The sequence below is a fragment of the Bhargavaea sp. CC-171006 genome (assembly GCF_009761675.1).
GTDB lineage: Bacteria > Bacillota > Bacilli > Bacillales_A > Planococcaceae > Bhargavaea > Bhargavaea changchunensis.
On record NZ_QUZH01000004.1, the window covers coordinates 115,344 to 173,014 of the forward strand.

General features: G+C 53.8%; 53 protein-coding genes (1 of these 53 only partly in view). 13 read left to right on the top strand and 40 right to left on the bottom strand.

Features of this window, described 5'->3' with window-relative positions; translation table 11 throughout:
* Positions 1–3: 3 nt before the first annotated feature.
* Positions 4–2,682 (top strand): CDP-glycerol glycerophosphotransferase family protein, encoded by a 2,679-nt coding sequence (locus tag DZC51_RS02015; RefSeq protein WP_157293701.1) that lies wholly within the window; start codon positions 4–6, stop codon positions 2,680–2,682.
* Between the two features lie 85 nt (positions 2,683–2,767).
* Here DZC51_RS02015 and DZC51_RS02020 read toward each other — a convergent pair whose 3' ends face one another.
* The 6 genes from DZC51_RS02020 to DZC51_RS02045 all read right to left on the bottom strand — a co-directional run bounded on the left by DZC51_RS02020 (position 2,768) and on the right by DZC51_RS02045 (position 8,701).
* Positions 2,768–4,102: an Ig-like domain-containing protein gene (locus tag DZC51_RS02020; protein ID WP_157293702.1), complete on the bottom strand. Its 1,335-nt coding sequence runs from the start codon at positions 4,100–4,102 to the stop codon at positions 2,768–2,770.
* A gap of 342 nt (positions 4,103–4,444) precedes the next feature.
* Positions 4,445–5,323, bottom strand: a complete 879-nt coding sequence (gene rbsK / locus DZC51_RS02025; protein WP_157293703.1) for a ribokinase — start codon at positions 5,321–5,323, stop codon at positions 4,445–4,447.
* A 143-nt stretch (positions 5,324–5,466) separates the two neighbouring features.
* The gene (locus DZC51_RS02030; protein ID WP_157293704.1) at positions 5,467–5,829 is read right to left on the bottom strand and encodes a SpoIIAA family protein; all 363 of its coding nucleotides are present in this window, start codon (positions 5,827–5,829) and stop codon (positions 5,467–5,469) included.
* Between the two features lie 125 nt (positions 5,830–5,954).
* Positions 5,955–7,577: a gamma-glutamyltransferase family protein gene (locus tag DZC51_RS02035; protein WP_157293705.1), complete on the bottom strand. Its 1,623-nt coding sequence runs from the start codon at positions 7,575–7,577 to the stop codon at positions 5,955–5,957.
* Positions 7,578–7,613: 36 nt separating this feature from the next.
* On the bottom strand, positions 7,614–8,150 hold the full coding sequence (locus tag DZC51_RS02040) for a chromate transporter (RefSeq protein ID WP_157293706.1): 537 nt from the start codon (positions 8,148–8,150) through the stop codon (positions 7,614–7,616).
* Positions 8,147–8,701: a chromate transporter gene (locus DZC51_RS02045; protein ID WP_157293707.1), complete on the bottom strand. Its 555-nt coding sequence runs from the start codon at positions 8,699–8,701 to the stop codon at positions 8,147–8,149. Before DZC51_RS02045 ends, DZC51_RS02040 begins: the two co-directional genes overlap by 4 nt.
* Positions 8,702–8,840: 139 nt before the next feature.
* On the opposite strand from DZC51_RS02045, the gene DZC51_RS02050 reads away from it, so the two are divergent.
* Positions 8,841–9,848 carry a DUF1646 family protein gene (locus tag DZC51_RS02050; protein ID WP_157293708.1) on the top strand — a complete coding sequence of 336 codons (1,008 nt, stop codon included), beginning with the start codon at positions 8,841–8,843 and terminating at the stop codon, positions 9,846–9,848.
* A gap of 38 nt (positions 9,849–9,886) precedes the next feature.
* Here DZC51_RS02050 and rsgA read toward each other — a convergent pair whose 3' ends face one another.
* The 12 genes from rsgA to DZC51_RS02110 all read right to left on the bottom strand — a co-directional run bounded on the left by rsgA (position 9,887) and on the right by DZC51_RS02110 (position 20,334).
* Entirely contained in the window at positions 9,887–10,972 is a 1,086-nt protein-coding gene (gene rsgA / locus DZC51_RS02055; protein ID WP_157293709.1) for a ribosome small subunit-dependent GTPase A, read from the bottom strand.
* 260 nt (positions 10,973–11,232) lie between these two features.
* Positions 11,233–11,967, bottom strand: a complete 735-nt coding sequence (locus DZC51_RS02060) for a prolipoprotein diacylglyceryl transferase (protein ID WP_157293710.1) — start codon at positions 11,965–11,967, stop codon at positions 11,233–11,235.
* Positions 11,968–12,032: 65 nt separating this feature from the next.
* Positions 12,033–12,800 (bottom strand): hypothetical protein, encoded by a 768-nt coding sequence (locus DZC51_RS02065; RefSeq protein WP_157293711.1) that lies wholly within the window; start codon positions 12,798–12,800, stop codon positions 12,033–12,035.
* 44 nt (positions 12,801–12,844) lie between these two features.
* Positions 12,845–13,258, bottom strand: a complete 414-nt coding sequence (locus DZC51_RS02070) for a hypothetical protein (protein ID WP_157293712.1) — start codon at positions 13,256–13,258, stop codon at positions 12,845–12,847.
* Positions 13,259–13,553: 295 nt separating this feature from the next.
* Positions 13,554–14,756 carry an NRAMP family divalent metal transporter gene (locus DZC51_RS02075; RefSeq protein WP_157293713.1) on the bottom strand — a complete coding sequence of 401 codons (1,203 nt, stop codon included), beginning with the start codon at positions 14,754–14,756 and terminating at the stop codon, positions 13,554–13,556.
* Positions 14,757–14,814: 58 nt separating this feature from the next.
* Positions 14,815–15,588, bottom strand: coding sequence for a LamB/YcsF family protein (locus DZC51_RS02080; RefSeq protein ID WP_157293714.1), 774 nt, complete (start codon positions 15,586–15,588; stop codon positions 14,815–14,817).
* A gap of 2 nt (positions 15,589–15,590) precedes the next feature.
* Complete coding sequence (locus tag DZC51_RS02085; RefSeq protein ID WP_157293715.1) at positions 15,591–16,598, bottom strand: 5-oxoprolinase subunit C family protein; 1,008 nt, start codon at positions 16,596–16,598, stop codon at positions 15,591–15,593.
* Positions 16,585–17,283, bottom strand: coding sequence for a 5-oxoprolinase subunit PxpB (gene pxpB, locus DZC51_RS02090; RefSeq protein WP_157293716.1), 699 nt, complete (start codon positions 17,281–17,283; stop codon positions 16,585–16,587). The genes DZC51_RS02085 and pxpB overlap by 14 nt, the downstream gene beginning before the upstream one ends.
* 150 nt (positions 17,284–17,433) lie before the next feature.
* Positions 17,434–17,940 carry a DUF3231 family protein gene (locus DZC51_RS02095; protein ID WP_157293717.1) on the bottom strand — a complete coding sequence of 169 codons (507 nt, stop codon included), beginning with the start codon at positions 17,938–17,940 and terminating at the stop codon, positions 17,434–17,436.
* A 69-nt stretch (positions 17,941–18,009) separates the two neighbouring features.
* Positions 18,010–18,456: a DUF4385 domain-containing protein gene (locus DZC51_RS02100; protein ID WP_157293770.1), complete on the bottom strand. Its 447-nt coding sequence runs from the start codon at positions 18,454–18,456 to the stop codon at positions 18,010–18,012.
* A complete protein-coding gene (locus tag DZC51_RS02105; protein ID WP_157293718.1) occupies positions 18,446–19,198 on the bottom strand; it encodes an ABC transporter ATP-binding protein in 753 nt (250 codons plus the stop codon). The genes DZC51_RS02100 and DZC51_RS02105 overlap by 11 nt, the downstream gene beginning before the upstream one ends.
* Positions 19,195–20,334 carry an ABC transporter permease gene (locus DZC51_RS02110; protein ID WP_157293719.1) on the bottom strand — a complete coding sequence of 380 codons (1,140 nt, stop codon included), beginning with the start codon at positions 20,332–20,334 and terminating at the stop codon, positions 19,195–19,197. The genes DZC51_RS02105 and DZC51_RS02110 overlap by 4 nt, the downstream gene beginning before the upstream one ends.
* A gap of 199 nt (positions 20,335–20,533) precedes the next feature.
* On the opposite strand from DZC51_RS02110, the gene DZC51_RS02115 reads away from it, so the two are divergent.
* The 9 genes from DZC51_RS02115 to DZC51_RS02155 all read left to right on the top strand — a co-directional run bounded on the left by DZC51_RS02115 (position 20,534) and on the right by DZC51_RS02155 (position 29,155).
* On the top strand, positions 20,534–20,899 hold the full coding sequence (locus DZC51_RS02115) for a PH domain-containing protein (RefSeq protein WP_157293720.1): 366 nt from the start codon (positions 20,534–20,536) through the stop codon (positions 20,897–20,899).
* 18 nt (positions 20,900–20,917) lie between these two features.
* On the top strand, positions 20,918–21,790 hold the full coding sequence (locus tag DZC51_RS02120) for a putative RNA methyltransferase (protein ID WP_157293721.1): 873 nt from the start codon (positions 20,918–20,920) through the stop codon (positions 21,788–21,790).
* Between the two features lie 220 nt (positions 21,791–22,010).
* The gene (locus tag DZC51_RS02125; protein ID WP_157293722.1) at positions 22,011–22,808 is read left to right on the top strand and encodes an ABC transporter substrate-binding protein; all 798 of its coding nucleotides are present in this window, start codon (positions 22,011–22,013) and stop codon (positions 22,806–22,808) included.
* Positions 22,809–22,902: 94 nt separating this feature from the next.
* Positions 22,903–23,568, top strand: coding sequence for an amino acid ABC transporter permease (locus tag DZC51_RS02130; protein WP_157293723.1), 666 nt, complete (start codon positions 22,903–22,905; stop codon positions 23,566–23,568).
* The gene (locus tag DZC51_RS02135) at positions 23,555–24,277 is read left to right on the top strand and encodes an amino acid ABC transporter ATP-binding protein (protein WP_157293724.1); all 723 of its coding nucleotides are present in this window, start codon (positions 23,555–23,557) and stop codon (positions 24,275–24,277) included. The genes DZC51_RS02130 and DZC51_RS02135 overlap by 14 nt, the downstream gene beginning before the upstream one ends.
* A 259-nt stretch (positions 24,278–24,536) precedes the next feature.
* Positions 24,537–25,130 carry a TetR/AcrR family transcriptional regulator gene (locus DZC51_RS02140; RefSeq protein ID WP_157293725.1) on the top strand — a complete coding sequence of 198 codons (594 nt, stop codon included), beginning with the start codon at positions 24,537–24,539 and terminating at the stop codon, positions 25,128–25,130.
* A 16-nt stretch (positions 25,131–25,146) separates the two neighbouring features.
* The gene (locus DZC51_RS02145) at positions 25,147–26,484 is read left to right on the top strand and encodes a cytosine permease (RefSeq protein ID WP_157293726.1); all 1,338 of its coding nucleotides are present in this window, start codon (positions 25,147–25,149) and stop codon (positions 26,482–26,484) included.
* Positions 26,481–27,578, top strand: coding sequence for an S-methyl thiohydantoin desulfurase family protein (locus DZC51_RS02150; RefSeq protein WP_157293727.1), 1,098 nt, complete (start codon positions 26,481–26,483; stop codon positions 27,576–27,578). The genes DZC51_RS02145 and DZC51_RS02150 overlap by 4 nt, the downstream gene beginning before the upstream one ends.
* Positions 27,575–29,155: a hydantoinase/oxoprolinase N-terminal domain-containing protein gene (locus tag DZC51_RS02155; RefSeq protein ID WP_157293728.1), complete on the top strand. Its 1,581-nt coding sequence runs from the start codon at positions 27,575–27,577 to the stop codon at positions 29,153–29,155. The genes DZC51_RS02150 and DZC51_RS02155 overlap by 4 nt, the downstream gene beginning before the upstream one ends.
* Before the next feature lie 452 nt (positions 29,156–29,607).
* On the opposite strand, the gene DZC51_RS02160 is transcribed toward DZC51_RS02155, so the two are convergent.
* Both DZC51_RS02160 and DZC51_RS02165 read right to left on the bottom strand, forming a co-directional pair.
* Positions 29,608–30,603, bottom strand: a complete 996-nt coding sequence (locus DZC51_RS02160) for an ornithine cyclodeaminase family protein (RefSeq protein ID WP_157293729.1) — start codon at positions 30,601–30,603, stop codon at positions 29,608–29,610.
* A gap of 47 nt (positions 30,604–30,650) precedes the next feature.
* Positions 30,651–31,979, bottom strand: a complete 1,329-nt coding sequence (locus DZC51_RS02165; protein WP_157293730.1) for an MFS transporter — start codon at positions 31,977–31,979, stop codon at positions 30,651–30,653.
* 134 nt (positions 31,980–32,113) lie between these two features.
* Here DZC51_RS02165 and DZC51_RS02170 point away from each other — a divergent pair, with 134 nt between their 5' ends.
* Positions 32,114–32,653, top strand: coding sequence for a helix-turn-helix domain-containing protein (locus DZC51_RS02170; protein WP_157293731.1), 540 nt, complete (start codon positions 32,114–32,116; stop codon positions 32,651–32,653).
* 67 nt (positions 32,654–32,720) lie between these two features.
* Here DZC51_RS02170 and DZC51_RS02175 read toward each other — a convergent pair whose 3' ends face one another.
* From DZC51_RS02175 to hemG, 9 genes are all read right to left on the bottom strand, one after another.
* On the bottom strand, positions 32,721–34,037 hold the full coding sequence (locus tag DZC51_RS02175) for an acetamidase/formamidase family protein (protein WP_157293771.1): 1,317 nt from the start codon (positions 34,035–34,037) through the stop codon (positions 32,721–32,723).
* A gap of 104 nt (positions 34,038–34,141) precedes the next feature.
* A complete protein-coding gene (locus tag DZC51_RS02180) occupies positions 34,142–35,719 on the bottom strand; it encodes a DUF7309 domain-containing protein (RefSeq protein WP_157293732.1) in 1,578 nt (525 codons plus the stop codon).
* A gap of 222 nt (positions 35,720–35,941) precedes the next feature.
* Positions 35,942–37,570, bottom strand: a complete 1,629-nt coding sequence (locus DZC51_RS02185; protein WP_157293733.1) for a glycerol-3-phosphate dehydrogenase/oxidase — start codon at positions 37,568–37,570, stop codon at positions 35,942–35,944.
* A 166-nt stretch (positions 37,571–37,736) separates the two neighbouring features.
* Positions 37,737–39,227, bottom strand: coding sequence for a glycerol kinase GlpK (glpK, locus tag DZC51_RS02190; RefSeq protein WP_157293734.1), 1,491 nt, complete (start codon positions 39,225–39,227; stop codon positions 37,737–37,739).
* A gap of 35 nt (positions 39,228–39,262) precedes the next feature.
* On the bottom strand, positions 39,263–40,075 hold the full coding sequence (locus tag DZC51_RS02195) for an MIP/aquaporin family protein (protein WP_157293735.1): 813 nt from the start codon (positions 40,073–40,075) through the stop codon (positions 39,263–39,265).
* Positions 40,076–40,259: 184 nt separating this feature from the next.
* Positions 40,260–40,814 (bottom strand): glycerol-3-phosphate responsive antiterminator, encoded by a 555-nt coding sequence (locus DZC51_RS02200; protein ID WP_157293736.1) that lies wholly within the window; start codon positions 40,812–40,814, stop codon positions 40,260–40,262.
* 113 nt (positions 40,815–40,927) lie between these two features.
* Positions 40,928–42,238 (bottom strand): MFS transporter, encoded by a 1,311-nt coding sequence (locus tag DZC51_RS02205; protein WP_157293737.1) that lies wholly within the window; start codon positions 42,236–42,238, stop codon positions 40,928–40,930.
* Positions 42,239–42,340: 102 nt separating this feature from the next.
* Entirely contained in the window at positions 42,341–43,531 is a 1,191-nt protein-coding gene (locus tag DZC51_RS02210) for a MalY/PatB family protein (protein ID WP_157293738.1), read from the bottom strand.
* A gap of 191 nt (positions 43,532–43,722) precedes the next feature.
* Positions 43,723–45,105 carry a protoporphyrinogen oxidase gene (hemG, locus tag DZC51_RS02215; protein WP_157293739.1) on the bottom strand — a complete coding sequence of 461 codons (1,383 nt, stop codon included), beginning with the start codon at positions 45,103–45,105 and terminating at the stop codon, positions 43,723–43,725.
* 162 nt (positions 45,106–45,267) lie between these two features.
* Here hemG and DZC51_RS02220 point away from each other — a divergent pair, with 162 nt between their 5' ends.
* Positions 45,268–45,813 (top strand): phosphoribosyltransferase family protein, encoded by a 546-nt coding sequence (locus DZC51_RS02220; RefSeq protein ID WP_157293740.1) that lies wholly within the window; start codon positions 45,268–45,270, stop codon positions 45,811–45,813.
* 89 nt (positions 45,814–45,902) lie between these two features.
* On the opposite strand, the gene DZC51_RS02225 is transcribed toward DZC51_RS02220, so the two are convergent.
* The 11 genes from DZC51_RS02225 to DZC51_RS02275 all read right to left on the bottom strand — a co-directional run.
* On the bottom strand, positions 45,903–46,811 hold the full coding sequence (locus tag DZC51_RS02225; protein WP_157293741.1) for a DNA-3-methyladenine glycosylase family protein: 909 nt from the start codon (positions 46,809–46,811) through the stop codon (positions 45,903–45,905).
* A gap of 173 nt (positions 46,812–46,984) precedes the next feature.
* Positions 46,985–48,331 carry a purine-cytosine permease family protein gene (locus tag DZC51_RS02230; protein ID WP_157293742.1) on the bottom strand — a complete coding sequence of 449 codons (1,347 nt, stop codon included), beginning with the start codon at positions 48,329–48,331 and terminating at the stop codon, positions 46,985–46,987.
* Between the two features lie 22 nt (positions 48,332–48,353).
* Positions 48,354–48,683, bottom strand: a complete 330-nt coding sequence (locus DZC51_RS02235; protein ID WP_157293743.1) for a cupin domain-containing protein — start codon at positions 48,681–48,683, stop codon at positions 48,354–48,356.
* On the bottom strand, positions 48,683–50,428 hold the full coding sequence (locus DZC51_RS02240) for a hydantoinase B/oxoprolinase family protein (protein WP_157293744.1): 1,746 nt from the start codon (positions 50,426–50,428) through the stop codon (positions 48,683–48,685). The genes DZC51_RS02235 and DZC51_RS02240 overlap by 1 nt, the downstream gene beginning before the upstream one ends.
* A 1-nt stretch (position 50,429) precedes the next feature.
* Entirely contained in the window at positions 50,430–52,475 is a 2,046-nt protein-coding gene (locus DZC51_RS02245; protein WP_157293745.1) for a hydantoinase/oxoprolinase family protein, read from the bottom strand.
* A gap of 27 nt (positions 52,476–52,502) precedes the next feature.
* The gene (locus DZC51_RS02250) at positions 52,503–53,042 is read right to left on the bottom strand and encodes a helix-turn-helix domain-containing protein (protein WP_157293746.1); all 540 of its coding nucleotides are present in this window, start codon (positions 53,040–53,042) and stop codon (positions 52,503–52,505) included.
* A 188-nt stretch (positions 53,043–53,230) separates the two neighbouring features.
* Positions 53,231–53,770, bottom strand: a complete 540-nt coding sequence (locus tag DZC51_RS02255; protein WP_198304037.1) for a helix-turn-helix domain-containing protein — start codon at positions 53,768–53,770, stop codon at positions 53,231–53,233.
* Between the two features lie 160 nt (positions 53,771–53,930).
* Positions 53,931–55,106 carry an N-acetylglucosamine-6-phosphate deacetylase gene (gene nagA / locus DZC51_RS02260; protein WP_157293747.1) on the bottom strand — a complete coding sequence of 392 codons (1,176 nt, stop codon included), beginning with the start codon at positions 55,104–55,106 and terminating at the stop codon, positions 53,931–53,933.
* Between the two features lie 19 nt (positions 55,107–55,125).
* Positions 55,126–55,959 (bottom strand): MurR/RpiR family transcriptional regulator, encoded by an 834-nt coding sequence (locus DZC51_RS02265; protein WP_157293748.1) that lies wholly within the window; start codon positions 55,957–55,959, stop codon positions 55,126–55,128.
* An 11-nt stretch (positions 55,960–55,970) separates the two neighbouring features.
* Positions 55,971–56,879 (bottom strand): ROK family protein, encoded by a 909-nt coding sequence (locus DZC51_RS02270; protein WP_157293749.1) that lies wholly within the window; start codon positions 56,877–56,879, stop codon positions 55,971–55,973.
* A 106-nt stretch (positions 56,880–56,985) separates the two neighbouring features.
* Positions 56,986–57,671: the 3' portion of an FAD-binding protein gene (locus tag DZC51_RS02275; protein ID WP_157293750.1), read on the bottom strand. Its footprint extends 1,006 nt past the window's final position; 686 of the gene's 1,692 nt are visible here — the last part of the coding sequence; its start codon lies beyond the right edge, outside the window; it ends in the stop codon at positions 56,986–56,988.

Here is a 57,671-nt window from a genome sequence, read left to right on the forward strand (position 1 = left end):
ATCATGCCATCCACCCAAGTACAAATTTGGAAGCAGCTAAAAAATATCAGAAAAAAACTCGTTAAGAAAGTTACTGTGTCACATGTTAACCAACAAGGAAATGGGCTTGTCTTTCATCTTACTCTGAAAAACTTTTGGACACCGCTAAAAAAAATCTCCGTAACCGTCTCAGATGGCGTAACGGAAAAGCCGATTCCGTATAAACGAATCAACAACCACCGCCTCACTATTCACGTTCCGGAAGCTTCCCTCAAAGACCTTGAAAACAGGTTGAAGGTTCAGTTATTCATTAATGGACACCGGATGTGGATCACCGCCTCAAATGATTTTCCAAAAAGCGGAACCTCCGGTATTTTGTTGGACGGGAAATACATCGTTACTCGTGTCGATCGTTTCATCCTGCTTTACCGGAAATTTGCGGAACTCAAATTCCATCCCGATCCTTTTCCCATCACCGGATACGCTTCCGGTTACAGCAGACTTGTCTTGAAAACCGGCAAGCCCCTTTACTCGGACTTACCGGATACGTCCATTCAATTGTACGCATTTCAGAATCACAAGCTCAGAATTCTTGACTGTCACCAAACCAGTGACGATTGTATTGAGATCACTGACTTTACAGCCCTGTCTCTAGGAACGTGGAGACTGTTCCTCCAAAGGCAGGGGCAGCTCTTTCCGCTCGTAACAGATGGGAGCTGGCAGGCTGAGCTTGAATCGTTTAACCATGTGATCACCCTTATGAACCAGAACGGCTATGCCTGTTTATCCGCGTCCGCCCAAACGTTCAAACCGGATTCCATTTCATTTAAGATGAACAAAGATTCGATTCAACTTACTTTCTCCTCCGGTCCAGCAATGGATCATCGATTATTGCAAGTAGAAGATACAAGGACACATGAAGTTTCAGACTATCCCATCAATCAAACGACTGCTGGAAGTTTTGCAACGCTTCCAATCAAGGAGCTTACCGGCAACTTCTCCATCAAGCGCTTTTTCATTGTCTCTGGTGGAGAGGCGCCAATTAAACGGCAGTTCAGTTTGGAACGCAATTCACTTTCGGGAGATTTTGCATTTAATGATGTGATTGACTGCCAACTGACCCGCTTTAATTTTTATGTCCATGATGACGGATCCTTAGCCCTGAAAGCCGAGCGACCTGTCATTCGCAAACGGATTACGGAAATTTCTGAGTTCAAGTTATCCGGATATGCCGGCAAGTTTTTAAAATTCACTGACTGCAAGGCCTATCTTTTATTCGAAGAACGCGAGTCGCTTCGGTCCATCCGAGTCCCGGTTGACGGAAATTTCGAAGTCGACCTGAAGCAATTGGACCTCCCCTCCCTAAAAAGCAAAAATAAAACCATCATTGACCTGTACATCGAAATCATTAACAGTGATGGGCAAACGGTCAGAAAAGAAAAAATCAGATACAGCGAATCTGACTACCGCAAAGATCATTACTACGACTCGCACTTCCTCCATGATGCGGAAGGAAACATTCACTACTACTTGGTTACGACGACACCCTTTCACAACACTAAAATTGAGACATTCGCCGTCCCAGCCACCATTGAGTTGAACGATGAAGGCGCATTAAAGGACCGGAACGTCTGGCTGGTCGGTGAACGTACCGACACGGCACAGGACAACGGTCTGGTCCTGTATCAGTGGTTGCGGGAACATACAGACGTCGAGGCGTATTATGTCCTTGAAAAGGATTCGAAGGATTATAAGAACATCTGTGAGGATCCGAATGTGCTCGAATTCGGTTCCCAAAAACATTACGATCTATCGTTAAAGGCGGGTGTTCTCCTCGGAACACATGATCTTGAGAATCTTCTTCCATTTAAAACAGCAAGGGGATTCTTCCACTATGAAGATACGTACAAGGTCTTTCTGCAGCACGGTGTACTGGGCCGTAAGAACGTCGAGTATCATAAGAAGTTTTATGATGTTCCATTTGATTTGTTTATTGTGAGCAGTGACGAGGAGAAAGAAGAGATTGTCATGGAGGAAATGGGATATGAATATGATGAGGTAGCCGTCACCGGCCTAGCCCGGTTTGATCGCCTCGTACAGAACGAGCCGCCAAAGGATATTCTTCTCATGCCGACATGGCGCGACTGGATCAACACCGACCAGCAATTCCTCGAAAGCGAATACTTCAGTACGTATGTCAATCTCATCAATAATCCGGAATTGAACAATCTCCTCCGAGAACATAACGTCCGGCTCAACTTCTACCCTCACTACCGGGCTCAGGATTTCTTCGAGAGGAATATTGATATTGAAGACAGCCGGGTGAACTTTATCACCTTCGGATCCCGCAAGGTGCAGGACCTGCTTATCGAACATGCTCTGCTCATCACGGACTACAGTACTGTCAGCTTTGACTTTATCAAGATGAAAAAACCGGTGATCCACTATCACTTCGACGTCGAACGTTTTTTCCGGAAAGGGATTCTTCGCCCAATTGAAGATACATTCATTGGCCGGATAGCCCAATCAGAACAGGAGATCGTCGACCTGATCAAGGATCGGCTCCTCCACGATTTTGATAACTATGAGGTGGATATCACGGGTGTGATTAAATATCCCGATCACCGGAACTGTGAGCGGATCTACCATTCCGTGCTAAAGGGACTGGAACAAAGACCAGCAGCAACTATTCAACGATACTAAAACTGAAACCCGAACCTCGGACTCTGAAAAAGTCCCGGTTCGGGTTCTTTGTGCTTATGAACGGTGGAAACGGAGGAGAATTAAATCATTTCACCTTTTTGGAAACAGTCTTTGTGTTTTTCGCTTTATCCGAAGCGGAAATTGTTACGGTTGTATTTTTCTTTTGAGCCTTGATAGTAATCTTAAATTCACCCTTGGTATTTGCGGTGCCGGAGCCCAATGTGGTCTTGCCGACCTTTACCGTTACCTTCGCCCCTGCTTCCGTTTTTCCGGCAACTGATTTGTTGCCGGAATAGATGTCTTTGACCGTCAAGGATGGAGCGGTTTTATCCACTACTGTCTTCGTACTCGCTTTGCTGACATTGCCGGCAGAGTCCTTTGCAGTAAAGGTTAACTTCGTGCCTGCTTTGACGGGTTTGATGCTGAGCTTGAAATTTCCTGACTTGTCGGCCTTCGGCGTGCCTAAGGTCGTTTTGCCGTTTTTGACAGTGACCGTGGCATTGGCTTCCGTCTTGCCCGATACGGTTTTGTCATTGTCATCGACAGCATTGACCTTTGGAGATGCAGGGGCCGTTTTATCTGCTACTGTGATGGTCGTCGGTTTGCTTTCATAGCCATCCTGATCTGTCGCCGTTGCCTTTATTTTTGTTCCGGCTTTTATTGGCTTGATGTTGATCTTGAAGTTACCCTTACTATCCACTTTTTGAGACCCCAGCATTGTTTTTCCGTTATAAATTTTGACGGTGGAGCCTTTTTCCGATTTACCCGTGATCACTTTATCATTGTCATCAATGGCATTTACCTTAGGGGCATCAATAACATCCAACATCCCTGCCATCATAAAGTAGTACTCTCCCCATCGCTCCCCGTAATAGTCGAAAGCTAGGATATAATAATCACCCTTCTTTACGGGGACAACCTGATAGGAGAGACCATCCTCATATTCATAAAGTTCCGGTTCAATAAAATTATAGTTACTGTCCACAACCCCATAAATCAACTCATTGACGGGAAACTCAAACTCATCTGTTAACCCCATGACGATCAGGTACTCCTCAGCAGTGGTCACCTTTACCTTGAAAATATCAAGATCACCGTAGTCCATATTCGCTACCATTAATGATAATAGCGGGAGATTATCTGCCAGGTAAAAATCGTCATTGGGTTCGACTTCATAAAAAACATCATCTTCAGCAGCCTTTTCGATCACGGAGCGGCCAGATTCCTGATTGAATCGATTCTTGGTGTTGAATTGGTTTAGGTTGAAAGGCTTTAAATTAATCTTATCCAGCAACTCCTGGTTCGGTTTCACCTCTCCAGGCAACTGGATCTTTTCTTTTAACTCTTCTGGCGACTCCGCGTAAGCACTCGCCCCAAACATACTCGTCATCAATAACGCGGTTGCCATGACACTGGCCATCTTCTTCCCCACCATTTTCAACACCCTCTCCGATTTGCATATGATATTTTCCCCAGAGTATAAATATATTTTTGGCAGCCCGCTATTATACCTACACTAATGATGAATCATAAAAAACCTTTCAAAGAAACAGAGACTCTGATGGGAGCAAATCATCAGCAACTTACCCCGGACCGCAGACCCATAACTGGAAGCACGCTGCACTGGCAGCACTTTGAAGAATACAAAAACATCCTAAAGAGCGTTGAGTATACACAAAGAGTGCACATATCTTTCCAACGCCTTATTAGGATGTTAAAAGATGATTTTTCCGGGTGAGGGATCAGGCCCACCCAGATTCTTTTACTCAGTCAGTTGTAATCTCCTCATCGTTTCTTCGCGTCCGGGCATTCCGCCTTGGGCGCCAAACTTTTCGACAGACAGTGACGCCGCCGCATTCGCGAAGCGGATGGCGTCTGCCATCGGCATCTTTTCCGCCATAGCAACTGCGAGCGCACCGTTGAACGTGTCACCGGCACCGGTCGTGTCGACCGCATTTACCCGGATGCCGGGCACTCTGACATGCCGTTCACCGTCATAATACCGGGCACCGTCCCGGCCAAGTGTGACGATGAGCCGGTTCGGATGTGCTTCCAACGCTTGTTCCCACTTGTCGCCAAACATCATGGCCGCTTCGCTCTCATTCGGCGTGAGAATGGGCTCGTATTTGAGGAATTCCTCGCTGAAGCCGTCTGACGGCGCGGGATTCAGGATAACGGGAACGTGGTTCTTGTGAGCGATTTCGATTGTACGGAGTACGGATGGAATCGGAATCTCCAATTGCATCACGATAAGATCGCTGGAAGCAATGGCCTGTTCGCAGTTATCGATGTCCTCATGCGTCAGTTCATGATTGGCGCCCGGGACCACAATGATCCGGTTATCCCCTTCAGAGAGGAGAATATTTGCTATGCCGCTTGGGCCTTCCACACGTTTTACACCGCTGACATCAACGCCCTTGTTTTTCAGATTTGCAGTGAGTTCATCCCCGAACGGATCGGTGCCGACCGCGCCAATCATCCCGACTTGTCCTCCAAGGCGCGCGGCCGCCACCGCCTGATTGGCCCCCTTGCCGCCTGGAACCGTCGCATGCAGATTGCCGAGGACGGTCTCTCCCTGTTTAGGAAATCGCTCCGTCCCCACTACAAGATCCATATTGATGCTGCCGACTACTGTAATCATGATGACACCTTCTCATATCTACTTTTTCTTAGCGTACCAGAGCGGAAGCCCGGTTGAAATAGCTGTGCGGGGCGAAAAATACAAGCGCGAACCGCACGAAACAGCGAAGCGGCTGCAAATGATCTGCAGCCGCTCCATCACTCCTATTCCTCTCCCAGCCACTCCCACGCCGCTTCGTATTCACCCGGGCTGAAATGCCTCGTCTTCAGCCTGGCGATTTCGCCCATTCCGAGTCCCTGGGCAAACTGCAGCCAGTTCTGCTCGCTCATGAGGGCAACCTTAGTGAAGGCCTTCAGGCGTTTCATATCGAATTGGACGCCTCTGAGCGCATCGGGGATGGAAGCGAGGTCGACCGTACCGACTTCCGCAAAGATTTTAAACTTGCCTTCTTCTTCGTATTTCCTTGAAATTACTTCGTTCAGCTTTAATGCATCTTCCTTGGTAAGAGTTCCGTCGAACTTCAGCGAGATGGTCCGCTCGTCCTGGCTTGGTGTGAACGTCAGCACTTGATCTCCTCCAGATTTGTCCGTTTTCCCTTTTCTTCCCTTCCTTCCTTTCCGCTAACCCGTTCCAGAAAAACGAGGCAAAAGAAAAACGCCGGCGGGATGCCGGCGTTTACTCATTCATTCAATTACCAGACCGCAATGGAGCCGTCCGTCCGGGATTCCGTGCCGGCTTCGAGCACGCCGGTTTCCGGATTGCGCCAGATGATCTGGCCGCGGCCAAAGCCGCCGGAGTCTGTCGCGATCTGGATATCGTGGCCTTTCCGCTGGAGGGCCTGTGCCAGGTGGAGCGGGAAGTCCGGTTCCACCTGGACGGTCTTGCCGCCGACCCATTGCCAGCGCGGCTGATCAAGCGCGGCTTGCGGGTTCAGCCCGAAGTCGACCGTATTGGAGACAACCTGGAAGTGGCCCTGTGGCTGCATATAGCCTCCCATGACGCCGAACGGCCCGACCGCTTCTCCGTCCTTCGTGAGGAAGCCGGGAATGATCGTGTGATATGTCTTCTTGCCCGGTTTCAGATAGTTCGGGTGTTCCGGCTCAAGCGAGAAATCCGCGCCGCGGTTCTGGAGCGCGATGCCGGTGCCTGGCACGACGATCCCGGATCCGAAGCCCATATAGTTGGATTGGATAAAGGACACCATGTTGCCTTCCTCGTCTGCCACTGCAAGATAGACCGTGCCACCCTTCGGCAGCTCGTATGGCTCAGGATCGATCGCCCGTTCTCCAATGACGGCAGCCCGCTTTTCCGCATATTCGGGCGACAGCAGATGCGCCGCTTCGACCGGCATATCGTCAGGCTGGGTGATGAATGTCTTGCCGTCGGTGAATGCCAGCTTCATCGCCTCGATCTGGTGGTGGAGCGTCTCCGCGTCCCCGTAAACCGGCAGATGGCCGCCTGCCGAGTGGATGTTCATCGCCATGAGAGCGACCATTCCTTGGCCGTTCGGCGGAATCTCCCAGACGTCGTAGCCGCGATAGTCGGCAGATACCGGTTCGACCCATTCAGGCTGATAGGCCGCGAGATCTTCCTTGCTCAGGAAACCGCCGTGGGCCTGCACCGCATCGGCAATCTGTTTCGCGAGCGGGCCTTCGTAGAACGCCCGTCCTTCTGTTTCCCCGATCTGGCGGAGTGTGTCGGCATGCCCGGGGGAACGCCACATCTCGCCGGTCTTTGGCGGCCGGCCGTCAGGGGCAAATGTGTCAAACCATGCCTCGAAGGCTTTCCGCTCTTCTTCACTGCCTTCCGAAAGGTTCTTGAACTTGTTGTAGGCCACTTCCCAATACTTGCCGAGGATCGGCGTGAGCGGATAGCCTTCCTCCGCCAGCCGCACAGCGGGCTCGAGCGTCTCCGAAAGGCTCAGCTTTCCGAACTTGCGGGACACTTCCGCCCATGCGGAAGGCGCGCCGGGAACGGTCACCGGGACGGCGCCGAACACCGGCATCTTTTCGTGCCCGAGCGCCTTCACTTTTTCCGCGGTTGCTGCCAGTGCCGACGGGCCGGAGGCGTTGAGCCCGTGGAGCTTGCCTTCCGTCCAGATCAGTGCGAACGCATCTCCGCCGATGCCATTGCTCGTCGGCTCGACGACGGTCAGTGCCGCTGCCGTGGCGATAGCGGCGTCGATGGCATTGCCTCCACGACGCATGATTTCAATACCGGCCTGTGCCGCAAGCGGCTGGCTTGTCGCCACCACACCGTTTTTCGCGAATACCGTATGCCTTTGTGAACTGAACGGATGATACAAGTAATCCATGATGAATCATTTCCCCCTTCTTAGTATGTAGTTGGATCAGCCACCGAGGAAGATGGAGCCATAGATGAGCGCTCCGAGGACGACCCATGTCGGGCTGACTTTGCGGACCTCGAGCAGGATGTAACCTGCCACGATCAGGACGAGTGTGTGGATCCAGCCCGACCCGGTGAACGAATCGAAGAAGAAATCATAGGTCATCACGCCGAGGAGCACGGCAATCGTCGGCCGGACCACTTTTGTCAGCCTTTTGACCTGCGGCGCGTCCTTGTGCCGCATTAGGATTCCGAGAAGCACGACCATGAGAATCAGTGACGGTGCCACCGTCGCGAACAGTGCGATGAAAGCTCCCGGGATTCCGGCGACGTCATAGCCGATGTACGCGGCCATCTTCGTCGCAATCGGACCGGGCAGCCCGTTGCCGAGCGCTACGATCTCACTGAATTCCCCGTTCGACATCCAGCCATACCGGTCAACCACCTCGTGCTGGAGAAGCGGAATCGTCGCAGGACCGCCCCCGTAACCCAGAAGATTGGACGTAAAGTGCGCCCAGAACACTTGCCAGTAAAGAATCATGACGCACCTCCCTTCTTCCGCCACGGGATGAAGGCGGACAGGATCAGGACGGCGATGATGATCGCCGGATGGACACCCGCGAATTCAGTGAGTGCAAGGCTTGCCACAACTAGAACGGCTGTCAGCGGCCAGCCTAGGCCCACTCCGGCTTTTTTCAGGAAGTCGATCGCAAGGACACCGATCATGACGCCGGCGATCGGAATGACCCCTCTTGCCATTCCCTGCACCCACGGCTTGTCTTTGAACGCATTAAGCAGTGTCAGCAGGATCACCATCAAGAAAGCGGTCGGCAGGACTGTGGCGGCCAGGCTCGACAGCATTCCAGGCCATCGGTTGAGCCGCCAGCCGATGTATCCCGACAGTTTTGTGTTGACCGGACCCGGCAACGTGTTCGCCAAGGCAAGGATGTCCGAGAATTCATCATCGTCCATCCACTTATATCGGTCGACAATTTCCCGTTTCATAAGCGGGATGGCGGAAAGTCCGCCACCGTAACCGAGCATCCCGGCCCGGAAAAATGCGATGAACAGATCTTTATTCATATGCAGCATCAACTCATTTCTCAAAACTAGTATTTAGTATAACGAAAAATCAGAGCAATCGGAACATGATCGTGTCGAATTATGCGGACATGTCCTCCTGCTCACCTTCATAAGATGGCAAATAGCCTGAAGCAAAGGAGCAATCGAAGTGACAACCGGACTCCTCATCATTCTTCTCCTTGTTCTCGTCCTGCCGTTTGCCGTGAAGCCCATCGAACGGCAACTGGAACTGTTTCTTCTCGTCATGGGGATCGCTGCGGCCATCACTGGTGGGATGATGAACCGCGAACTGCTCGGACAGGCCTTTTCCGACCCTCTTCCGATCACGCTGACCGTGCTCGGCGCCGGCATCGTCTTCCGCCTGTTTTACCGGCAACTTACGGGGGGCATCCGTTGGCTCCGGAAAGTCGTGCCCGACAGACTTCTTTACGCGTTACTTGTCATCCTGCTCGGACTGGTATCGAGCGTCATTACCGCCATCATCGCAGCGCTTGTGCTCGTCACGGTGACCGGCACATTGGGACTTGCCCGGCGCTCCGAGATCCGGCTCGTCATCCTCGCCTGCTACTCGATTGGTCTTGGTGCCGCACTCACTCCGATCGGTGAACCCCTCTCCACCATCACGGTACAGAAACTGAATGCAGAGTTTTCGTTTCTCTTTAACCTGATCGGCCTGGACGTCCTCACGGCCATCCTGATGTTCGGAATCCTTGCGGCTGTGTGGGTCGACCCGCCGGAAAAAGAGGCCGGCGGCACACCTCCGCCTCCCGAGCCGGTTACCTCGATCTTCACGCGTTCGTTCAAAGTATACCTCTTCATCATGGCACTCACGATGCTCGGCGCCGGATTTGAACCGCTGATCCGCGAGCACCTCACCGATGTCGCACCGGGCACGCTTTACTGGATGAACATGCTGTCCGCCGTCCTTGACAATGCCACGCTGGCTGCTGCCGAAATCAGTCCGCTCATGCAATTTGACGCCATCCGAGCGATCCTTCTCGGTCTTCTCATCAGCGGCGGGATGCTGATCCCCGGGAATATCCCGAACATCATCTCCGCAGGCAAACTCAGGATCAGCAGCGGTGAATGGGCGGCATTCGGCGTTCCGGTCGGACTGGTCGCGTTAGTCGTCTATTACATCATAGGAATTTGGTAATAAAAAAACGGATGCCCCGAGCAAAGGGGGCATCCGTTTTATCGTTTCTGCTTCTGTTTTTGTGCGCGGCGCACGGCCTTGGTCAGGTCCTTGCGCTGCTTTGCGCTTGCCATTCTGGCACGGGCATCGGATTTCTGTTCGATATAGGCGATTTCCCGCTGAAGCTTAAAATAGCTCGTGAGTCTTTCTTCCGGCAGCCGGCCGTCTTCAACTGCTTCGCGGACAGCGCAGCCCGGTTCTTTTCCATGTCCACAGTCGCGGTATCGGCAAGAATCTGCCAGTTCGTCAATATCACTGAAACCGGATTCCAGCCCCTCGCTTTGATCCATCAGCTGGAGTTCGCGCATTCCCGGTGTGTCAATCAGGCAGGCGCCTCCGGGAAGCGGAATCAGTTCACGATGTGTCGTCGTATGGCGCCCTTTTGCGTCATCTTCGCGAATATCTTGCACGGCCATCATTTCCTTGCCCGACAATGCATTCGTCAGGGTCGACTTGCCAGCGCCCGATGAACCGAGAAGTGCGGCCGTCACCCCTTCGCCCAGAAAGCTGCGGACTTCGTCCAGCCCTTCGCCGGTTACCGCACTTACGAGCACCGTATCAACCCCAAACGCAATGCCTCCGAGCTCATCAAGATAATCGGATGGATTTTCGCACAAATCCTTTTTCGTCAGCACGATCACCGGCCTTGCTCCGGAATCCCAGGCCGCTACCAAGTAACGCTCGAGCCTCCGGGCATTAAAGTCAGCATTTAGACTCATGACGAGAAAAACGATATCCACATTCGCCGCAACAATCTGTTCCTCGGCACGCTGCCCCGCTTCCTTTCGCGTGAAGACCGAAGTCCGGTCGAGCAGCGCATGAATGATGCCTTTTTCCTCGCCGGGCATTTGCTCCACGAGCACCCAGTCCCCGACCGATGGGAAATCCATCCGTCCGGACGAACGGAACGCATAGCTGCCCGAAACTGTAGAAAGCCACTCCCCATGCTCCGTCACCACGCGGTACATCCGCTTATGTTCAAGAACCACCCGGCCAGGAATGCACCGGGAAAATTCGGGTGTCGCCATCAGGCTTTCCGCCTGCGCCTTGAACGGATCTTTAAAACCATATTGGGTCATATTCAAATTTATTTCCTCCTGTTATGTCCGTGTCCATAAGAAAAACCTCCGACAGCATACCGGCAATCCGGCGGCTGTGGAGGTTCTCAGGCACGCGAAACAGGAGAACGCGTCAAAACGCGCCCCGCAGGCGTGTGAGTCCAGGCCGACCGGATTGTTTTATTGCAATCTGTACGTTTGCCATCTCACATCACCTGCTTTCCGTTGTTTGGTAAAAACAGAATACCAAGACGGGGCCTGTCCCGTCAATCGGTTTCTGAAAATTATTATTCTGCGCCAGATTCATCGGCTGGAGATGCATCTTGAGCGGAAGAGTCTGCAGATGGTGCTTCTGGCGCCGGAGTAGTTGGCTGGCTGGTTTCCGTCGGCTGAGTGTTTTCAGCCGGTTCGGTTGTTGCAGGTGGTGCCGGCTGTTCCGGAGCTTTCTCGGTTTTCTTGGCAGGCGCCCCTGTTTCTGGTTGTGCTGATTCAGCCGGGTTCTCAGGTACTGTCTGCTGATCCGGTTGATTAGCTGGTGCCGGCTGCGGTGCCGAGTCTATTTTCTTCGGCTGGTTCTTCTCCGCCATTTTCTTCGCCTTATCAGCGGCCTTGTCGATCTCCTTAATGGCCTTTTGCACTTCTTTCTCTACCTCGTCAAGATATTCCTGCTTGTCCCAGTCCGCACTACCTTGTCCGATCCCTGCCATCAGACTGGCTGCATAATCACGGAGCGCCTGGACACGTCGGGCTTTCTCGGCATTTGTAAAATCCTCAATCTCCTTTGCCGCTCCGCCGATTGATTGGTTCAGTTCTGCCTGAAGTTCACCCATCAGTCTGTTTTTCTCCGTCTTGATGGCCGCATCAATTTCATTCACTGACTGCGATCGCTTGCCGTTAAACCAGTTTTCCAGCATCGCCCCCGCGTCTTGCCCTGCATTCGCCCTCATCAGACCGCTTCCTGCAATTACTAACAGACAGACTGCAATGACCAAAAGCAGGCGCTTATAAAACTTGTCGGACACACTTCCACCCCCTTATAGAAGAATAGGACCTCGGAAGTCGAGGTCCTGTTTTAACTCTTTTAAAATCAGATACCGTTGACGAGATTTTGCATCTGCTGTTTCGCATCCCCTTCAAGTAGGTCTGCTTGGGCTTGAATTGCATCTTTCTGTGCAGTTACAAGTTGATCTTTCCTAGTGTTAACGACGCCGCGAAGACGCTCAATTTCAGCATCGATCATGCCTTTGATTTCTTCAACAGAAGCATCTTTGTTTTCTTGGAGCTTCGCAGCCAGATCACCTTTTACGTATTTAATAGTTTCATCTACTTCACCGACTGCAGTAGTTGTAGTTTGCTCAAGGTGGGCATTCAGAGCATCAAGGGCTTCCTGGCCTTTTGCATCTGAATGTTTTTTCAAATCGGCAAGTGCTTGGTTCTGGGCAGCCTTACCCGCATTCTGTATTAAGAATTTTGATGCATTTTCTAATGCCAAGAATTGACTATCCATATATCCTGCAATCCTTGAATATTCCGTTTTCAAAGCATCTACGTGCTCATCGGCAGCTGTTTCAATCTTAGCAGAAGCCGCATCACTACTAGCTGTCCCGGCATTCAAAATGTCCTGCCCAGCTCCACTTTTAATAGTATTGTATTCTGCCCATGCGTCTTCAGCTGCTCCTTTACCGTAAGCACCTGTTTCATTCGCAATCTCAACAGAGGTGTTTGTGAATTGTCCCTTATACCAATTTGATAGTTTCGCCCCCGCATCCGATGCCCCAAATGCAACACCGCCGCCACCTACGAGTAGTACTGCTGCTGTCCCTGCTGCTACCTTGCTTTTCATCGTCTTCAACATTTGTCATTTCCCCATTTCTTCGTGTATTGGTATGGTTGGATGTCTCAGTGCTCGCTGAGCACGTCTTCCAAGATGCGGTTGACATCCGATTCAATCTCCGCTTCCAGTTGTTTGCCGGCGGTGCCATCCTTCAGGTCTTCCTTGATGGCCGCCGCGGACTGTTTCAGCTCGGCTTCCAATTTCAGCCGGTGGGCTTCCAACTCTCTTGCAACACGCTCTTCCTCGGCCTCCCCCAAATCGAGGATGTCAGCTCCAAGTCTATTTTTTGCTGACATGACGTAAGTCCCGAAGTCTGCAAGAAGTTCGGCGGTGTGTTGTTCCGCCTCGGCGGCAATCCCCTCACTCTCCTTCCGGAAGGCATCTTCATACCAGCCGGATAGGGAGCCCGATGCGTATGCATGCATAGTGCCCGCAACGGCGATCAGGGTAAACGCCGTTACGGTCAACCTATTTTTCATCTCATCTCCCCCCTCCGGCTGCGGTCTCTGCCCTGCCTTATATATATATGCCGTTTCTATCACCACTTATGACTAAATTCTTATAAAAATTTTAAAAACATATAAACCAGTACATTCTCTACCTATGTAAATAGTCTCGTGAAATAAAATACGGACTTCAAATGGAAGTCCGTTTAGCTCCTACTATTCACTTGATCCGGTATGGCGGACTGAACCTAACTAGTAGTAATGCTATCTCGAAAAGACAGCAAGAATATAAAACCGGACTCTCATTCGAGTCCGGTTTTAATATAAATCACTTAAACAATTGCGGAATCCCATTGATCAGGGAATACCCACCCATCAGGGCCATTGCGATGACCGTGATCACGCCGACAACAGTCAGCCACATCGGGTGTTTGTAATCCCCGACGATGCGTGCTTTGTAAGCGGCAATCAGCATGACGCCAAGTGCGAGCGGCAGGATGAGGCCATTCAGCGAGCCGACGAGGACCAGTATTTTGACCGGTTGTCCGACAATGACAAAGACGAGAGTCGAAATCAGAATGAATCCGATGATGAATTTCTTGGCATGCCGGTCGATCCACGGGCTGAACGACCGGATAAAGGAAACGGACGTGTATGCAGCCCCGACGACGGATGTCACTGCTGCGGACCACATGACGACACCGAAAATCTTATACCCGATGTTTCCAGCCGCATGCTGGAAGACGGATGCCGGCGGATTGCCCGGATCCAGTTTCAGCCCTTGCGAGACGACACCCAGGACGGCAAGAAACAGAAGGATTCGCATAAGCGAGGCGACCCCGATGGCAGTGACCGCGCTTTTGGTGACAACAGGAAGGTATTCTTTCCCCTTGATGCCGGCATCAATCAGCCGGTGGCCGCCCGCGAATGTAATGTAACCGCCGACTGTTCCTCCGACAAGCGTGACGATCGCCAGAATATCCAGCTCGAGTGGTGCAACGGTCCGCAGCGCCGCTTCCCCGTATGGGGGTTGCGCGGTGAACATCACATAAAGCGTGAGGGCGATCATGACAAAGCCCAGAATTTGCGTAAACCGGTCCATGGCGCGGCCCGCTTCCTTGACGACAAAGATGCCGACAGCGAGAACGCAGCTGATGATGGCACCTGTTTTCGGATCGATGCCAAACAGCACATTCGCACCCAGTCCCGCACCGCCGATGTTGCCGATGTTAAAGGCGAGACCGCCCATCACGACAAGCAATGCCAGCACATAGCCGAGGCCGGGCAGTACATCGTTTGCAATGTCCTGCGCCCGCTTGCCGGAGACGGCGATGATCCGCCAGATGTTCAGCTGCGCTGCAATGTCGATCAGAACGGAAATGAGGATGACGAATGCGAAACTCGCCAAGAGCTGTTCCGTGAATACGGTTGTCTGCGTCAGAAAGCCCGGTCCGATGGCCGAGGTGGCCATCAGGAACGCGGCACCGAGCATGACACTCCGCAATTGTTTTTTCTCTAATGTCTGATTCATTTGTTTCCCCCTGAATGAAGCATGATTCGCTCTTTCTCTTGGATCTGCCTGTTCCTAATCATGAAAATCGGCTGCCGATTTTCTCCACCCGGACCCCTTCATCGGGCAGCAGGCCTTTGAGCCGCCGGGCGAACTCGAGTGCGGTTACGCCGTCGCCATGGATGCAGACAGTATCTGCCCTCAAGGCAAAGTCCGTCTCATCGACTGTCCGCACCTTACCCTCTTTTACCATCCGGACCACCTGGGCACCTGCAATTTCCGGATCGGTGATCAGGGCGTTAGGTTCACGTCGGTTTGTGAGTGATCCGTCCGGCTGATAAGTGCGATCCGAGAAGACTTCGCTGGCGGTCCGGAGGCCAATTTTCTCTCCGGCCCTGACCAGTTCGCTGCCCGACAGGCCGAACAGAATCAGTTCAGGATTGACCGCGTACACCGCCTCCGCAATCGCCTCCGCCAGTGAAGAGTCTTTCGCTGCCATGTTATAGAGCGCGCCGTGCGGCTTGACGTGCTGCATCACGCCTCCCTCTGCCCGGACGAACGCATCGAGCGCGCCGATCTGGTACATCGTGAGGTCATACGCCTCTTCCGCTGAAATCGCCATGGCTCGCCTGCCAAAACCGGACAGGTCCGGTGTTCCGGGGTGGGCTCCGATGCCGACGCCTTTTTCCAGTGCCATCCTAACCGTTTTCTTCATGACCGACGGATCGCCCGCGTGGAAACCGCAGGCAACGTTGGCACTTGTGATGAGATCGAGGATGTCCTCATCATTCCCCATCGTGTAGGCACCGAACGATTCTCCCAAATCGCAGTTCAGGTCTACTTGATAATCCATGTTTATACCCCTTTCATTTTCAGCTCAATGGCCAATTTTAGTTCCGCGAGTTCTTTCTTTTGCTGCATCAGCAGCTGCTGGGCCTCTTCGACGGACACTTCCCTGAATCGCAGCTTTGCCCCCGGCTTCATCTGGGCGACAAGCGGAAGGTCGACCGTTGCCGCCTGGCCGATCTTCGGGTAGCCCCCGGTTGTCTGCCGGTCGGCCATAAGCAGGATCGGGTTTCCGCCAGACGGCACCTGGACCGCTCCTGCCACGACCCCTTCCGAAAGAAGCTCACGCGGCTCGGACAGACGGAGCGTCTCGCCTTTCAGCCTGTAGCCCATCCGGTCCGATTCGGAAGAGACGGTGAACGTTCCGTTAAAGAACAGTGACCTGCTTTCTCCATCAAACCAGTGATGCTGCGGCCCTTTCATCATCCGGATTTCCGCTTCGCTTCCGTAACGTGGCATCAGATCATCCGAAACGGACCAGTCCGCTGCGCAAAATTTCTTGCCGGTTGCACCGGACAGTGCTTTTTCTGACCACTGCTTTGCGGGAGCGGATGGATTTCCGACCGGCAGCCGGTCCCCCTTCTCCAGGCAGCGGCCTTCGAAACCGCCGATTCGGGCCTTGGCATATGTCGACCTGCTGCCCATCACTTCCGGCACGTCGATCCCGCCTGCAACGGCCACATAGACCCTGCAGCCCGAGACAGGCTTGCCGAATGTGAGGGCAGCACCTGCCTTTACTGCGACCGGCCTCCACATCGGGACTGGTTCGCCATCAATGCTTGGCGACAGGTCCCCTCCTGCCAATGCAATCAGATTGTCCGCCTCAAAGCGGATTGTTGGCCCGGCAAGTGCCGCTTCGATCGTGGCACATGTTTCACTGTTTCCGACCAGCAGATTCGCTACCCGGTGTGCATATGTATCCATCGCGCCGCCCGCGACCACCCCGTACTGCTGGAAGCCCGGGCGACCCAAATCCTGGACGGACGTCTGGAGGCCCGGCTTTTCAATCATGAGCATGACGGTCAGCCTCCATCTGTAAGTATTCATCGGTTGAGATCGGCCTGAACCTGACTTGATCCCCTGGCCGGAGGAGGCTCGGAATCTCTTCGTCAGGCAGGAACAGTTCGATCGGCGTCCTGCCGATGAGCTGCCATCCACCCGGCGTTCCGATCGGATAAACACCGGTCTGTGCACCGGCGATCCCTACTGTCCTGGCCGGTATCTCCAGCCTTGGTGACGGCCGCCTCGGGGCTGCGATCCGTTCATCCATTCCGCCCAGGAAAGGGAACCCGGGGGCGAAACCGATCATCTTCACGTCATATGTAGTGCCGGAGTGGATCCGGATGACTTCTTCCTCGGTCAGTCCGTTGTGTTCCGCGACAAATGCAAGGTCAGGCCCGAACTCGCCACCGTAACAAACGGGGATTTCGACGGTACGGCCATCTCCTTTTCCGGCCGGCCTGATATCCGACAATAGTTCACGCAACTTCCTCTCCATTGCGCTGTAAGTCATTCCTCCATCAGCCTCATAGCAGACCGTGACCGTAATGTAAGCCTGGATCACGTCGGACACGCCGGGAATCTCTGCCCGGGTGATGGTTTCGGCAATCGCCCGCACCATTGCTGTGGATTCTTCACTGATCGACTCACCGGCCGTTACAACGATTGCCCCGTCCCCAAGCGGGTGGTAGTTCAACTCCATAGACATCCCTTCTTTCTATCCAGACTCTTTTGACAGATTCCGTCGAAAATCCTCCCTAAGAAACGAATCTTGTCGCTTTCCTTCTTATGGAAAGCTGAGTGGCAGCCAGGGAATGACAAAAGCGCCCCGCATCGGCGGAGCGCTTTTTGTTCAGTTGCTTTTCTGCTGGTGGAGCGGCGGCGTCATCAGCCAGCCTTTCTGCTTCGTAAGACGGAGCAGCCTGGCTCCCGCAGTGGCGCGGTCAGCATGGAACCGGGCAAAATGCGCCGCCACATCCTCGCGGCTGCACTGGCCCATAACTTCACTGCAGGATACAAGTCCCTGTCCGGCGTTGACGCCGAGAATTGCGGCAATTTCCTGGTCCGCGAATTTTGCGCCGGGCGGAATGTCCTCGGAAGAAGCTTTCCCGCGGGACGGCAGTGCCGGCGGCGGTGTGACGCCGTTTTCCTTCAGGATCTTCTCGATCGATGTATTTTCGGACTTCATCATCTTGATTGAATCCTCGATCACACCGATCAGTTCCTTGTCGCCCGCATGATTCACAAATGCCTCGTACATACTGACCAAGCCATTGTTCGCGGCAACGTAAGCCCAGAGTCCGACGACTTCACCATAATGCAGCGGTTCATTTTTCGGATTGTCACTCATGACACCCATTGGCGAATCCCCCATCCTTTCAGTAATCACATTCAGTATGGGGAGATTCGGTACATTTATGCAGATAAATTATCCGTATTTTTTCTGATGCTCTTTTTTGCGCCCGAGATAGTCCTCGTCTTCACGGATCCGGTCCCAGTATTCTTTGAAGATGGCTGCGGATTCGGCCTTTACCGGATCCTCGGTCCGCTCGTGTGTCGTCCCGTCCTCCTTATACTTCCGGCCGCCCTTATAGTTGGTGTAGCGCCGTGCCCTCGTATAGCCCATCTGGATAAATTTGCGCGCCATATCCATGCCGACAAAGTCATCGTCTTTCCGGTAATCCTCAAACATTTCATAAAGCGTCTCGGCGGACTTTTTGGCAATGTCCGGCGTCCGGAACCGCCAATGAGGAAGAAGTTCTCCTTTATAGGGCTCGACGAGCAGCACACCCTGTTCGCCCCTGCCGACCCTGTACAGATCGGGACGTTGCCTGAAATCGATGCTGTCGAAATCAAGCTCGTAGTCAAATGCCATCTTCATTCCCGCCTTTCTCCAGGAAATCCGTCCGCCCTTCATCAAGCGACGCAGCACCGCCTTTTTCGGTTTCAAGATGCAGGACGCCATCAACCATCTTATAAACCTTGTCCACGTAATCGGTCAGCCGTGTATCGTGGGTCACGACAATTGTTGCGGCGTCTTTCTTCACGGCTGCGCTTTTCAGGAGTTTCATCACTTCGAATGCCCGATCCGAGTCGAGCGAGGCAGTCGGCTCATCGGCCAGCAGGAGCGACGGGTTGCTGTAGAGCGCCTTCGCGATGGCAACGCGCTGCCGCTCCCCGCCCGACAGGTCATTCGGATATTTTTCCGTCAGCTTTGTAATGCCAAGTTCCTCCATCAATCCTTTCCGCTCTTCCTTCGTCATGTTGCCTTTCTTGACCTTATCCAGCAGCTTCAGCTGGTCGGAGACCGTCAGGAAAGGGACAAGGTTCGAGGACTGGAGGATGAACCCGACATGCTCGAGGCGCACTTTGGAGCGGTCCTTTTCCCCGAGTTCGGTGATCCGCTCGCCGGCAATCCGCACTTCTCCCTCGGTCGGCCCCTGCAGGCCGCCGGCAATCGTCAGAAGTGTCGACTTCCCTGAGCCTGATGGCCCGATGATTGCAATCACCTCACCGCGGCTCACATCCAGCGAAGTTTTCTTGAGTGCCCGGACTTCCGTCCTTCCCGAGCCGAATGTTTTCGTCACATCTTCCATCTGCAGTACATGTTCCGTCATCCCGAGATCGCCTCCAGCGGATCAATTTTCACAATCGTCCATACCGATACGAGTGCCCCAAGGATCGCGACCGCGATCAGAACGGCGCCGTAGATGGCCATCATGCCGTAGTCAAATGACACCGGCACAGCCGCCGGCAAAAACTGACCTGTCAGCACCGTCAGGCCGAAACCGATCAGCACGCCAATGACCGCCAGGATGAACGTTTGCGCGATAACTGACCGGGACAGATACGCGCTCGAGATGCCCTGCGCCTTCATGACTCCAAACATGCTGATCTTCTGTACTGTGAGCACATACAGGAAGATCGCAACAACTGCCGCCGAAATGGCGAACAGGAAGTAGATCATAAATGTCAGTGTCAAATTTTGCTCGGTGTAGCCCGGAAGATTTTCGATGAACGTTTCAGACTCCAAATATTCAAGATCATCCGGTACTTCATCGGGCTGGCTGCCTTTGACGACGATTGCATTCACCATCTCTGGCTGTTCCACTGTTTCCCCGGGTAGTCCCTGGTCGGTCTCTGCGGGCTGCCCGTCAGGATTCTCAGCGCTCCCTTCCTGCTGGGCCATTGCCGCGGCACCCGGACGCACCTTTTCAAAATCCTCCAGATTCATATATAGTACCGGGGCTGCATTAAAACGGGCATCGTCCGTGAATCCCGTGATGGTGAGCGTCACTTCGGATCCGGAAAGGTCCAGCTCATCACCGACGGAGAACCCTTCCTCCTTCAGGCTGTCCGACGCGATCACCTCGAACTCATCCGAGAACTCGTCGCCTTCGGTCGGCTCCGGCATGATGAACTCATCCGGGCGGATGCCGAACAGGGCGACACCGCTCTTCGCATCTCCATTATCGGCAATCAGATTCGTCTGGGCGAGCACCGCCGTTTCATCCGCCACGACATCATCGGCGAGGTCAACCTCCATCATTGACTGCGTCAGGCTCTTATCCGACTCATCAGTCAGATAGATGCCATCCGCCTGCCACTTATCGACCGCCTCCCGGTTCAGACCAGCCAGACCCGATGCCAGACCTGACAGGAAGAATACGAGATATGACACTAGCAGCAGAACGGCCGTTACAAGCGCAAACCGGAGTTTACTTTGCCTGATTTCTCTCCATGCCAAAAACATGTCCCCAACTCCTCTGATTTTGAAAAAACCTTCTTCTTTGTACCTATTACTTCTACCCCAGGCTCTGAAGCGGAAACCGTTGCGATAGTTTAAATATGACTGATTCTCACATCACCTAATGTGCAATCGAGTCGTTGGTCTTTTTAACCGGTTATGAGATGATAGAGGAAATATTCTGTGTATATAAGGAGGAACAAAAATGGCTGATCTGAGTGGTATGCTTGCATGGACATTTTCACAGGAAGTAGCAATTCCTGACGACGTAGAGAATTTGCTGATTGATGGAGAAGAAGCGGTTGTTGCCTATAAAACGGTCAGGGATGTCGCAGTCGTGACGAATAAGAGATTCATTATCTCCGACAAACAAGGTTTAACCGGCAAAAAAGTCGAAGTCTATACGATCCCTTTCAACTCCATTAATATGTATTCAACTGAAAATGCAGGTAAGCTTGACTTCAATGCGGAAATCGAACTTTGGACTCGTGCCGGAAAGATGAAAATTAATCTGGGACGGGGTGTAGATATCCGGAAACTTGATAAAATCATTGCTCAAGCAATTTTGTAAGCAAAAGAAGGTGTTGTCGTGTCAAAACGAATTGAGGGCGCCCGGCGTGCCGCGCGGATTGTACATGCGCTGAAATGCCCGGTCTGCGGAAACCCGGTCGGCGTCGAGGATGAAGGCAGGCTGCTGTGCCCGGAAAACCATTCATTCGACTTTGCCAAACAGGGCTATGTAAACGTGCTGACCCGGCCTGCCTGCGGCCACTATAATAAGGAACTGTTTGAAGCAAGACGCCGGATCATGCTGGACAGCGGACTGTATGCCCCGTTCCATGAAGCGGCAGCGGATCTTATCCGGGAGGTGACTCTGCCCACAGATTTGCCGTCCATCATTGCTGACATCGGTTGCGGTGAAGGAACGCATCTTCACCGCGTCCTGGAGGAGCTCGGCGGGCTGAATGTAGCCGGAGCCGGGCTCGATATTGCCAAGGAAGGCGTGCAGCTGGCGGCGAGAGATTTCCATGATGCGGTCTGGCTAGTCGGTGACCTTGCACAGTCGCCCTTTGCCGACGGCTCTATCCATGCCATCCTGAATATCCTGTCGCCGTCGAACTACGATGAATTCACCAGGATGCTTGCCCCGGGCGGCCGGCTCATCAAGGCCGTGCCCGGTGCCGGCTATTTGCGGGAGCTCCGCGAGGCCCTTTATTCGGATGAGCGCCGGACTTATTCCAATGAAGAAACAATCGGGCTGTTCGACCGGCATTTCCGCCGCACGGAGACCATCCCGCTCCGCTACACCGTCCGGCTGGGGCGCGCGCAGCTTGAGGATCTGGTTCGCATGACCCCGCTTTCCTGGTCGCCCGATCCGAAAGCGGTCACAACGTTCCTGGACCAAGAGACTGCTGACATTACTGTCGAGCTGGACCTCCTAGTTGGAGAACCGAGAGTCTAGGAGGCGGGTATGTCAACGTTTCAATGAACTTAATCAACGTCTCAATGAAGATCATCAGCGTCTCACAAAAGTTAATCAACGTCCGGCCTGCCCCACCTGACACTGAAACCGATTTCTTATAAAAAATCGGTTTTTTGCATGAATTTGCACTTTACATCGTGGGTCTAAAAGTCTATAATCATCTCAACGAATAAATATACATTCAACGGGGGTTTTATACATGTTCAAGAAAGCACTTTTCGCATCGGTCGCTTCCGCGGCACTTTTCCTGGCAGCCTGTGGCTCGGGCGGAGATTCCTCATCCGGCGACACGGCAGACAAATCGGGGGACAGCGAAGAAACAAAAGTCCTGAAGATGGGTACATCCGCTGACTTCCCTCCTTTTGAATTCCGTGACGAAGCCGGCAAGGAAATCGGGTTTGACATCGATCTTGCTAACCACATCGCTGAAGAACTCGGTTATGAGCTGGAGATCAATGACATGAAGTTCGACGGCCTGATTGGCGCTCTCAACACAGGCCGCGTGGACATGGTCCTCTCCGGCATGAGCGCGACTGATGAGCGGAAGCAGAACGTCGACTTCTCTACCGAGTACAATCGCTCCGGTGAATTCTTCGTCACCACTCCGGATTCCGACATCAAGTCCATTGAAGACCTGGAAGGCAAAACAGTCGGTGTCCAGCTGGGCACGATCCAGGAAGATGGAGCGAAGCGTCTGAAAGAGAACGAAGGAATCAACTTTGAACTCAAGTCGCTCGACAACTCCCTCCTTCTCATCCAGGAACTGAAAACAGGACGTATTGATGCCGCCTATATGGATAAATCCGTAGCGGTCGGCCACGTTGAAGAACAGGGCCTCGGCGGATTCGACGATCCGACGACCAGTTCCCCGGGCATGGCGGTCGCCTTCCCTAAAGACAGCGATCTTGTAGAAGACGTGAATAAAGTGCTTGCTGAAATGGAAGAAGACGGCTCGCTTCAGGAACTGAAGGATAAGTGGCTGACCGACCAGGAATAAGTTAAACGGCAGGGGTTGCCCGCTCATCAGGCAACCCCTTTTCCTATCCAAACTTCCCGCCAGACCGGGATGACAGAAAAGAGTTGAATCCATCATGAATCTCGATTTCACGCAGATGACCCCTTATATCCCCTATATGCTGGAAGGCATCTGGGTAACGCTTAAGTTCGTAGCGGTCGCCCTTCTGATCGGTGCACTGATTGGGACAATACTTGCCCTGTTCAAGATCAGCGGTCCCGCTCCGCTCCGGGCATTCGCAGTCGCCTATACGTCCATCTTCCGCGGGACGCCGCTGATCCTCCAGCTGATGCTGATCTACTTTGCCGTTCCGCAGCTGACTGGCTACGACATTACTCCGTTCCTATCGGCGATCACGGCATTCGGGCTGAACTCCGCGGCCTATATTTCCGAAATCATCCGCGCCGGCATCCAGGCGGTCGACAAAGGCCAGGTCGAGGCGGCGCAGGCGCTCGGTGTCCCGTACCGTGCGATGATGAAAGATATCATCCTGCCCCAGGCGTTCAAGAACATCCTGCCTGCACTCATGAACGAAGTCATCACACTCACGAAGGAATCCGCGCTTGTCTCGACAATCGGTTATCTCGATCTTATGCGCCGCGCGCAGGTCGTCGGGGCCAGCATGTACCGCCAGTTCGAACCGCTTCTCTTTGTCGGACTGATCTACTGGGTACTCGTCATGATCCTCACACTCATCGGACGCAAGATTGAAAGGAGGCTGAAGGCAAGTGATATCCGTTAAGGGACTCATTAAATCATTCGGTGACCTCGAGGTCCTGAAAGGCATCTCGACCGAAGTGGCTGCCGGCCAGGTCATTGCCGTCATCGGCCCTTCCGGCTCCGGCAAATCGACGTTTCTCCGCTGCCTGAACAAACTGGAGGAACCGACCGGCGGAACCGTCGAAATCGCCGGGTTCAACATCACCGACAAAAAAGCCGACATCCGGGCCGCGCGCCAGGAAATCGGCATGGTGTTCCAGCACTTCCACCTATTCCCCCACCTTACCGTCCTCGGCAACCTGACTTATGCGCCGATGAAAGTAAAGGGAGAAACAAAAGCACAGGCGGAGGAAAAGGCACGCACCCTCCTCAAGCGCGTCGGCCTTTCCGAAAAGGCTGATTCCTATCCGGCAAGCTTGTCGGGCGGCCAGAAGCAGCGCGTCGCCATCGCCCGCGCTCTCGCCATGGAACCGAAGCTGATGCTGTTCGACGAACCGACATCCGCCCTCGACCCGGAAATGGTCAAGGAAGTGCTCGACGTCATGAAAGACCTTGCGAAAAGCGGGATGACAATGATCGTCGTCACCCACGAGATGGGCTTTGCCCGCGAAGTCGCCGATCGCGTCCTGTTTCTCGACCAGGGTAAACTGGTCGAAGAAGGCACACCGGACGAATTCTTCGGAAATCCGAAGACCGACCGTGCGAGGGACTTTCTTGAGAAAGTGCTCTGAGGAGGAGTGCCGGCGGATGGCCACCTTCGGACATCTTCACACTCACGCCTTTATACGAAAAAGCGATGCCCGCGCGGCATCGCTTTTTTTCGTATGAAAATCGCATCTCTGCCATTCTTCAAACTCAGCCACCACATTTAAATGTAAACGCACACAATAAGCAAGAAAATTTTATTCAATTTATTTTTTCTGAAATATTATTGCTTTCTGTGATATATCATATTATAATTTCACCTAACACTCGTTAGGCGGTGAATAAATGACTCAAGAGTTATTATTGCAGGCAGCTCTTCAGCTTTATGCAAAGCACGGTTATCAGGGGGCGTCGATGAGGAAGATCGCCGAAGAAGTGGGTATCAAGCCTGCGTCGATCTATTTCTTCTTCAAGAATAAGGAAGAATTGTTCCGGGAGGTGTTCAAGCGAGCCCTGGCCCGGCACAATGAAGCGATGCGGGATGCCCTTCAGCGTCATGCCGATGAGCCTGTCGAGAAAATCTTTGCCGCCATGCTCCGGACGACCGTCGATCACCATGCCGGAGACAGGGACGAGATGGCTACCTATATCTCACTTGTTATTTCTCCGCCGACGCCGGACTTCCAGAAGCAGCTGGACGATTATTTCAGTAGCTTCAGTATCTGGCTGGCGGATGCATTGAATGATGCGTTGCGCCGGGACTTTCCCGACATTACCGAGTCCGAGGCCACTTCGGCGATCGGTCAATATGTTCTTCTTGCCAACGGCATTTTCTGGAGCATCAACATTTTCAGTCCTAATGAATTGGTCTTCCAGCTGCGGATGGCCGAACAGATGCTGCAAGCTTCATTCACGGCACTTCAGAAAAAACACAATTAAAAAGGAGGGAATTCAGATGGAAAACCGATTCAATAATCAATTGGTGGAGGACTACGAGCGGGAACCCGTTCCGCAACACAAGAGAAAGGGCTGGATCAAACTATCCATCGTCTGGATCGGCGGCATCGTTGCGCTCTCGGCCACTGCACTTGGCGGCGCTCTGGGGGCAGGCATGGCGATGGGTGATGCCCTGATTGCGACTTTCATCGGCTGCTTCATCCTCGCCGTGCTGTCCGCATTGTGCTGCACGGTCGGTGCGAAAACCGGGCTCTCCACCCCATTTGTCTCGATGTTCGCACTAGGCCGCTATGGCTCCTTTGCCGTTTCCGCGATTGTCGCCATATCGCTTTTCGGGTGGTTCGGTGTACAGCTCGATCTATTTGGCTCCAGCCTGCAGAGCATCCTGTTTGACGTATTCGGCTGGAACATAAACCAGAAACTGCTGGTCATCCTTGGCGGCGTTCTCATGACGACCACCGCGTTCATCGGCTATAAAGCAATTGAAAAACTGAGCCTGTTCGCAGTTCCGCTCCTGGCCGCGCTGCTCATCGCCTCACTCATGAAAGTTATGAACGGCAGGGACCTTTCTGAAGTTGCCGCCGCCCCACTGACGAGTGATCCGCTGAGTGTCGGTGTGGCCATCTCCCTGATCATCGGTTCACTTGCAGTCGGCGCAATTATCGGCCCCGATATTTCACGTTACGCCAAATCCGTGAAGGATGCAGTGATCTCCTCGTTCGTCGGATTCTTTGTCGGATTCAGCATCGTCCTGATCATTGCCGCGCTTCTCGCTAAAGCGACGACACAGGTAGATATCGTGGAAATCATGCTCGGACTCGGCTGGGGCACTGGTGCCTTGCTCATCCTCATCCTTGCGCAGTGGACGACGAATGACAACAACCTGTACTCCTCGGCGCTTGGTTTCTCCGTCATCTTCCAGAGCGTGCCGAAGTACATCCTGACTATTGCTGCGGGCGTCATTGGCACCGGGATGGCGGTCGGCGGAATTTACGAGAACTTCATCCCGTTCCTCATATTCCTGAGTGCGCTCATCCCGCCAATCGGAGGCATCTACGTCGTCGATTATCTGATGAATAAAAAGAAATACAGTTTCGAAAACCTTGCCGACAACGTCCCGGTCAACTGGGGCAGCGCCACAGTGTGGGTGATGGCTGCCCTCGTTGCCTTTATGACGACGCCCGCACCGAACGGCTTCGGCCTGTTCACCTTCACAGGCGCTTCGGGATTCGACGCATTCCTTGCTGCATGCGTGTTCCAATTCATCTTCAATAAGTTTTTGCAGGGGGCACCAGCAGTTGTCGCCCTGTCCAACCAAAGGGGGAGCATCAAATGAGACTGATCGGAAAAGAAGAAATCGAGAATATTGCAATCGGCGCGGCGCTATTGGGCACCGGAGGAGGCGGCGACCCCTATATCGGCAAACTGATGGCGATCCAGGCGGTCGAGGAGAACGGGCCGATCCGACTCCTCAGCCTGGATGAAGTACCGGACGACGCACTGATCGTCCCGTCGGCGATGATGGGCGCCCCGACGGTCATGGTCGAGAAGATTCCGAGCGGCCATGAGGCACTCGCCGCTTTCAAGTCACTGAAGGACTTCCTCGGTCAAGAGATTTACGCTACGATGCCGATCGAGGCGGGCGGGGTCAACTCCCTGCTGCCGCTAGCCCTTGCCGCGCAGATCGGTCTTCCGGTCATCGACGCGGACGGGATGGGACGTGCATTCCCGGAGCTTCAGATGGTCACGTTCTACCTGGAAGGCGCATCCGCCACACCGATGGTCCTGTCTGATGAAAAAGGCAACAGCCTCCTGCTGAACACAATCGACAGCGTATGGGCAGAACGGATCGCCAGAAGCGTAACAGTCGAGATGGGCGGCTCCGTCATGAATGCAATTTATCCCATGGAAGGCCATTTCGTGAAAAAAGCGTCCATCAAAAACATCCTGACGCTTGAAGAAGAGATCGGTAGGACCGTCCGTGAAGCAATGAAGCAGAACATCAACCCGATTAAAGACGTACTTGAACTCGTTGGCGGAACCGCCCTTTTCGAAGGTAAAGTGACCGATATCGATCGTAGGACGGAAGGCGGCTTCGCCAAAGGCACAGCCACAATCGACGGGCTGAACAAAAACAAAGGATCCGATTGCCGTCTCCACTTCCAGAACGAACATCTACTATGCGAAGTTGACGGCAAAGTCCGTTGTGTGACGCCTGACCTGATCGCCGTCGTGGATTCGGAGACCGGTATGCCGATCACGACGGAAGGACTGCGCTACGGCGCACGTTGCACCGTCATCGGTATACCATGCGATGAAAAGTGGCGCACCGAGAAGGGGATCGCCACCGCAGGCCCGCGCTATTTCGGCTACGACACAGACTTCACACCGATTGAACAACTAAACGCGAAAGCAGGGATAACAAAATGACAAATTACCGTCTTGGAATTGATGTCGGTGGAACCCATACCGATGCCGTCATCTTGGATGAAGCTTATCGGGTCATCGCGTCCGTCAAAGCAACGACGACAGTGGACGTCAGCAAAGGGATCTATTCGGCCATGCGCCAGGTCGTCGAAAAGTCGGGCGTTCCGGTTTCGGACATCCGCCATGCCATGCTCGGCACAACCCACTGCACTAATGCCATCGTTGAGCGAAAGCGCTTGAACCAGGTTGCAATCATCCGCATCGGCGCCCCTGCGACACTCGCTATCAAACCGCTTGTCGGGGTGCCGGACGACCTGCGGGAGATTCTGGGCAAGCATACCCACATCGTGCGCGGGGGCCACGAATTCGACGGGCGGGAAATTGCGGAACTGGACGAAGAAAAAATCCGCGCGATTGGACGGGAACTGAACGGACAGGTCGATTCCGTCGCTATCACCTCCGTCTTTTCCCCTGTCTCCGCCGTACATGAAGAGCGCGCAGCGGAAATCATTCGCGAAGAGATGGGGCCGGATGTCGCCCTGTCCCTCTCAAGTGAAATCGGAAGCGTCGGACTGCTCGAGCGCGAAAACGCGACCATCCTGAATGCTGCCATCGTCAATGTCGCGCGCTCCACCGCTGACGGGTTCGTCAAGGCGCTTGAACAGGAAGACATCCACGCGGAAATTTTCTTCGGCCAGAATGATGGCACACTGATGTCTGTCGAGTACACCGTTAAATATCCGATTCTGACGATTGCCTGCGGTCCTACAAACAGCCTTCGGGGCGCAGCCTACCTGACTGATCGACCGGATGCACTTGTCGTCGATGTCGGCGGTACGACAACGGATGTCGGCGTCCTTGTCGACTCCTTCCCCCGCCAATCTTCCCTTGCAGTGGAGATTGGCGGAGTCCGCACGAACTTTCGCATGCCGGACATTGCGGCGATCGGTCTCGGAGGAGGGACGATCATCCGCCTGGAAGACGACGGCTCATTCCAAATCGGCCCACAGTCCGTCGGCCACCGCCTGAACGAAGAAGGCCTTATCTTCGGCGGTGATACGCTAACGGCCACCGACGTCGCTGCCGCACTCGGAGTCATCGAGCTCGGCGACCGCAACAAGGTGGCACACCTGGACCGCAGCCTCCTGGAAGCCGTCTACGCCCGCATGGTCGAAATGGTCGAAGAAACAATCGACAAAATGAAGACCAGCGCGGATCCGGTACCCGTCATGCTTGTCGGCGGCGGCGGCATCCTCTTCCCGACCCGCTTGAAAGGTGCCTCGGAAGTGATCCGGCCTGAAAACGCAGGGGTCGCCAACGCCATCGGATCCGCCATTTCACAAGTCAGCGGTCAAGTCGAGAAAATCTTCCTCGTCGACGAAATCGGGCGCGAAGCCGCACTCGAGGAAGCCAAGCGGCTCGCCTTCGAAGAAGCCGCCAAAGCCGGCGCCGACACCGAATCCCTCATCATCGTTGACTTGGAAGAAGTTCCGCTCTCCTACCTTCCAGGCAACGCCACAAGGATCCGCGCAAAAGCCGCCGGAGATCTTGCGATGAACAAACAACCGGCGATCCGGTGAACGGATGAATTCTTATACTGCGGACAGGCCATTGAAAGGGCAATCGTCTCTTTCAAGTCTGTACATGAAAAAGCGATGCCCGCATGGCATCGCTTTTTTCATGTGACCATCTGCACCGGAGGACACTGACCATCCCAATGTCAATAATCCAACCAGGCAGGGTGCAGTTTCGTCATTCATGGGCTCAGTTTCATCGTTCACGCCGCCGGTTTCGTCATTCGCAGACAACTTCTCATTGAATGACGAAATAACTCGGTCGAATGAAGAAGCTGGACGGCCTAATGACGAACTTCAGGAGCGAATGAAGAAACAGCAACAGGCAACCACATGCCGCGCCACTGAAATCACTAAATGCATCATTGTAAAAGCCGTGGCTTTTTCGACGCCAGTCTGCGGTAAGCGTACACTTCCAGTGCAGCAAAAAGCCGGCATCGCTGCCGGCCCATTCCTACTTATACCTCAACCTGTACGCCTTGCCTGCCTGCTTCCGCCTTGCGGTAGACGCCCTTGGCCACCGCCAGATCGTAATACGCGGCGCCGACGCATTTGAAGAAAGTGATCTCTTCTTCGGTTTCCCGGCCGGATACTTGTCCGGTCACAAGGTGCACAAGCTCCCCGTGGAGTTCATCAAATGACCAGGCTCCTGAGCGGTCGGCATAAATCAGCTCTCCCGCTTCCTCTTTCACGCCATGCAGGTCATCCGCGATGACTTTTGAGCAGCGGCGAATAAATGTCTCGTCCACTTCCCGCATGTGCGGCAGATAGGATCCGACCCCATTCACATGCGTCCCCGGACGGATTGTTTCACCGTCAAATACCGGCGTCTCGGAGCGTGTTGCGCAGTTGATGACATCCGCCCTTTTTACCGCCTCATCGACATCACCGACAATCTCGATCGATACTTCAGCCGAGACCCACCCTTCCCTTCTTAGCCGCTCGCCGAATGCTTCCGCCTTCGAACGCGTCGGGTTGACCAACAGGATTTCCCGAATCTCACGGACAGCCAGCACGCCGAGCACCTGCTCGTATGCCATGCCTCCGGTTCCGATCACACACAGGACCGATGCCTCTTTTCTGGCTAGTCGGTCTGTCGCCAGACCGCTCATCGCTCCGGTCCTGAGCCGCGTCAGGTACGATGCGTTTAGCATCGCCAAGTGACGGCCATCTGTGGCATCAGTCACGAGCACAACGCCCTGAGTGGTCGGCAGCCCGTTTGTTTTCGGGTTCTCAGGGAAGATTGTCACCGTCTTGTTCGCCGCGATTCCTTCCGACAAGTCCGCGCATGGCATGTACAGCACCGATGCGCTCCGTTCCGGGAATTCGATGACCGTGCGGAGCGGATTTTCGATTTTCCCGTCCGCAAGAGAATGAAGCGTCGCCTTTACATCGGGGATGGCATCTTCCATCCCGTACATTTCCATGATCTGCTGTTCATTCATGATAATCAAAACGCATTAACCACCTTTTATTGCACGCTTGCCGTTCCGTAACCGACTCAGACAAGTTGCTTTTCTGTGAGTTTCCCCTTGGCGTCAAGAACCTCCGTCTCTTCATCCAGCTGCTGGTTGCTGCGGTCGCGTACTGCCCAGATGGCAACGAGCGAAACAACCGCCGTGAAGATGATGTAGAGTGCGACCGGCACGTAGGAGTTGTTGAACTGCATCAGAAGTGCTGTCGCAATCAGCGGAGCCGTCCCCCCGGCCGCCGCTGCACCGATCTGATAACCGAGCGTGATGCCCGTGTACCGCACTTCCGCAGAGAAGATTTCCGAGAACATCGTTCCAAGCACGGCCGTGATTGGCGCCCAGATGACGCCAAGCCCGATGATGGTCGCGAGGAACATCATGATATTGGACCCTTCATGGAGCATCCAGAAGTACGGGAAGGCAAATAGGATCATGCCGACCGCTCCCCAGATATACAGCGGCTTGCGGCCGACTTTGTCGGACAGCTTGCCCATGATTGGGATGAGGATCGTCGTGATAATGGTCGCGACCATGACCGCATTCAGCACCTCACTGTTCGTGTGGCCGACATTGCTTGTCGCATACGATACGACGAATGTACCGAAGATGTAGAACGGCGCCGTCTCGACGACTTTTGCCCCGACCGCGATCAGTACTTCACGCCAATGATGCTTGAGTGTGTGGACGAGCGGCACTTTCGGTGCCGAACCTTCCGCCTGGACCTTCTTGAACGATGGCGTCTCCTCGATCCCCTTCCGGATCCAAAGCCCGAAGATGACGAGCAGCGCACTTAGAAGGAATGGCACGCGCCAGCCCCAGCTCATGAACGCGTCTTCCGGCAGCAGCGTCATGACGGACAGCGCCAGCGTCCCGAGCACCATGCCGATCGTGACGCCCATCTGCGGCACGGAACCGAAAAAGCCCCGCTGGTCCTTTGGTGCATATTCCACGGCGAGTAGCATCGCACCGCCCCATTCCCCGCCGATGCCGAGCCCCTGGATCAGGCGGAGTGTAATCAGCAGGATCGGTGCCCAGATGCCGATTGCGTAGTACGTCGGCAAAAGCCCCATCGCGAATGTCGCAATTCCCATCAGGCTAAGCGTCAGGACGAGCGTTTTTTTCCGTCCTATCCTGTCCCCGATATGGCTGAAGATCACCCCGCCAAGCGGTCGGATAAAGAATGACAGCGCGAATGAAGCATACGCCAGAATCAATCCGATCGACGGATCTTCCGCAACAAAGAACATCGTATTGAAGACGAGCGCAGCGACCGTTCCGTACAGGAAGTAATCGAACCACTCGATGGAGCTTCCGACGAGGCTGGCGATCAGCACGCGCCTCATGTCCTTGTCTTTCATATAACTTCCCCCTAATCCCCATATAAAAGTTGAAGCACCCCTTCAATTGAAGTGACACTTCAATTTATGCTACCATCATAAGTGAGCTTAAAAACGTTGTCAATCTTATTTTTAGATTATTAGGAGAGTTTGGATTGGACCTTACACTTGGCCTGAAAATCAAAAACATACGCAAGGAAAAACAGAAGACGCTGAAACAGGTGGCGGAAGAAACCGGCTTCTCCATCAGCTTCCTTTCCCAGCTGGAGCGCGGCAAATCTTCCGCGACGCTGGAATCCCTCAAGAAAATCTCCCTCGCCCTCGGCGTCAGTCCCGGGCACTTTTTCGAAGAGGAAGCCGGCATTCCGGAACAAGATGGATTGGGCATGGCCGAACGCATCGCTGCATACGGTGTACACTACCGTAATCTTGCGCCCGGCTTCAGCTCGCCTGACTTCATGCCGATGCAGGTCACATTGGAAGCTGGCGAGAACGGCGGCCAGCCTATCACCCATGCCGGCCAGGAATTCGTCTATGTACTGGAAGGAAAACTTACCGTGGAAGTCGGAGAGTCACTGACCGAACTCACCCCCGGCCGCTCGCTTTTCTATGACGCCGGAGATTCCCATTACTGGTACAACCGAAGTGATGGGCGGACTGTGTTTCTCTGCGTTTCATCGGACACTGCCAGATAAGAAAGCACACTTACAGATTTCATTCCATTTAAAAAAGCGATGCCCGCGCGGCATCGCATTCTTAGTCTCATTCAATTTTGCCATACTGTTTCCTCGCCAGCTCATAAAGTCCCGCTTCCTTCAACTTCTCAACCGGCGCAAGGAATGTGACGGTGACAACACCCGGATGGCGTCCAATTTCGATGGAGCCGGTGATGGTCGAACGGTTCATCACCTCTTCAATGGTAATATCCAGGACATCTGCTGCCCGCTTCATTCCATTTTCGGTCGCGTCATTCAATGTAGGTCCGGTGCCGATGAACGATACCGGCAGAGACTCTTCCAGTTTCGCTACTTTCCATCGTGCTGCCACTTTTTCGGCAGCCTGCCGCTCTGCTTGTGTGATCGGCATTGCCGTATATGGCAGGTCCTCAACATTCGGCAGGAGAATCGGACCGTCCAGCTTGGCGTCTTTCAGGACATGTACCTGTAGATGGACGATGCCCGCTACGTCAGTGGTGTGCCCAGCAATTTCTCCGTCTCCCTGCATCGCGTGCATATCACCCAGATAGACACCGCCGTCTTCAACCTTGACCGGACAGATGAGAATAGCTCCGGCACGGACACGGTTGATGTCCATATGCCCGTCGGTACGGTGGGTTTCCAGTTCTTCCGCTGTGCACGAATAGTCGTGCGGTGCACCGACCAGGAACGAACCGAAGTCACCCGCGTTATGAGAATCCGGAGTAGGCCGTGACGGTGTTGTCCCAAGTTGGCCGAGAAATGGCCGTGTCCTCGCTATGGTCCCGACCAGATCATGCGGCGCAAAAGTCACAATCGGATTCTGAACCGAGTTTTCAGGAGTTTGCATATAATTTCGGCCGTCACTTGCGACCTGTTCCGCCGCTTCTTCAGTCAGTGTCACCCCGACCGTTCCGCTCTCATCAAAGGCCATCGTATAGCCGTTGGTGAATTCAAATGGCGTGACATTTTCACCACACTCTGCACATCGGATTGCTTCCTGTCCGGTCCCTTTGATGACTGTTTCAGGATACATCGTTCCACACCCCGGGCACTTGACCGCGATGAACGGGTCCCCGACAAAACGTCCTTCAACCGGCCGGTCATTGCCGGATGCGGTCGCCCGGGAGGTCACTTCGATTGATTTGATTTCTACGACAATGGCATCCCCGGGCTTTGCTCCTTCCACGAAAACCGGCTTCGTGACTTCATGGCCGCCACGGATGCAGGGCGTGATCATCGGTCCCCAGCAGCCCGGTGCCGTGTGGGCGATAATATGGCCGCCGTCTTTCACCGGCCCCAGCATCGGCTTGTCCGGATCGAGCACCCCGTCGATGTACTCGTTGACCAAAATCATCTCTTGGGCTTCCCCGGCACGCTTCATTTCCTGAACCACTCTGAATCTCCCCTTTCAAAGTTTTCAGTCTTCAAAACCAATCTTATCACCTTTGTTCCTTGGATGAACGCAAAAGCAATTAAGAGTGGCCTTCATAACCTGATAAACCCCTTCACCTTGCCAATCGCCGCTTCCCGTGCCTTTACCACACCCGGTAGCCGGTGTACTATCCGTTCCCTGATGCCGAGCATACTGAGCATCGGACCCAGTCTCCTTGCCGTTCCGGCGGTAAGGCTGACTTCTTCGGGTAGTGCTTTAAGAAAATGGATCAGCACGTCTGAAAACATGGCCTGTGCCAGAATGTCCGGATCGGTTGCGGAGAGAAATTGAGAATGGACCGTCTTGCCCGAGTCCGAATCAGCAACCGCGAGCAGCAGCGGGTGGAAGAGCCGCTTCAGTACCGGTTCCGTGCCGTATACTTCCGCCAGCGACAGGTCAAATTCAATCCCCTGTTTTGAACGCGGCAGGTTCTTCAGGCACTTGACAGTATAGTCCGTTACCCGGATCCCCGGCACCCGCTCCGGCGAAATAGCGGGTGCATCGACGATTCCGCCTTTCATTGCGCCGCTGTCTTCCGCCACGAACCCGATCATTTCCCCGTCGGGCCGGAACGCGGGGAGCGCTGAAAAGTCACTTGGATTATTCATCAAGGAACGCACGGCTCCGATGGCATGCAGAAGAAACTCCGCATCCTGCGGTCTCGGGAGCTGCGGCAGCCACCCGGGTTCGATGGCTTCCAGAAGGGGCCAGCCAGATTGCTTGAATGTATAGCCGAACTCTTTGTAGATCCGCCTGGTGATCGGGTTCAGCTGCTTCTTGTTCACAAAAGTGGCATATACCCCTCTGAATCCATGAATCCGTTCATAATCCGTCAGCTTACCTTCTAGTTCACTGCACATGTGCCGGTAACCGTCCCATCCGAAATAAACGACCAGGCCAAATTCATCTTCCTCATGCCCGAGCACCCGAATGAACAGCGGTTCTTCCCCATCGCCAAACTCCAAAAAGATCACCTGGCGGCCGTTCAGGTATTCCCACGGCCTGGCACCATAAAGCAATTTCATTGCTGCCAGCACTTCCTGTAGCAACCCTTTCCACCCGATGCGAAGCTCGTTGAATTTGGTTAGCTGTTCGTCCGTGGCCGGCTCATCTTCCCTTCGGAATATATCCGAACCGCTCCACAGCCCATTCACTTCATAGAGGGTCGGGATGCCATCGAACTTGATGAATGCAATGTTAATATCCATTGCCAAATGATCAGGCGTCCGGATTCGCGGTTCGATAAACATTGGGGGCACGGTGTATTTATGGGGCAACTCGCTTTCTGCCTCCAGGCATCTCGGATAAGCGACATTCGGCTCGCTGTTTTCAGGCGTCTTGATCAGTACGGATTTGACCGCAAGCTGATGAATCCATTCCCCATCGGCAAAGTAGCTGTACAGTAGTTTATCCCCTTCCTTCAGCGCATCAGCGACTTTCTGTTCTTCCGGAATGGGAATCTGCTCCCCGGATGAACGTTTCCGCCTGAAATTAAACTCATGTCCCCGTTCCCATTCAAATGCGGATTGGATCACCTCATGGAGCTGCCCGAATGCCATATCCCCGTCCACCTGTATCAGCCGCCTCGCCTCTGCCCCCCGGCTGATCGTGATTTCAAGCTCGTAGATCAAAGACCTTCCTCCCATCCTGATTTGACCTCATTGTAAGCGCTGCCCCCCTCTCCCACAATGGAGCGTAAGACTGAAACCGAAAAAGGAAAATTGATGTCGAAAATTGAAAAATGGACGCCCGGGTACGGGTGAAAAACATAGGCCTTTCTTCGGGCTTTCACAAAACAAATAAACCGGAACAGACGGCAATCTCTGTTTGCCCTGTTCCGGTTTACCTCTTTTTTATGCCATTTCAGGTACAGCTTCGCATAGTGCCTGTTCCAGTTCTTCGCGGTAGAGTTGTTCCTCTTCAGCGGACCAGCCATTGACTTCTGCCATCTTACGGATGACCGGATCTTTCCAGGTCCGCACCCAATCAATGTCGAAGAAAAGTGCGCCCGTCCTGCGGATAAAGAAGTCGACCGGCTTGGCGGCCATTTCATGATGCATCGAATAGTTCAGGAGCGCCTCCACTTCCTTCGGCAACGCCCCTTCTCCGGATTCTTTGATATAGGAGAAGACCTTCCCGGCATTTGTGCCGTAACGCTGAAGGATGGCATCAGCAAATTCTCTTGGGAGGCCTGCCGCTACTCCTTCCGCAACCTTTTGTTCTACATAGGCAGGGAATTTTGCGGAGCCGCCGACATCCCCTCCGGAAATCGGCAAGTCTCTTGTCATGCACGTTCCGAATCCTCCGCCGAGCCTTTCTGCAATACGGTCTACGACGCTCTCCGCCATTTTCCTGTAACCGGTGAGCTTGCCGCCCGCAATCGTAATCAGGCCGCTGTCCGACTCCCAGATTTCATCTTTCCGGGAGATTTCGGATTCTTTTTTCCCTTCTTCGTAAATGAGCGGGCGCACCCCTGCCCATCCCGACTCAACGTCCGTATGGGATACGCCGACGTCCGGAAACATGAATTTGATCGCCTTCAGCAGGTAATCCACGTCTTCCGCCAGCGGCTTCGGATTGACCGGGTTCTTATCGAAGAATGTATCGGTCGTGCCGACATATGTTTTGCCGTCACGCGGAATCGCAAACACCATGCGGCCATCCGGGGTATCAAAATAGACTGCCTGGCGGAGCGGGAAGCGACTCTGGTCAAAGACGATGTGAACGCCTTTCGTGAGGCGTAGCTTCTTCCTTCCCGGCGCATCCTTGTCACGCATCTTGTCGCTCCACGGGCCTGTCGCGTTGACGACCTTTTTGGCGCGGATGACGGATTCATCTCCTGAAATCCGGTCGCTCACGCGGACCGCAACAATCTTCCCGTCCTCGTAGATGTATTCCTCGGCTTTGGCGTAGTTGACTGCCAGGGCTCCCTGGCTGACGGCCGCCTTCATGACTTCGATCGTGAGGCGGGCATCATCCGTCCGGTATTCCACGTAGTAGCCGCCGCCTTTCAGGCCATCCTTTTTGATCAGCGGCTCTTTCTGAAGGGTTTCTCCGACGGACAGCATCTTGCGCCGCTCCTGCTTTTTCACCCCTGCAAGATAGTCATACATCCTGAGACCGATATTGGTCGTGAACGCTCCGAACGTCCCCCCTTTATGGAACGGGAGAAGCATCCATTCTGGTGTCGTGACATGCGGGCCATTTTCATACACGATGGCGCGCTCCTTCCCGACTTCAGCGACCATCTTAACTTCAAACTGTTTCAGGTAGCGCAGTCCGCCATGGACCAGTTTGGTGGACCGGCTGGATGTGCCTGCGGCGAAGTCCTGCATTTCGACGAGCGCCACGCTCATGCCTCGTGTCGAGGCGTCATAGGCAATTCCTGCCCCGGTGATGCCGCCGCCGATGATCAGGAGATCAAATTCCCTGCTTCCCATTTCTTCTAGTACCAATTTGCGATTCACGGACGAAAATTCCATTCATGGTTCCCTCCATCAATTCTTTTACTGAAAGCAACAAAAAAGAGAGACCTGAAGCAGGCATGATGGGGTCATCATGCGCATCAGGTCTCTCCGAGTCTCTAGACACATTCATTAACTTTGATTTTATTATATCAAACTTACACAGGCTGAATCAATGAATCCGTCACTTGAACCGGATTGTGGCTTCGACCGCTTTTTTCCAGCCTCCATACAACTCATCACGGACTTCTTCGGTGATGGCCGGTTCAAACCGCTTCTTGACCTTCCACTGCCCGGATATCTCCTCGCAGGATTCCCAATAGCCTACTGCAAGGCCTGCCAGATATGCGGCGCCGAGGGCAGTGGTCTCGCTGACCGCCGTCCGCTCGACCGGAACGCCCAGAATGTCGCTCTGGAACTGCATCAGGAAGTTGTTGTTGACCGCGCCTCCGTCCACCCGGAGCGCTTTCAGCGGCAAACCCGAATCCTTCTCCATCACATCGAGCACGTCTTTGGTCTGGTAAGCCAGCGCTTCGAGTGTCGCCCGGATAAAGTGCTCTTTCGTCGTGCCGCGGGTAAGACCAAAGACTGCACCGCGCGCCTCACTGTCCCAATACGGCGTTCCGAGACCGACAAAAGCAGGCACGACGTAAACCCCTCCCGTGGAGTCCACACGCGTCGCATACTCTTCGCTCTGGGCGCTGTGCTTCAGCATCCGCATGCCGTCACGCAGCCACTGAATCGCGGAGCCGGCCACAAAGATACTGCCCTCAAGCGCGTACTCCACCTTGCCATCAAGCCCCCAGGCAAGCGTTGTAAGCAGACCGTGGTTGGAGCGGACGGCTTTTTCGCCCGTCGTCATCAGCATGAAGCAGCCGGTGCCATATGTGTTTTTCGCCATCCCCTCTTCATAGCAGGCCTGACCGAACAGGGCTGCCTGCTGGTCGCCTGCCACGCCGCCGATCGGGATCTCTTCCCCAAAGAAATGATGGCGTGCCGTCTTCGCGAAAAGATGGGAGGACGGTTCGACTTCCGGCAGCATCGATGCAGGAATGTCCATGATGCCGAGCAGTTCCTCATCCCATTTCAGCTCGTAGATGTTGTACAGAAGCGTACGGGAAGCATTGGAGTAGTCGGTCTTGTGCGCTTTTCCGTCCGACAGCTTCCAGATGATCCAGGTGTCAATGGTCCCGAACAGCAGCTCTCCACGCTCCGCACGGTCCCTCGCACCTTCCGTATGGTCGAGCATCCACTTGACTTTCGTTCCGCTGAAATAAGGATCGATGAGCAGTCCGGTTTTCTCACGGACCATTTCTTCATAACCTTTATCCTTCAGGTCGCTGCAGATATCTGCCGTCTGGCGGGATTGCCAGACAATGGCGTGGCAGATCGGCTGTCCGGTCTTTTTATCCCAGACTACCGCAGTCTCCCGCTGGTTGGTGATGCCGATTCCTGCGATCTGCTTCGGATCGACATCCGCCTCGGTCATGACTGTGGTAACGACTGCCATGACGGAAGCCCAAATTTCATTTGCATTCTGTTCAACCCATCCCGGATGCCGGAAATACTGGTGAAACTCCTGCTGTGCGGAATGCACCGCCTCCCCTTTCCGGTTAAACAGGATGGCCCTGGAACTCGAAGTTCCCTGATCGATGGATAAAATATATTGTTCCATTTCCATTTCCTCCATTGTCTTTGTTGACGTTCGTCTCATCGGGCGGAAACCACAGCCTGATTTCTGCCCCGCAGGCTAAATAACAGACCGGGCACCAGGATACTTGCCAGAAGGACCGCCCAAAAAGCGGGGGTCTGGTCGCCGATGAAGACCGCTCTATAAAATACGCCGCCGAGTGAGCCGCCCAGAACAGGCCCGACGATCGGCACCCATGCATACTTCCAGTTGGACGTTCCTTTGCCGGCGAGCGGCAGCAGGAAATGGGCCAGCCTGGGACCGAAATCACGCGCAGGATTGATTGCATATCCTGTCGTTCCTCCAAGTGAAATACCGATTGCCACAATGAGCAGGCCGACAATCATCGGATTCAGCCCTTCCGTGAATTCATTGGCACCGATCGACAGAATGCCGAGCACCAAGATAAAAGTTCCGATCATCTCGCTCAGCAGGTTCGAAAAATAATCCGGAATTGCCGGTCCTGTCGCAAACACGCCCAGTTTCGTCCCCGGATCTTCCGTCTCCTTCCAGTGAGGCAGGAAATGCAGCATCACGACCGCCGCTCCGATAAATGCACCGGCAATTTGTGCCACGATATACGCCGGAACATCTTCCCACGGGAAGTCCCCGTTAAATGCAAGGCCGAGTGTCACTGCCGGGTTGAGGTGGGCACCGCTGAACATGCCGACCGCATACACTGCCAGCGCTACACCCAGCCCCCAACCGATGGAAATCACCAGCCAACCGCTTTGATAGGCAAATGATTTTTTCAGATTGACGTTGGCGCAGACCCCTGCCCCAAAGATGATCAAAATCGCCGTACCGATCAATTCTCCCCAGAACGGATTCATACCGATTCCCCCTTCGGATTATAGGAACGCAAAAAAGCAGGCAGATTCACCAAGCAACGACAAAAATGCCGTTGCCCTAAAGTGAATCTCCCTGTTCTCCTTCATCCTATTAACTTAATGGAAATGATAACGCTTTCCGCTTTTTACGTCAACCGACAAGAAAAACGATCATTCGGCTTGCCTGTTATCCTGCAAACTCTTCCCAGAGTTCCGGGTCGGAAGTCGTAATCGCCTCTGCCCCGGCCTCCAGTGCAATTTCAATATCTTTGGCCGTACGGATCAGGCCGCCGGCAAAGATACCGATGCCGAGCCTTTCTTTAAGCTCTGTCAGCATCCATGGAACAACCCCCGGCATGATTTCAATATAATCCGGCTGGATTCGCTCGACGAGCTGGCAGCTTTTCTCGAGCGCATGTGAGTCAATCAGGAACATCCGCTGAATGGAGAGCACTCCCTTTTGCTTGGATTTCCGGATGACGTTGGACTTGGTCGAAATCAGCCCGAACGGCTTGTATTCCTGGCAGATGTATTCGGTGGCATGCTCGTCACTTTTCAGCCCCTGGATCAGGTCGACATGATAAATCATCTTCTTGCCCCGGTCCTTTGCCATTTTCGCGGCATGCTTGAGCTGGGAAACATGCAATTCAAGGAAAATGCCCACCTCATAATCACTCTCAAGAAAGCGTTCGAACTCCCTCATCGTGGAAAATGCGGGCAGAATCTTTTGGGAAAGCATCATCATTTTTCTCCTCACTGGGTTCACACGGACAGTTTATCACCGGCATGGCAGACCGGCAAACGCCGGCGCTTCTATAAACTGCAAGCATAGTGTTGCCGGCCTTCCGGCTATCTTCAGGCGGCCACCTGTTTATCCCGCCCTCTCAGCGACCAGACCACCACCGGGATCAGCAGCAGCGACAGAATCCCGCCGCCGAGCGCCATGGCGCCAAAACCGGTCTGAGCAGCAATAATACCTGAGAGCATTCCTCCGGTGGCGCCGGACAGGGCGATCAGGACATCGACCGAGCCCTGGGTCTTGGCCCTCACAGAAGGAGCTGTCGCATCGACAATCATCGCCGTGCCGCTGATCAGGCCGAAGTTCCAGCCCAGTCCCAGAAGTCCCAAAGCCGCATACAGACCGAAAAGTGAATCGGGCGGAGCGTATGCGCCTGCTGCACCGGCCGCAAGCAGCGTGACACCTGCTGCTGCAGCCATGATGTTCCGGCCGATCCTGTCGACCAGGACACCGGTCAGCAAAGACGGAAGGTACATCAGCGCGATGTGCACACCGATTACAGACCCCACGGCAGAAAGGGCATGCCCGTGCTGCTCCATATGCACCGGTGTCATGGTCATCAGCCCGGTCATGATCAGCTGGGTGACCACCATGACCGCCGCTCCTGCAATGACTCCTCTCCGGTAGGTTCCACCGACGGACACGTTCTCCCCTTTTTCCGCGGCTGCCGCCTGCCGGCTCGTTTCAAGGGCATTTGCCACGAGCAGCGGATCAGGCCGCAGCAGAAACAGGAGCACCAGGCCCGCGGTGAGATAGGCGGCAGCTGCAAGGATGAACGGGCCGGCAAGCGGCGGAATGCCGATTGAAGAGGCGAACTCTCCCATGACTCCGACCAGGTTCGGTCCCGCGACCGCGCCGACCGTGGTCGAGACAAGTGCGATACTGACGGCAGTCGCACGCTGCTTCGGTCCTGCAAGGTCGGTCCCTGCATAACGGACCTGGAGATTGGTGGCTGATCCCGCCCCGTAGATGAATAGGGCGGCAAACAACAGCCAGATGCTTTCCATCATAGTCGCAGCAATGACGCCGACAGCGCCGAGTGCGCCTGCAAGGAAGCCTCCCGCAAGGCCGAAACGGCGTCCCGAGCGCTGGGAAAGGCGTCCGACAATAAGCGCAGAGAGCGCGGCTCCCAATGTAAACAGCGCAGTCGGAAGGCCGGCCATGCTATCGGTCCCCAGCATCTCCCGGGCGATCAGCGCGCCGACCGTAATACCGGCCGCAAGACCCGCCCCGCCGAATATCTGGGAGAGGACGACGATGGAAAGCGTCTGCCTATAAAGCCTTCTGACTTTTTCCGGTGATTCAGTGTATTCCCGATACGGTTGGGATTCCTTTCCCTGTTCCGGCTTTCTTTTCCCCTTCCCCATTTCAGGCCCTCTTTTCCTTTTACATTTTCCTCACTTTACCTGTATGGAGGCTTTCTGTCCATGCCATTTGAAAAAGGACCGGCAGCTGCCGGTCCTCCCAGGTCAGGCGGTGGTCTCCTGATGCTTTTTGACCGCCTCATCAATTCTGTTAAGTGCTTCCTCAAGCGTGGCTCTTGTACAGGCCAGGTTCACTCGGACGAACCCTTCCCCGCCCGGGCCGAAGACATGGCCCTGGTTCAGGCCGACCCTGGCCTCTTTGGCCATGAACGTCTCCAGTTCCTTGTTGTCGAGGTCGAGTGCACGGGCGTCCACCCACGCGAGGTAGGTCGCCTCAAGCGGGTACACCTTAAGCTGAGGGATGTTCTTTTCCGTAAAGTCTTTCAAGTAGGCGTAGTTGCCCCGCACATAGTCGAGAAGGCTTTCGAGCCATTCCACTCCATGACGGTATGCGGCAATCGTGGCAGCCGCGCCAATCGGCGAGGAACCGCCGACCGCAAACTTATCAAGCTGTGCGTTGAACGCCTTCCTGCGCGTCTCATCCGGGATGATGATATTCGATGTATGCAAGCCGGCGAGGTTGAATGTCTTGCTTGGCGCCGTACATGTCACGCTGATTTCTGAAAGCTCGTCCGAAATGCTCGCAAACGGTGTGTGCGGCTGGTCGCCGAGAATCAGATCACCGTGGATTTCATCGGAGACGACCGTGAGGCCATGACGCAGACAGATATCACCAAGCTGTTTCAATTCTTCAGGCGTCCAGACACGGCCTGACGGGTTCTGAGGATTGCACAGGAACAACAGCTTCGCGCCGCTTTCCGCAATTTTCGTCTCCAGGTCATCAAAGTCCATCTCATAGCGCCCATCCCGATCGATCAGCGGGTTGTTCACCACTTTCCGGCCGTGATTGTTGATGGCTTTCATGAACGGATAGTAGACCGGCGGTTGGACGATCACGGAATCACCGGGCTCCGTGTAGGCAAGTACAGCCATGTTCAGGGCGTTGACGATGCCCGGCGTCTGGGTGATCCACTCCCCGTCGATTTCCCATCCATGGCGTTTTTTCATCCAGTCACTGACCGCTTCCTTATATTCTTCGGAACGGAGTGTATAACCGAAAATTCCGTGGTCCGCAGCCTGCTTGATTGCCTCGACGACCTCTTCCGGCACGCGGAAGTCCATATCCGCCACCCAGAGAGGCAGAACATCCTCGGATCCGAACAGATCCTTTACCGCGTCCCATTTTGCACTCGCTGTTCCGCGGCGCTCGACTGTTTCATCAAAGTTATAAGCCATCCTTGCTGCCCCCTTATCTAAATAAAGGAACCGGCCACGGGGTTACCGGGTACCGGTTCCGCCTACTGTCTACTTTACCTCTTTTGGGCCTCCTATAGCCACCTCTGCCTGTTTGAATTTACAGAACCGGTCAATCTTCACTTCTGAATATGGACGAAACGGTCAGCCCCTTTGTCGGGACTGACCGTTTTTCAATTACCAAATACTTCCTCTGCCTTTTCCCGCCCATTCGCGATGCAAAGGCCGATGCCGACACCGTGGAACGATGCCCCGGCGACCTGGACATTCGGGTAGGACGCTGAAAGGAACTGTTCCAGCTCCTCCACCGCCGTCCGATGTCCAAGGCCGTACTTCGGCATCAGGCCTAGCCATGGCGTGACTTCAACCACCGAAGGCTCCGCGTCCAGGCCAAGGCTTTCCTTCAGATCTCGGCGCGCGAGGGCGATCAGTTCCTCCCTTTCCATCGACGAGATTTCATCGAATTTCGGATTGGAGTTTTTGTAGAACAGCCTGACAAGAAGCCGTTCGTCAGGCGAGGTATGCGTCCATTTCCTGCTTGTCCATGTGCAGGCATCGCAGACGACCTGCCCGTTTCCGGCATTGATGAACCCGGTGCCATCAGCGGGAAGCTCGGAATCCGGAAGATCGTAGCCAAGATACATTGTCAGAATCGAGGCGTTGGTGAAGATATCGAACACTTCCGCTGGCGCATCCTTGCCGAGAAGCCTGCGCACCCGGGAATCCGGCAGGGCCAGGATGACCCCGTCGGCCCGGAGTTCCCCGTGCCCTTCAACCGATACAACATAACCATCCCCGTCTTTTTCAAGCCGCTCCGCCTTGGCCCCTTTCAGGATGCGGACACCAGACATTGCTTCTTCCATCCGGTCAATCAGTACGGACAACCCACCGTCGAACGACAGGAATTTCTTGTTCGCCTGGGACTGGAACTTTTCGCGGTTTTCGCCCAGACCGCGGATGATGCTGCCATATTCGTTTTTGTAGTCCAGCAGATACGGCAGTGTCGACCCGAGTGTCAGTGAGTCAAGAGAACCCGAATAGACACCGGACAACACGGGAGCCACCTGACGCTCCACCAGTTCATCGCCAAGGAATGCTCTCAGAAATGCGCCGATGGGGCTGTCCTTGGTAAACTCATGCTCGGTTTCTTCAAAATCCTTCAGCGCGGCCCTTTTGCCTTCTTCGGATACTAGCGTTGACGCCATGAGGGACTCTTTGTCCATCGGGATGCCAAACACCGTATTCGCCGGGATGGCATGCAGTCCGCCGTCCCGGTAAAGATAAGAAATCCCGGTCGCGTTGTGGACGACACGATCCTGGAGACCGAGTTCTTCCACCAGCGTCCCGACCGCCTCGTGGCGTGCCACGATCGAATCCGCGCCTGCCTCCATGATGAATCCGTTCTCGTGCAGCGTCCACAGTTTGCCGCCGAGCCTCTTCTCTGCTTCGACGAGCGTGATGTGGATGTCTTCTTTGGATTGACCGGCCAGCTGATGCAGCCGGTGTGCAGCGGACAGTCCGGTGATGCCTCCGCCGACCACGATATAACGTTTCATAAGTCACCCGCTCCTTTTAACAACTTTCTACCGCAAGTGTACACCGTTTTGCGCAACTGATGCGACTTGCGCCCAGACAGTTTTGTGACAGAGACCGTCCGAAAAAGGGTAAACTGAAGATGGTACTTATCTTCGGTCCGAAACAGGAAAGGAAGGGACTTCATGCGGAATACGTATAAAATAACCATCGGAACCGTCACCCGCGAACTGCCGCTTGTCTGGGTCTCCGAAGAACTGCGCATCGCCAGCTTCGTCATCCTCGGAGACAGCGAAATCGTAACGGAAGCCGCCTTCCTCATGGCAGACAAACTGCCTGAAGTGGACTTCCTTGTGACCGCCGAGGCCAAAGGCATCCCCTTTGCCCATGAAGTCGCCAAGCTCAAGGGAATGCCCCGTTACATCGTGGCCAGGAAAAGCGTGAAAGCGTATATGGAAGAGCCGTTTGTTGCGACCGTGACCTCGATGACGACCCATAAGCAACAGAAACTTGTCCTGGACGGTCATGATGCTGCGACAATCAGAGGAAAACGAGTCGCCCTGATCGATGACGTCATCAGCACCGGCGACTCCCTACGTGCGCTGGAAGCCCTCGTCACGGAAGCCGGCGCAGAAATCGTTGCCCGTGCCGCTATTTTGGCTGAAGGAGATTCGGCTGACCGTGAAGACATCATCTTTCTCGAAAAGCTGCCGCTGTTCCCTGCTGAATGATGTAAAAACAGGCGGCTCCGATTTTATGGAGCCGCCTGTTGCTGTTGAGAAGTTGACGATCTTCATTGAGACGTTGATGATCTTTCAGTTCAGCCCCGCTCCGCCTCGCTGCTCAGATAGCGCCACAGATAAAAGGTCGCATAGGCCCGCCAGCCTTTCCACGGTTCGGCGAATGCCTCCACTTCCGGAAGGGTCGGCTTCCGGTCCAGTCCCGCAACAAGCTTCAGGGCGTTGTGAAGACCGACATCCGCGGCAGGATAAGCATCGGGCGAACGGAGGCAGCGCATGAGGACATAGTTGGCGGTCCACGGGCCGATACCCCGGATGGCAGTAAGCCTGTGTTCGATCGCCCGGTCGCCGCCCAGTCCCAGAAGCCCTTCCTTCGTGAGTTCTCCGTCCGCGATCAGCCTGGCGACGCCGATGATGTATTCACACTTCCTGGCGGTGATCTTCAATTCACGCAGCGCTTCCGGCTCAAGCGCGGCCACTGTCTCCGCGGAAGGAAACAGATAATGGGTCACACCGTCCGCATCGATGGCCTGACCGAATGTCTCGACAAACCTGCGCTTCAGCACATAAGCAAACGCGACGGTGATCTGCTGCCCAAGAATCGCCCAGACAAACGTCTCGAACAGATCGGGGATACCGACGACTCGGAGACCGCTATGCCGGCGGACCGCTTCCTGGAGAAGCGGTTCCCTCTCGCTCAGCTCATAGAATGGCAAGAGGTCCCGGCCAAGGTCAAGCCAGTCGCGGACAAATCGTTCCACACCGGATGCTGCCCCCTCCGCTTTTCCGGAGATGGTGACCATAATTCCGTCCGGATGCTCTTCCATCCTGAACAGTACCGGCTTTCCTTCTATTGCAATAGCTCGCAGCACCTTTTCATCTTGAATATGGAACATGCACTCATCCGCCGAGCGCGACAAGTATTCCAAGTTCTCTGAAAAGCTGAAGTCATCCGGTGTTCGGATGATCAACTGCTGATGGATGCTCACAATTAATCCCCCTCTCCTCACATACCAGAGCACTGATAACTCTATTGAAGCATTCGTCTGCAAGTTGAGCACTCACCGCAAATCCTCATCTTCCGCCATTGTACAGTAATTAAACGGCCAAAGAAAAACGGTCCTCCGTAGAGAACCGTTTTCCTGCTTTTCATTTATTTACGTTATACCGGTTCTGCCTGTTCGGCAGGGGCAGTTTCTTCTTTCCCTATTCCTTCAGTGAAATGATCTGGCTTGACCTTTGCTTTTACCTGCATGCAGACCAGATAAATCGCGCCAGATGCAATGAGTGATTGTACTGCCGGAATTCCAAATGAGGTTACGTACTGTGTCAAGTAACCGATTAATGTTCCTGCAACCAGTGCAATTGTCGCCATCCAGTTCCAGCCGTGAAGATCTTTCCACTGTCTGCGGCGAATAAAGAAGAAGTCTGCCATCATGACGCCGGCGATGGCTGGATAAACGAGTGCCGTCATGTACAGGAAGTCCATGAAGTAATCGAGTATGCCTGCTAGCGCGATGACAATCGCGATAATCGTTCCTCCGAGGGTAAGGAGTGCCCGTCCCCTGTTTGAGTTGACATTGCAAAGATTCGCCAACGCAAGGCCCATGCTGTAATTGTTGACGAGTTGGCTCGTCCAGGTTGCAAACCAGAGAATGAGGAAGCCCCATACCGGGAAGCCAAGGTTCATCATGACATTGACGATATCGGCATCACCGACGCCAACAGACATGACCGCGCCAACATAGAAGAGCGGGAGCCCTACTCCAACAATTCCAATAGGAATAATGAGATTGTCTTTGATGGTCGGCTTCGCGTACCGGGTATAATCGGATGCAATGACCCACTGGGAGACGTTGATTCCAATGACCAGCGAGAGCGCTGCCAGGAATGTCATCTGTGGCTCAGGGTTCCACGACATGATTGTATTCCACCCTGTATTTTTCAGTGCAAAATAGATCCCTCCGGCAATGAGGAGCAACCCAGCCGGGACCGCGATGTAATCCGTCCACTTCATCGAGTTATATCCGATAATGGAAGGAAGTGCAAAAGCAAGACCCGCGATAATCGTGACAACTGCCCACGGCCAAAACTCGTTTTCGTAATCAATGCCGAACATCGCGGAAATCGCATTACCTGCCACCGCTGTCTGCAATGCCCACCAGCCGAGAGATACGATGAAAATAGTCATACCGACGATGAATCTTGCCTGTGCAGCTCCAAAACTGGTACGAGCGATGACTGAGGATGAACGTCCGGTCTTGGCTCCCATATACCCGGCGACTGCATTTCCGATCCACTGAATGACGACTAGTGCGATGAGCAAAACCCAAAAGATTTCTGTCATCCCAAATGAACCTGCGAGCGTAGCGCCAACCATGAGAACCGGAATTGTGAACTCCAGACCCCCAAAGATCATTGTCGGAGTCATCCAATGCTGGCGTTTGTTTTCCGGAATGGGTGCCAGCGCCTCATCCTTGCCATTGCTTAGCGGCTTAGTGCTTTCCATTTAATGCTCCCCCTTTCTCTCCTTAGCCGACAAGAACGAATACCAGTTCGCAGTCTTCCTCTCCATTATTTGTTGCTATATGTTCCTCGCCTTTCGGGATGAATGTAGCTTCCCCTGCACTGACATGAATTTTCTCGCCCCCGATTTCAGTGACAAGCGATCCCTTCAGAATAATCGAATACTCATTTTCAGTATGCTTGGAAACACCGGTTAGCGGGACCTGTTCTCCTGCCCGGATTACGACCCGGCCTACTTTCACCCCACAGTCGCCCAAGGACTCCTGAAAAGCCGTTTTCATGGAGTAAGCGCCGTTGCCTTCCTCTTTCAGATCCGCAAGTTTCAGCACTTCCATTAGTTTTCCCTCTTCTCTGTGATCCCTTCGACCTCGAAAGTCTCCGAATTAACTAGAACCCCATACTTTTCTTTTGCCTGGGCTACAGTCATGTAGCCGTTTTTCACGTCTTTCGCTACTTGTCCGGAAGGTCGCTTAAGGGGATCTCCATATCCGCCTCCCGTTGCTGTCATTAACTTGACGACGTCCCCTTTGTTGAGTGGATATCGCGGATACATGCCGAATGGTCCATCGGTCGTACCCTCTTTCTTTTCGATGATAAATTCGTTTGGAGATCCCTTTTCTCCGCCGTTCAAACCCCACGGATGGAATTTGTTACGGCCGAATGTCGCGGAAACCATCTGCTTGTCAGTCATGGCACGGTAGCTCCGGATGACGCCAGCTCCGCCGATATATTCACCGGCGCCCATGCCGTCAGTTTTGAGGCTGTACTCGTCGATCATGACACCGTAACGGGTTTCCGCCACTTCAACAGGAACATTGTATGTCTCGCCGTCACCGATACAGAATTGACCGCGGGCTCCATCCTGTCCCTGCGCCGCGCCCCAGCCGCCGGCAGACGGTTCGACAATCAGGAATGGCTCGCCGTTTACATGGTGGTTGCCGGATAACGTCACCGCACAGACCGACAGCAGCTGGCCGGCAGGAAGGCGGTCCGGAAGATGAGGGGCGAGTGCCTGCATGACGACATCCGCGCCTCCCTGCATCGCCTCCCAGTAGACAGAAACCGGAGCCGGACGTTCCGCAGAAAGGATGGACGCCGGATCGGTGATAATTTCCAGAGGACGGAACACCCCATCGTTGACATCCTGGGAAGGATTCGTAACCGCCAGGAACACCGTACGCACCGCTGAGACAAGGCCGGTATAAGTCACGTTGACAGGACCCGGTACCTGCGGATGGGATCCGCGGAAATCACAAATGAATTTGTCATCGGTAATCGTGACCTTTACCTGAACGTGAAAAGGTCCATTGCCGAAACCGTCGTCGTCGACATAATCTTTCGCGAAGAATTCTCCTTTAGGAAGCTTTGCAAGCTCCTTCCTTGCCATTTGTTCACCGTGGTCAAGATAGTTCTCTATAGCTGCCTTTACCGTTTCTGTGCCGTTTTTTTCACAAAGCTCGCGGACACGTTTGTCCCCGGTACGGATGGCTGCCACCTGGGCCCACAGGTCCCCGAGCGACAAGTCGGGGAACCGGACGTTCGCCTGAATCATGTCGATGATGGCCTGGTTTAGCCGGCCTTCTTCATATAGCTTGACACAAGGGAACTGCAGTCCTTCCTGATAGATTTCAGTCGCATCATTGCTGAATGAACCTGGATCTTTGCCTCCAACATCTGTCCAGTGAGCCTTGTTCGCAGCGAATGCGACCAACTCGCCATCCGCGAAAATTGGCATCACAAATCCGACATCAGACAGGTGAGAGCCACCGCCGGCATAAGAATCATTAATGATGATAATGTCGCCAGGGTTCAGATCCCCTTCATTCCCAAACTTTTTCAATGTCTCCTTCACCATGAAAGTCAGCATCCCGATAAATCCCGTAACTCCATTTCCCTGGGTAAGCAGTTGGCCTTTTGCATCGGTCAAGCCACTCGCATAGTCAAGTACTTCGTAGATGACCGGGCTCATGGAAGTCCGTGCAAGTGTGTGGAACATTTCTTCACCAATAGCTACAAGAGAGTCTTTAACAATTTCGAGCGTGAACGGATCGACATTCTTTAGTTCTTTGATTGTTGTCATTTCAGCGTACCTCCGTTTCGATGATCAGGTTACCGTACTCGTCAATCGTCGCAGATTGCCCGGGGTATATGACTGTCACTGCTGCCTGCTCCTCGATAATTGCCGGCCCGCTGAATGACATTTTCGGTTCCAACTTCATTCGGTCATAAACGTCCGTATCTACCCAACCTTCCTGTTCATAGTAAACTGGACGATTTTCCTTGATGGCATCGCCTGCTAATCCTCCGGCAGCCTCCAGCTTCTTGAGTGACGGTTTTTCAATCGATCCGAACGCGGTCAGATGGAGGTTTACGATCTCCGTCTCTGCGCCTTCAAGTTTGAATGTGTAGTTTTTCTCATGCAGCTCATGGAAATTGGCAATGAGCTGACTGATAGATTCTTTGGTAATCGGTCCGGAGCCAAGCGGTACTTTGACTGTATGTTCTTGTCCGGCGTAGCGCATGTCCGCAAAACGAAGAAGACGGACGTGGTTCTTGGCAATATTCTCTTCTTCAAATTGGGCAATTGCAGTTTCGGCAAGCTCATCCCACTCGTTGTTAAACGTATCGAAATTAAGTCCACTCACACGGGCGATATAAGTCTGGATATAATCATGGCGCAGATCGGTCATGAGCATTCCCCACGCGGAGAATACCGGTGATGCGACCGGCACGACCACCTTCCCGACGCCCAATTCCTTCGCAAGTGCCGGGGCATGCATGGATCCGCCACCTCCGAATGCAATAAGCGTGAAGTCCCGGGGATCATATCCTTTTCGAACGGAAATCAGCTTCAATGCATTCAGCATGTTCGAGTTTGCGATTCTGATGATGCCGAGTGCCCCGTCCTCCGGCTTCATGCCGAAACGATCTGCCACTTTTGTCTTGATAGCTGCCTCTACTTGAATCATATCCACGTCATAATCGAAGTTCTTGGGCGACAACCGTCCGGTCAAGAGATTGGCGTCGGTTGTTGTCGGCTCCGTTCCTCCCTGTCCGTATGCAACAGGACCGGGCACAGAACCTGCAGATTGTGGCCCGACCTTCAACGCGCCGCCTTCATCGATCCATGCGATAGAACCGCCCCCGTTTCCAATCTCCACAATATCAACGACCGGTGTCTTAATCGGATAGCCCGCATGATATTCATCTTTTTCGATATAGTAGTCCGTGGAAACTTTGACTTCGCCATCCGCAATAAGCGAACACTTTGCTGTGGTACCACCGATGTCAAAAGCGATGATATTCTTCTCCCCGATGATTTCTCCTAAATAAGCAGCTCCGTAAATACCGGCAACCGGGCCAGATTCCACCATGTTGATTGGTGTCTTCTTTGCCTGTTCAAAGGTCGTTGTCCCGCCATTTGACTGCATGATATATCGGAGATTACCGGATCCAAGTTCTTCAAGCCGTCCGTTCAGACGGTCGATGTAGGAGGAAGCGATTGGCTTCACATAGGAATTGAGCACCGCTGTATTGGTCCGCTCATATTCACGCCACTCCTTCGTTACCTCATGAGATGCAGTGACGGCTACTTCCGGCCAAAGCTCTTCGACTAGTTCAACGGTCCGTATTTCGTGGGTTGGATTCTTATAGGCATGTAGATAAGCAACCGCAATGGCGTCAACGTTTTCCTTCCTGAAATACTCAACAAGCTGTCTGATGCGTTTCTCATCAAGCGGTTCCACTACTTCACCCTGCTGGCTCATTCGCTCCGTGACTTCCTGCCTGAGATACCGCTCAACGAATGGTACCGGCTTCTCATAACGCAGGTTGAACAGATCCGGACGGTTGCCGCGGGCAATCTCAAGGACATCACGGAAGCCCGCAGTCGTAATCAGGCCAGTAGTGACACCTTTACGCTCTGTCAGCGCATTAATGATGACTGTCGTCCCGTGGATAAATGTCTGGATCGACTGCGGATCCACCCCGCTCTTGCCGATGACATCAATTACTCCCTGCTCAAAGTTCGGAGGGGTTGTCGGGCTCTTGGCTACTCCGATACTTCCTTCCTGGTCCACATAAACCAAGTCCGTAAACGTTCCTCCAATATCAGTTGCGACTCTCATTTTAATACTCCCCCTTGTCTAGTCATTTCAAAATACAACTGGCGTTACGATACATAACAGGACCGCCTCTTCATCACAGAGATTCTCCCAGCCGTGGGGCACATGCGAGGGAAAATGGATGGTGTCCCCCTCACCTACCACATACTCCTCCTGATCAAGCTGGACTAAAATTTCTCCTTTGACGACGTAGTAGAATTCTTCACCCGGGTGGGAATCGACCTCTTGCCTTACCCTTGGAGCAAGAGTCACTAAGATTGGTTCAAGCCCTCGCCCATCGAACTCCCCGTTTAGCCGTGAATAAACAACCGGCGAACTTTCAAACCGGAACGACTTCTGCTCTTCCCTCTTCAGCACATAGTTGACATTGCTCTCTGTCAAGAAAAACTGGCGGATAGGTACGTCGAACGAGTCCGCAATCTTTTTTAGAGATGTAATGGCCAATGACGAAGTCCCGCGTTCCAGCTGTGACAGAAAACTCACGGACAGTCCGGTTCGTTCACTAACATCTTTCAGCGTGTACCCCTTGGACTTCCGAAGGCGTTTAATTTCCTTGCAAACCTCTTCCATAGCTCTCTCCCATAATATCGTGCAAAAAATCGTAATAATTGAAGCTGTATTAAATTAATTCCGATAATAGCATAATCTTTTCGTAATTGAAAGAATAATTTTAATAATTAAAGAAGGGTTTTTTCAACAAAAAAACAGATATTCCGCGTTGGATAACGCGAAATACCTGCAGAGCATATTGATGTGGTTTAAAAGATCACGGGGGTCAAAACGCACAAAAACGAGGATTCTTCGTTTAGTGGGTTTTCCCACGAATGGGGAAGGTTTGATGGAAAGTGGATGGTGTCGCCTTCCCTCATAAAATATTCCTTCCCATCCACCGTAAATAAGGCCGCCCCCTTTAAGACAAAATAAAACTCCTCACCTGGATGCGAGTCTCTAACTTGTTTTTCACCTGGAGACAGTGTCACCAAAAGCGGTTCCAGGCTTCGGCCACCAAACTCTCCGCTCAGCCGCGCATAGACAGCTGATGAACCTTCCAGACGAAAAGGCTTTCGTTCATCTTTTCTCAATAAATAATTATGATTCTGCTCAGATTCAAAAAACCGGGTGATCGGTACGCCAAATGCGTCCGCTATTTTCTTTAGTGATGTGATGGCAAGAGATGAACTTCCTCTTTCCACCTGTGATAAGAAGCTGACAGACAAGTTAGTTCGCTCACTCAAGTCTTTCAATGTATACCCCTGCTCTAACCGGAGTCGTTTTATCTCCTGATAGATTTCATCCAATAGAATCCCCCCAATTACAGTCAGCCTATAAATATTACCGTAGTATTGAATTGCTATGATCGTACCAAATTATGTTATAGATAGGAAGAGTTTTATTGTGCAAAGAAAAAAGGCTGATCCGCAATATTACGGTCAGCCCCATAGTTTTGGGTTTCTATAATTACAGGGTTTTCTGTTCAATATCAAACGCCACTTTCCCCCGGCAGAGCGTCAGCCGGATATTCAGATCGTCATCCATCAGAATCAGGTCCGCGTCCTTCCCTTCCCGGATGCTGCCTTTCCGGTCATCGACTCCAAGTTGGCGGGCCGGGTTCCATGATGCCATCTTCACGATGTCTTCAATCGTGACACCGTTGAAACCGAGCATGCGGCGGGCTCCATCGTTCATCTTCAGGATACTGCCGGCAAGAGTCCCGTCCGCCAGTTCAGCTCGATCTTCGGTTACTTTGACTGGCTGCCCGCCGAGTTCGTAATCTCCCGGCGAAAGGCCCTTTGCCCGCATGGAGTCGGTGATGAGGATCAGCCGCTCAGGGCCGATGTTCCGCCAGATCAGGCGAAGCATTTCTTTATCGACATGGATGCCGTCCGCAATCAGTTCCGCCTTCAGTGCATCCAGAAGAAAAGCTGCCCCGACCACCCCGACATCGCGGTGATGGATGCCCGGCATGGCATTGCAAAGATGGGTCACCTGGCTGACACCTTGAGCTGCGGCTTCCTCCATCCCTGCAAACCCCGTATCGGTATGTCCGGCCGAGACGACAACGCCCGATTCCGCAAGTTCCCGGATGAAAGCACCGTCCAAGTCATGTTCGGGAGCCATCGTGACGACCTTGATCCGTCCTCCGGCCATCTCCTGCCACTTCCTGAACAGCTCCGCGTCGGGTTCTGTTATGTAGGCTGCCGGCTGAGCACCGGCCCGTTTTTTCTCCACAAACGGACCTTCCAAGTGGACGCCGAGCACTTCCGCCTGCCCCGGCCCGTTCGGGTATTCTGCGACATTCCGAAGAGCGTTGCCGATGCTTTCATGAGACTGGGTGATCGTTGTGGCAAGGAAGGATGTCGTCCCTTCCCCAGGCAGGAATCGCGCCATCGAATCGAGCGCCTCTTCCGTTGCGTCCATCACGTCCGCTCCGTCCGCTCCGTGGATATGGCTGTCGATAAAACCTGGAAGGACATTCAGGGAAGAGCCGTCAATCTCCTGCACATCTTCCGAAAGACCTTCAGGACGCGCGCCCGACACACCCGCAATCTTGCCATCCCGGACGAGTACATAGCCCCCTTCCAGAACGCCTTCCTCGGCATGGACCCTGGCTCCACTGATCAAAATCGGTTGCATATCGCTCATCCTTCCCTTGTCAATACAGTTTTCCTGAAATACTGTCGGATACTTCCCTCTTTACCCGTTCTGCTTCCTCGTAATTGTTCATCGTCAGTCCGGTGCAGATCAGGTCGACCAAGTACAGCTGTGCCACCTTCGAGACGAGAGATCCGCTGTCCAGCGGGCTTTCCTTGGCGGACGTCAGCAGGATATGGTCGGCGTACTTGGTCAGAGGAGATTTTACGTAGTTCGTCAAGGCGATGACAGTCGCCTTTTTCTCCTTGGCGACACGGACCGCATCGACAATGTCCTTCGTTCCGCCTGTGAGGCTGATCGCGATCACCACGGATTTCTCGTTAAGAGAAGCGGCGCGCATCATCTGGAAGTGGGAATCTGTCACGACACTCGTGTGCTTCCCGATCCTCATCAGGCGGTGCTGCATGTCCAGCCCCGCGATTCCGGACGAACCGATGCCGAAGATGACCACATCATCCGATCGGTCGATCGCCCCTATGCTCGCGGACAGTTCGTCCTGAACGACGACATCATGTGTATCCCGGATCGCCTGGACCATATTTTCCCGGATCCGTTCAAGATAGGTTTCACCCTGGTCGGTGCCGGCTTCGGCGATTTCCCTGGCGAACAGAAACTTGAAGTCCTGGAAGCCTTTGTACCCCAGCTTCCTCAGAAAACGGAGTGCCGTCGCCTCGGCCACACCACTCGCCTCCGAGAATTCTGTCAGGGAATGATAGATCACCTGTTCAGGGTGCTCAAGAATATAGGCATAGATTTTCTGCTCGGACTTGGTGAATTGGTGTTTGTGCTGTTCCATGACCACGGACGGCCTCACATTGCTGAGCGGACTGTTCATCCCGTTACCCCCTATCCATTTTTCCGGCTTTCCATGAAATGATGGGCCGCTCCAAGCAGATTTGCCCGGTTGCCCTGCTCCGCCAAGCGGACTTCAAGTGATTTGCGGTGGTTCGGCATGACCTTCTCGCGGAGGGATTCTTCAATCGCGCTCCTTAGGATCTCACCCTGTTCAGAAACGCCTCCGCCGATGATGATGCATTCGGGATTAAAAGAATGGACAAGGGACTGGAGACCTGTCGCAATATCGTCCACCCAGCGCCCGAAAATTTCAAGCGCCCGCTCTTCTCCGTCCTTGACCAGCTCGAAGAACGCCTCCAGATCCGGCTCACCGTCATAAGCATCCCGGATCAGCGCAATCAGGGCGGAAGCCGATGCGTACTGTTCATAGCAGCCGCTGTTACCGCAAGTGCACGGCTTCCCGCCCGGATACAGCGAGATGTGACCGATTTCGCCCGCAGAAAATGCAGAGCCCGTGAAAAGATGGCCATCCAAAAATAGCGCCCCTCCGATTCCGGTTCCGATCGTCATGCAGACAAAGTTCCTTACGCCCCGGCCGGCCCCTTTCCAGTGTTCGCCGAGCGCCGTGCAGTTCACGTCATTCTCGACCGTGACCGGCAGCCCCGTATGCCGGCTGACCCGCTCCGCGACTGGCGTGCCTGTATAACCCGGAATGTTGTCCGTGGCGAACACGACCGAGCCGTTCCGGTTGTCGATCTGCCCAGCAGAGCTGATTGCGATTCCTTCTATATCAAAGTGTTCCCGGAGACCGTCGGAGATTTCGCAAACTTTCTCAACGACCGCGTCTCCCCCACGCCTCGCCTCCGTCGGCACGGAACCATGGTGGATCAGTTCACCCGATCCGCTGAGGATCCCGTATTTGATGGATGTCCCGCCGATATCAATGACGCCAAGCATCATGATCTTCCCTCATTTCTACTTCTATTGTTATTCTCAATTCTCCCGTTGTCCATTGAAAAAGAGAAAAACCCATGACAGGTTTTTCTCTTTCTCTGCCTTTCGGCTGTCATTCATTCAGGAATTCAAGATTCGGCTGCCCTTCCGGATCGGCCGAGACGAAAAGGCGTCGGCTAAACGCCAGGTCTTCATCCGGATGATCTTCCCGGTAGTGTGCGCCCCTGCTTTCCTTCCGCTCCAGCATCGCCAGCAGCAGGACTTGGGAAAGCTTCAGGAAATTCCGGGCTTTGAACGCCAGCTGCCGTTTTTCCGGCCGGCTAAAGAGCAGCGGAAGGTCCACCGTATCTTCCAGCCTGCGGATTTCGTCCAGCGCACCGGTCAATCCATTTTCAGAGCGGACGACATTGGCATGGTACCAGAGGATTTCCCGGATCTCTTCGGTCGCTGTCCTTGCCCGTTCCGCCGCAAATTCCACGTCCGAATCAGCAGCCGGAGCCGGATTGCCGAACATCTCGGACAGGCGATCGGAGGCTTGTTTCTCGTCCGCGACACCAAGCTTCACACCGCCGATATAATCGGAACAGTGTTTGGCAGCCCGTTTCCCGAACACCATGCAGGCGCCCGTGGAGTTGCCTCCGAGCCGGTTCGCCCCTTCGATGTTGCAGGAAAGCTCGCCGATGACGTACAGACCGTCTACGCCCGTCCGCCCGTGGGGATCGATAAAGACCCCGCCGTTGCTGGCATGGGCAAACGGAGCGATGCGGATCTCATCTTCCGCCAAATTGACATTGCGCT

Excerpts from the sequence above, each read along its gene's own strand:
- DZC51_RS02165 (WP_157293730.1), bottom strand. The coding sequence starts at position 31,979 with ATGAAAGACAAGGACATGAGGCGCGTGCTGATCGCCAGCCTCGTCGGA.
- DZC51_RS02140 (WP_157293725.1), top strand. The coding sequence starts at position 24,537 with ATGACTCAAGAGTTATTATTGCAGGCAGCTCTTCAGCTTTATGCAAAG.
- DZC51_RS02110 (WP_157293719.1), bottom strand. The coding sequence starts at position 20,334 with ATGTTTTTGGCATGGAGAGAAATCAGGCAAAGTAAACTCCGGTTTGCG.
- rbsK (WP_157293703.1), bottom strand. The coding sequence starts at position 5,323 with ATGATTACAGTAGTCGGCAGCATCAATATGGATCTTGTAGTGGGGACG.
- DZC51_RS02270 (WP_157293749.1), bottom strand. The coding sequence starts at position 56,879 with ATGATGCTTGGCGTCATTGATATCGGCGGGACATCCATCAAATACGGG.
- DZC51_RS02230 (WP_157293742.1), bottom strand. The coding sequence starts at position 48,331 with ATGGAAAGCACTAAGCCGCTAAGCAATGGCAAGGATGAGGCGCTGGCA.
- DZC51_RS02085 (WP_157293715.1), bottom strand. The coding sequence starts at position 16,598 with ATGCTCATGATTGAAAAGCCGGGCCTCCAGACGTCCGTCCAGGATTTG.
- DZC51_RS02095 (WP_157293717.1), bottom strand. The coding sequence starts at position 17,940 with ATGGGTGTCATGAGTGACAATCCGAAAAATGAACCGCTGCATTATGGT.
- DZC51_RS02245 (WP_157293745.1), bottom strand. The coding sequence starts at position 52,475 with ATGAGAGTCGCAACTGATATTGGAGGAACGTTTACGGACTTGGTTTAT.
- DZC51_RS02125 (WP_157293722.1), top strand. The coding sequence starts at position 22,011 with ATGTTCAAGAAAGCACTTTTCGCATCGGTCGCTTCCGCGGCACTTTTC.
- DZC51_RS02250 (WP_157293746.1), bottom strand. The coding sequence starts at position 53,042 with ATGGAAGAGGTTTGCAAGGAAATTAAACGCCTTCGGAAGTCCAAGGGG.
- DZC51_RS02210 (WP_157293738.1), bottom strand. The coding sequence starts at position 43,531 with ATGGCTTATAACTTTGATGAAACAGTCGAGCGCCGCGGAACAGCGAGT.
- DZC51_RS02145 (WP_157293726.1), top strand. The coding sequence starts at position 25,147 with ATGGAAAACCGATTCAATAATCAATTGGTGGAGGACTACGAGCGGGAA.
- DZC51_RS02040 (WP_157293706.1), bottom strand. The coding sequence starts at position 8,150 with ATGATTCTTTACTGGCAAGTGTTCTGGGCGCACTTTACGTCCAATCTT.
- DZC51_RS02065 (WP_157293711.1), bottom strand. The coding sequence starts at position 12,800 with ATGTTGAAGACGATGAAAAGCAAGGTAGCAGCAGGGACAGCAGCAGTA.
- DZC51_RS02015 (WP_157293701.1), top strand. The coding sequence starts at position 4 with ATGCCATCCACCCAAGTACAAATTTGGAAGCAGCTAAAAAATATCAGA.
- DZC51_RS02115 (WP_157293720.1), top strand. The coding sequence starts at position 20,534 with ATGGCTGATCTGAGTGGTATGCTTGCATGGACATTTTCACAGGAAGTA.
- DZC51_RS02150 (WP_157293727.1), top strand. The coding sequence starts at position 26,481 with ATGAGACTGATCGGAAAAGAAGAAATCGAGAATATTGCAATCGGCGCG.
- DZC51_RS02205 (WP_157293737.1), bottom strand. The coding sequence starts at position 42,238 with ATGGGGAAGGGGAAAAGAAAGCCGGAACAGGGAAAGGAATCCCAACCG.
- DZC51_RS02185 (WP_157293733.1), bottom strand. The coding sequence starts at position 37,570 with ATGGAATTTTCGTCCGTGAATCGCAAATTGGTACTAGAAGAAATGGGA.
- DZC51_RS02080 (WP_157293714.1), bottom strand. The coding sequence starts at position 15,588 with ATGGATTATCAAGTAGACCTGAACTGCGATTTGGGAGAATCGTTCGGT.
- pxpB (WP_157293716.1), bottom strand. The coding sequence starts at position 17,283 with ATGGAGTTGAACTACCACCCGCTTGGGGACGGGGCAATCGTTGTAACG.
- DZC51_RS02240 (WP_157293744.1), bottom strand. The coding sequence starts at position 50,428 with ATGACAACAATCAAAGAACTAAAGAATGTCGATCCGTTCACGCTCGAA.
- hemG (WP_157293739.1), bottom strand. The coding sequence starts at position 45,105 with ATGAAACGTTATATCGTGGTCGGCGGAGGCATCACCGGACTGTCCGCT.
- DZC51_RS02220 (WP_157293740.1), top strand. The coding sequence starts at position 45,268 with ATGCGGAATACGTATAAAATAACCATCGGAACCGTCACCCGCGAACTG.
- glpK (WP_157293734.1), bottom strand. The coding sequence starts at position 39,227 with ATGGAACAATATATTTTATCCATCGATCAGGGAACTTCGAGTTCCAGG.
- DZC51_RS02155 (WP_157293728.1), top strand. The coding sequence starts at position 27,575 with ATGACAAATTACCGTCTTGGAATTGATGTCGGTGGAACCCATACCGAT.
- DZC51_RS02130 (WP_157293723.1), top strand. The coding sequence starts at position 22,903 with ATGAATCTCGATTTCACGCAGATGACCCCTTATATCCCCTATATGCTG.
- DZC51_RS02195 (WP_157293735.1), bottom strand. The coding sequence starts at position 40,075 with ATGAATCCGTTCTGGGGAGAATTGATCGGTACGGCGATTTTGATCATC.
- DZC51_RS02070 (WP_157293712.1), bottom strand. The coding sequence starts at position 13,258 with ATGAAAAATAGGTTGACCGTAACGGCGTTTACCCTGATCGCCGTTGCG.
- DZC51_RS02035 (WP_157293705.1), bottom strand. The coding sequence starts at position 7,577 with ATGGATTACTTGTATCATCCGTTCAGTTCACAAAGGCATACGGTATTC.
- DZC51_RS02265 (WP_157293748.1), bottom strand. The coding sequence starts at position 55,959 with ATGAACAGTCCGCTCAGCAATGTGAGGCCGTCCGTGGTCATGGAACAG.
- DZC51_RS02175 (WP_157293771.1), bottom strand. The coding sequence starts at position 34,037 with ATGAAGCGTGCCGGGGAAGCCCAAGAGATGATTTTGGTCAACGAGTAC.
- DZC51_RS02105 (WP_157293718.1), bottom strand. The coding sequence starts at position 19,198 with ATGACGGAACATGTACTGCAGATGGAAGATGTGACGAAAACATTCGGC.
- nagA (WP_157293747.1), bottom strand. The coding sequence starts at position 55,106 with ATGCAACCGATTTTGATCAGTGGAGCCAGGGTCCATGCCGAGGAAGGC.
- DZC51_RS02075 (WP_157293713.1), bottom strand. The coding sequence starts at position 14,756 with ATGAATCAGACATTAGAGAAAAAACAATTGCGGAGTGTCATGCTCGGT.
- DZC51_RS02045 (WP_157293707.1), bottom strand. The coding sequence starts at position 8,701 with ATGCTGCATATGAATAAAGATCTGTTCATCGCATTTTTCCGGGCCGGG.
- DZC51_RS02200 (WP_157293736.1), bottom strand. The coding sequence starts at position 40,814 with ATGATGCTTTCCCAAAAGATTCTGCCCGCATTTTCCACGATGAGGGAG.
- DZC51_RS02235 (WP_157293743.1), bottom strand. The coding sequence starts at position 48,683 with ATGGAAGTGCTGAAACTTGCGGATCTGAAAGAGGAAGGCAACGGCGCT.
- DZC51_RS02100 (WP_157293770.1), bottom strand. The coding sequence starts at position 18,456 with ATGGCATTTGACTACGAGCTTGATTTCGACAGCATCGATTTCAGGCAA.
- DZC51_RS02020 (WP_157293702.1), bottom strand. The coding sequence starts at position 4,102 with ATGGCCAGTGTCATGGCAACCGCGTTATTGATGACGAGTATGTTTGGG.